Source organism: Streptomyces sp. AK02-01A (assembly GCF_033795305.1).
In the GTDB taxonomy this organism is placed as follows: domain Bacteria; phylum Actinomycetota; class Actinomycetes; order Streptomycetales; family Streptomycetaceae; genus Streptomyces.
The window spans coordinates 1-56,380 of sequence record NZ_JARBAE010000007.1; the positions used below are offsets into that span (position 1 = coordinate 1).

53 protein-coding genes are annotated in these 56,380 nt (G+C 70.2%); 19 read left to right on the forward strand and 34 right to left on the reverse strand.

Annotation, left to right across the window (positions count from 1 at the left end; all coding sequences use genetic code 11):
• The first annotated feature begins 565 nt into the window (after positions 1–565).
• Positions 566–1,564: a tryptophan--tRNA ligase gene (gene trpS, locus PV679_RS09580; RefSeq protein WP_319679678.1), complete on the forward strand. Its 999-nt coding sequence runs from the start codon at positions 566–568 to the stop codon at positions 1,562–1,564.
• On the opposite strand, the gene PV679_RS09585 is transcribed toward trpS, so the two are convergent.
• The 8 genes from PV679_RS09585 to PV679_RS09620 all read right to left on the reverse strand — a co-directional run bounded on the left by PV679_RS09585 (position 1,531) and on the right by PV679_RS09620 (position 6,750).
• Positions 1,531–1,878: a hypothetical protein gene (locus tag PV679_RS09585; protein WP_416069681.1), complete on the reverse strand. Its 348-nt coding sequence runs from the start codon at positions 1,876–1,878 to the stop codon at positions 1,531–1,533. The genes trpS and PV679_RS09585 overlap by 34 nt on opposite strands.
• A 28-nt stretch (positions 1,879–1,906) precedes the next feature.
• Positions 1,907–2,716: a pyrroline-5-carboxylate reductase gene (proC, locus tag PV679_RS09590; protein ID WP_319679679.1), complete on the reverse strand. Its 810-nt coding sequence runs from the start codon at positions 2,714–2,716 to the stop codon at positions 1,907–1,909.
• Positions 2,717–2,852: 136 nt separating this feature from the next.
• Positions 2,853–3,608, reverse strand: coding sequence for an ABC transporter permease (locus PV679_RS09595; protein WP_319679680.1), 756 nt, complete (start codon positions 3,606–3,608; stop codon positions 2,853–2,855).
• A complete protein-coding gene (locus tag PV679_RS09600) occupies positions 3,605–4,372 on the reverse strand; it encodes an ABC transporter ATP-binding protein (RefSeq protein ID WP_319679681.1) in 768 nt (255 codons plus the stop codon). Before PV679_RS09600 ends, PV679_RS09595 begins: the two co-directional genes overlap by 4 nt.
• Before the next feature lie 75 nt (positions 4,373–4,447).
• Entirely contained in the window at positions 4,448–5,212 is a 765-nt protein-coding gene (locus PV679_RS09605) for a class I SAM-dependent methyltransferase (protein ID WP_319679682.1), read from the reverse strand.
• Between the two features lie 144 nt (positions 5,213–5,356).
• On the reverse strand, positions 5,357–5,872 hold the full coding sequence (locus PV679_RS09610; RefSeq protein WP_319679863.1) for a hypothetical protein: 516 nt from the start codon (positions 5,870–5,872) through the stop codon (positions 5,357–5,359).
• Positions 5,873–5,951: 79 nt separating this feature from the next.
• The gene (locus PV679_RS09615) at positions 5,952–6,227 is read right to left on the reverse strand and encodes an SH3 domain-containing protein (RefSeq protein WP_319679864.1); all 276 of its coding nucleotides are present in this window, start codon (positions 6,225–6,227) and stop codon (positions 5,952–5,954) included.
• A gap of 223 nt (positions 6,228–6,450) precedes the next feature.
• Positions 6,451–6,750 (reverse strand): hypothetical protein, encoded by a 300-nt coding sequence (locus PV679_RS09620; RefSeq protein WP_319679865.1) that lies wholly within the window; start codon positions 6,748–6,750, stop codon positions 6,451–6,453.
• Positions 6,751–6,899: 149 nt separating this feature from the next.
• On the opposite strand from PV679_RS09620, the gene PV679_RS09625 reads away from it, so the two are divergent.
• Complete coding sequence (locus PV679_RS09625; RefSeq protein WP_319679683.1) at positions 6,900–9,038, forward strand: serine/threonine-protein kinase; 2,139 nt, start codon at positions 6,900–6,902, stop codon at positions 9,036–9,038.
• A gap of 67 nt (positions 9,039–9,105) precedes the next feature.
• On the opposite strand, the gene ilvD is transcribed toward PV679_RS09625, so the two are convergent.
• The 4 genes from ilvD to PV679_RS09645 all read right to left on the reverse strand — a co-directional run bounded on the left by ilvD (position 9,106) and on the right by PV679_RS09645 (position 13,702).
• A complete protein-coding gene (gene ilvD / locus PV679_RS09630) occupies positions 9,106–10,956 on the reverse strand; it encodes a dihydroxy-acid dehydratase (RefSeq protein WP_319679684.1) in 1,851 nt (616 codons plus the stop codon).
• Positions 10,957–11,047: 91 nt separating this feature from the next.
• The gene (locus tag PV679_RS09635) at positions 11,048–11,659 is read right to left on the reverse strand and encodes a TetR family transcriptional regulator (protein WP_319679685.1); all 612 of its coding nucleotides are present in this window, start codon (positions 11,657–11,659) and stop codon (positions 11,048–11,050) included.
• 16 nt (positions 11,660–11,675) lie between these two features.
• Complete coding sequence (locus PV679_RS09640) at positions 11,676–12,593, reverse strand: sugar phosphate isomerase/epimerase (protein WP_319679686.1); 918 nt, start codon at positions 12,591–12,593, stop codon at positions 11,676–11,678.
• A gap of 176 nt (positions 12,594–12,769) precedes the next feature.
• Positions 12,770–13,702, reverse strand: coding sequence for a Ppx/GppA phosphatase family protein (locus tag PV679_RS09645; protein WP_319679687.1), 933 nt, complete (start codon positions 13,700–13,702; stop codon positions 12,770–12,772).
• Positions 13,703–13,742: 40 nt separating this feature from the next.
• Between PV679_RS09645 and PV679_RS09650 the strand changes: the two genes are divergently transcribed.
• Positions 13,743–14,615 (forward strand): hypothetical protein, encoded by an 873-nt coding sequence (locus PV679_RS09650; RefSeq protein WP_319679688.1) that lies wholly within the window; start codon positions 13,743–13,745, stop codon positions 14,613–14,615.
• Positions 14,616–14,657: 42 nt separating this feature from the next.
• Here PV679_RS09650 and PV679_RS09655 read toward each other — a convergent pair whose 3' ends face one another.
• Positions 14,658–16,559: a BACON domain-containing protein gene (locus tag PV679_RS09655; RefSeq protein WP_416069682.1), complete on the reverse strand. Its 1,902-nt coding sequence runs from the start codon at positions 16,557–16,559 to the stop codon at positions 14,658–14,660.
• A 228-nt stretch (positions 16,560–16,787) separates the two neighbouring features.
• Here PV679_RS09655 and radA point away from each other — a divergent pair, with 228 nt between their 5' ends.
• Both radA and disA read left to right on the forward strand, forming a co-directional pair.
• Positions 16,788–18,197 (forward strand): DNA repair protein RadA, encoded by a 1,410-nt coding sequence (gene radA / locus PV679_RS09660; protein WP_319679690.1) that lies wholly within the window; start codon positions 16,788–16,790, stop codon positions 18,195–18,197.
• A gap of 44 nt (positions 18,198–18,241) precedes the next feature.
• Positions 18,242–19,366 carry a DNA integrity scanning diadenylate cyclase DisA gene (disA, locus tag PV679_RS09665; protein WP_319679691.1) on the forward strand — a complete coding sequence of 375 codons (1,125 nt, stop codon included), beginning with the start codon at positions 18,242–18,244 and terminating at the stop codon, positions 19,364–19,366.
• Between the two features lie 125 nt (positions 19,367–19,491).
• Here the strand turns inward: disA and PV679_RS09670 are convergent, their stop codons facing one another.
• Complete coding sequence (locus PV679_RS09670) at positions 19,492–20,364, reverse strand: hypothetical protein (RefSeq protein WP_319679692.1); 873 nt, start codon at positions 20,362–20,364, stop codon at positions 19,492–19,494.
• Between the two features lie 244 nt (positions 20,365–20,608).
• On the opposite strand from PV679_RS09670, the gene PV679_RS09675 reads away from it, so the two are divergent.
• The 5 genes from PV679_RS09675 (at position 20,609) to cseC (ending at position 24,989) form a co-directional block, all read left to right on the forward strand.
• Entirely contained in the window at positions 20,609–21,532 is a 924-nt protein-coding gene (locus tag PV679_RS09675) for an A/G-specific adenine glycosylase (protein WP_319679693.1), read from the forward strand.
• Positions 21,533–21,687: 155 nt separating this feature from the next.
• On the forward strand, positions 21,688–22,302 hold the full coding sequence (locus PV679_RS09680) for a SigE family RNA polymerase sigma factor (RefSeq protein WP_319679694.1): 615 nt from the start codon (positions 21,688–21,690) through the stop codon (positions 22,300–22,302).
• Between the two features lie 50 nt (positions 22,303–22,352).
• Complete coding sequence (locus PV679_RS09685; RefSeq protein WP_319679695.1) at positions 22,353–22,958, forward strand: hypothetical protein; 606 nt, start codon at positions 22,353–22,355, stop codon at positions 22,956–22,958.
• A gap of 10 nt (positions 22,959–22,968) precedes the next feature.
• Positions 22,969–23,673 carry a two-component system response regulator CseB gene (gene cseB, locus PV679_RS09690; RefSeq protein WP_319679696.1) on the forward strand — a complete coding sequence of 235 codons (705 nt, stop codon included), beginning with the start codon at positions 22,969–22,971 and terminating at the stop codon, positions 23,671–23,673.
• Complete coding sequence (gene cseC, locus PV679_RS09695) at positions 23,670–24,989, forward strand: two-component system sensor histidine kinase CseC (protein ID WP_319679697.1); 1,320 nt, start codon at positions 23,670–23,672, stop codon at positions 24,987–24,989. The genes cseB and cseC overlap by 4 nt, the downstream gene beginning before the upstream one ends.
• A gap of 100 nt (positions 24,990–25,089) precedes the next feature.
• Here cseC and PV679_RS09700 read toward each other — a convergent pair whose 3' ends face one another.
• The gene (locus PV679_RS09700) at positions 25,090–26,676 is read right to left on the reverse strand and encodes an MDR family MFS transporter (protein WP_416069683.1); all 1,587 of its coding nucleotides are present in this window, start codon (positions 26,674–26,676) and stop codon (positions 25,090–25,092) included.
• A gap of 118 nt (positions 26,677–26,794) precedes the next feature.
• Between PV679_RS09700 and PV679_RS09705 the strand changes: the two genes are divergently transcribed.
• Positions 26,795–27,373, forward strand: coding sequence for a helix-turn-helix domain-containing protein (locus PV679_RS09705; protein WP_319679698.1), 579 nt, complete (start codon positions 26,795–26,797; stop codon positions 27,371–27,373).
• On the opposite strand, the gene PV679_RS09710 is transcribed toward PV679_RS09705, so the two are convergent.
• Both PV679_RS09710 and PV679_RS09715 read right to left on the reverse strand, forming a co-directional pair.
• Positions 27,363–28,097 (reverse strand): M23 family metallopeptidase, encoded by a 735-nt coding sequence (locus PV679_RS09710; protein ID WP_319679699.1) that lies wholly within the window; start codon positions 28,095–28,097, stop codon positions 27,363–27,365. The genes PV679_RS09705 and PV679_RS09710 overlap by 11 nt on opposite strands.
• Before the next feature lie 759 nt (positions 28,098–28,856).
• Entirely contained in the window at positions 28,857–31,379 is a 2,523-nt protein-coding gene (locus tag PV679_RS09715; RefSeq protein ID WP_319679700.1) for an ATP-dependent Clp protease ATP-binding subunit, read from the reverse strand.
• A gap of 433 nt (positions 31,380–31,812) precedes the next feature.
• Between PV679_RS09715 and PV679_RS09720 the strand changes: the two genes are divergently transcribed.
• Complete coding sequence (locus PV679_RS09720) at positions 31,813–32,403, forward strand: SCO3374 family protein (RefSeq protein ID WP_319679701.1); 591 nt, start codon at positions 31,813–31,815, stop codon at positions 32,401–32,403.
• Here PV679_RS09720 and PV679_RS09725 read toward each other — a convergent pair.
• The 10 genes from PV679_RS09725 to PV679_RS09770 all read right to left on the reverse strand — a co-directional run bounded on the left by PV679_RS09725 (position 32,382) and on the right by PV679_RS09770 (position 40,879).
• Positions 32,382–32,717 (reverse strand): histone-like nucleoid-structuring protein Lsr2, encoded by a 336-nt coding sequence (locus PV679_RS09725; protein WP_319679702.1) that lies wholly within the window; start codon positions 32,715–32,717, stop codon positions 32,382–32,384. The genes PV679_RS09720 and PV679_RS09725 overlap by 22 nt on opposite strands.
• A gap of 144 nt (positions 32,718–32,861) precedes the next feature.
• A complete protein-coding gene (locus PV679_RS09730; protein WP_319679703.1) occupies positions 32,862–33,401 on the reverse strand; it encodes an amino-acid N-acetyltransferase in 540 nt (179 codons plus the stop codon).
• Positions 33,402–33,410: 9 nt separating this feature from the next.
• Positions 33,411–33,914 carry a BlaI/MecI/CopY family transcriptional regulator gene (locus tag PV679_RS09735; protein WP_319679704.1) on the reverse strand — a complete coding sequence of 168 codons (504 nt, stop codon included), beginning with the start codon at positions 33,912–33,914 and terminating at the stop codon, positions 33,411–33,413.
• A 131-nt stretch (positions 33,915–34,045) separates the two neighbouring features.
• The gene (locus PV679_RS09740; RefSeq protein WP_319679705.1) at positions 34,046–34,231 is read right to left on the reverse strand and encodes a hypothetical protein; all 186 of its coding nucleotides are present in this window, start codon (positions 34,229–34,231) and stop codon (positions 34,046–34,048) included.
• Between the two features lie 14 nt (positions 34,232–34,245).
• Positions 34,246–34,854 (reverse strand): hypothetical protein, encoded by a 609-nt coding sequence (locus PV679_RS09745; RefSeq protein WP_319679867.1) that lies wholly within the window; start codon positions 34,852–34,854, stop codon positions 34,246–34,248.
• A gap of 240 nt (positions 34,855–35,094) precedes the next feature.
• Positions 35,095–35,892 (reverse strand): type III pantothenate kinase, encoded by a 798-nt coding sequence (locus PV679_RS09750; RefSeq protein WP_319679706.1) that lies wholly within the window; start codon positions 35,890–35,892, stop codon positions 35,095–35,097.
• Entirely contained in the window at positions 35,892–36,917 is a 1,026-nt protein-coding gene (gene nadC / locus PV679_RS09755) for a carboxylating nicotinate-nucleotide diphosphorylase (protein WP_319679707.1), read from the reverse strand. The genes PV679_RS09750 and nadC overlap by 1 nt, the downstream gene beginning before the upstream one ends.
• Before the next feature lie 2 nt (positions 36,918–36,919).
• A complete protein-coding gene (locus PV679_RS09760) occupies positions 36,920–38,698 on the reverse strand; it encodes an L-aspartate oxidase (protein WP_319679708.1) in 1,779 nt (592 codons plus the stop codon).
• On the reverse strand, positions 38,695–39,720 hold the full coding sequence (gene panC, locus PV679_RS09765) for a pantoate--beta-alanine ligase (protein ID WP_319679709.1): 1,026 nt from the start codon (positions 39,718–39,720) through the stop codon (positions 38,695–38,697). Before panC ends, PV679_RS09760 begins: the two co-directional genes overlap by 4 nt.
• A 157-nt stretch (positions 39,721–39,877) precedes the next feature.
• Complete coding sequence (locus tag PV679_RS09770; RefSeq protein ID WP_416069684.1) at positions 39,878–40,879, reverse strand: Rossmann-like and DUF2520 domain-containing protein; 1,002 nt, start codon at positions 40,877–40,879, stop codon at positions 39,878–39,880.
• A gap of 78 nt (positions 40,880–40,957) precedes the next feature.
• Between PV679_RS09770 and PV679_RS09775 the strand changes: the two genes are divergently transcribed.
• Positions 40,958–42,169 carry a threonine aldolase family protein gene (locus PV679_RS09775; protein ID WP_319679711.1) on the forward strand — a complete coding sequence of 404 codons (1,212 nt, stop codon included), beginning with the start codon at positions 40,958–40,960 and terminating at the stop codon, positions 42,167–42,169.
• Between the two features lie 40 nt (positions 42,170–42,209).
• Here PV679_RS09775 and PV679_RS09780 read toward each other — a convergent pair whose 3' ends face one another.
• On the reverse strand, positions 42,210–42,881 hold the full coding sequence (locus PV679_RS09780) for a response regulator transcription factor (RefSeq protein WP_319679712.1): 672 nt from the start codon (positions 42,879–42,881) through the stop codon (positions 42,210–42,212).
• A 75-nt stretch (positions 42,882–42,956) separates the two neighbouring features.
• Complete coding sequence (locus PV679_RS09785; RefSeq protein ID WP_319679713.1) at positions 42,957–44,156, reverse strand: sensor histidine kinase; 1,200 nt, start codon at positions 44,154–44,156, stop codon at positions 42,957–42,959.
• Positions 44,157–44,252: 96 nt separating this feature from the next.
• Between PV679_RS09785 and PV679_RS09790 the strand changes: the two genes are divergently transcribed.
• On the forward strand, positions 44,253–45,353 hold the full coding sequence (locus PV679_RS09790) for an SAM-dependent methyltransferase (protein WP_416069685.1): 1,101 nt from the start codon (positions 44,253–44,255) through the stop codon (positions 45,351–45,353).
• On the forward strand, positions 45,350–46,501 hold the full coding sequence (locus PV679_RS09795; RefSeq protein ID WP_319679714.1) for an NADH-quinone oxidoreductase subunit D: 1,152 nt from the start codon (positions 45,350–45,352) through the stop codon (positions 46,499–46,501). Before PV679_RS09790 ends, PV679_RS09795 begins: the two co-directional genes overlap by 4 nt.
• A 105-nt stretch (positions 46,502–46,606) precedes the next feature.
• On the opposite strand, the gene PV679_RS09800 is transcribed toward PV679_RS09795, so the two are convergent.
• The 4 genes from PV679_RS09800 to PV679_RS09815 form a co-directional block, all read right to left on the reverse strand.
• The gene (locus PV679_RS09800; protein ID WP_319679715.1) at positions 46,607–47,677 is read right to left on the reverse strand and encodes a hypothetical protein; all 1,071 of its coding nucleotides are present in this window, start codon (positions 47,675–47,677) and stop codon (positions 46,607–46,609) included.
• A gap of 163 nt (positions 47,678–47,840) precedes the next feature.
• Complete coding sequence (locus PV679_RS09805) at positions 47,841–48,824, reverse strand: ABC transporter substrate-binding protein (protein WP_319679716.1); 984 nt, start codon at positions 48,822–48,824, stop codon at positions 47,841–47,843.
• A 40-nt stretch (positions 48,825–48,864) separates the two neighbouring features.
• Positions 48,865–49,656 carry an ABC transporter permease gene (locus PV679_RS09810; RefSeq protein WP_319679717.1) on the reverse strand — a complete coding sequence of 264 codons (792 nt, stop codon included), beginning with the start codon at positions 49,654–49,656 and terminating at the stop codon, positions 48,865–48,867.
• Positions 49,657–49,658: 2 nt separating this feature from the next.
• Positions 49,659–50,402, reverse strand: a complete 744-nt coding sequence (locus PV679_RS09815; protein ID WP_319679718.1) for an ABC transporter permease — start codon at positions 50,400–50,402, stop codon at positions 49,659–49,661.
• 153 nt (positions 50,403–50,555) lie between these two features.
• Between PV679_RS09815 and PV679_RS09820 the strand changes: the two genes are divergently transcribed.
• Complete coding sequence (locus PV679_RS09820; protein WP_319679719.1) at positions 50,556–51,722, forward strand: betaine/proline/choline family ABC transporter ATP-binding protein; 1,167 nt, start codon at positions 50,556–50,558, stop codon at positions 51,720–51,722.
• On the opposite strand, the gene PV679_RS09825 is transcribed toward PV679_RS09820, so the two are convergent.
• On the reverse strand, positions 51,715–52,827 hold the full coding sequence (locus PV679_RS09825; protein ID WP_319679720.1) for an alpha/beta hydrolase: 1,113 nt from the start codon (positions 52,825–52,827) through the stop codon (positions 51,715–51,717). The genes PV679_RS09820 and PV679_RS09825 overlap by 8 nt on opposite strands.
• A 147-nt stretch (positions 52,828–52,974) precedes the next feature.
• Here PV679_RS09825 and PV679_RS09830 point away from each other — a divergent pair, with 147 nt between their 5' ends.
• The 3 genes from PV679_RS09830 (at position 52,975) to PV679_RS09840 (ending at position 56,313) form a co-directional block, all read left to right on the forward strand.
• Positions 52,975–54,864 (forward strand): phosphatidylglycerol lysyltransferase domain-containing protein, encoded by a 1,890-nt coding sequence (locus PV679_RS09830; protein WP_319679721.1) that lies wholly within the window; start codon positions 52,975–52,977, stop codon positions 54,862–54,864.
• A gap of 130 nt (positions 54,865–54,994) precedes the next feature.
• Positions 54,995–55,858, forward strand: coding sequence for a dihydropteroate synthase (gene folP, locus PV679_RS09835; protein WP_319679722.1), 864 nt, complete (start codon positions 54,995–54,997; stop codon positions 55,856–55,858).
• Entirely contained in the window at positions 55,855–56,313 is a 459-nt protein-coding gene (locus PV679_RS09840; protein WP_319679723.1) for a nuclear transport factor 2 family protein, read from the forward strand. Before folP ends, PV679_RS09840 begins: the two co-directional genes overlap by 4 nt.
• The last annotated feature ends 67 nt before the right edge of the window (positions 56,314–56,380 follow it).

Genomic DNA, 56,380 nt, shown 5'->3' on the forward strand with positions numbered 1-56,380 from the left:
CTATCAGATGCTTTCGTATCCGATTTCCCCGGCCGGCGGGGCCGCCTTCCCGGTTCCCGCTTTCGCGTTTCCCTTTCCAGCGATTCCGACTCTACCAGATCCTTTCGGGCCTGATTCCCAGTCAGCGGGCCTTGTCTTCCCGGCCGCTCGGCCGTTCCGACGAGTGAGACTTTAGCGGAATCTCCGGCTCCGACGCTAATCGGGTCCTGCGTCCCTTCGGACTCTGATTCCTCATTTCGCAAAACCACATGAAAAACAATGCGACCAACGGTCGCCTGCTTGTAGTGGTCCTGCGGAATGACTGTCCGGGGACCGGCCTGAGCCGGTGCTCACGTCGGACAGCTCGGAGTACATTACGGATGCGTGTCTGGCATGTCAACTCGGTGGAACACCGCTAGCCTGGGGCTCATGACAACGCATGCGTGCATCCTTCAGTGGTGGGCCGCCTGACGGCGGCCGCCAGACACGCATGCACTCACGGCCGCCGCTTCGGCGGCCGTTCGCGTTTCTCCCCGAGGAGCTCGGCCGCAGGAGGCGGCGGCTCCGATCAGGAGGGCGAGAAGAGATGACGCGGATCTTCAGCGGGATCAAACCGACGGGGCATCTGACCCTGGGCAACTACCTCGGGGCCGTGCGGAGGTGGGTCGATGTCGATCAGCACCAGGCCGAAGCCCTGTTCAGTGTGGTGGATCTGCATGCCCTCACCGTCGAACACGATCCGGCCCGGGTACGCAGACTCAGTCGACAGGCCGCCACGCTGATGCTGGCGGCCGGCCTCGATCCCGCCCTCTGCACCGTATTCGTGCAGAGCCATGTGGATGAGCACGCGCGGCTCTCGTATCTGCTGGAGTGCACGGCCACGGACGGCGAGCTGCGGCGCATGATCCAGTACAAGGAGAAGAGCGCGCGGGCGCGGGCGTCGGGCGAGAGCGTGCGGTTGTCGCTGCTGTCGTACCCGGTGCTGATGGCCGCGGACATCCTGGCCTATCGCGCCGATGAGGTGCCGGTCGGTGAGGACCAGACTCAGCATGTGGAGCTCACCAGAGATCTCGCGGTGCGGTTCAACCAGCGCTACGGGCACACGTTCGCTGTTCCGAGGGCCACCCGTCCGGCGGTGGCGGCTCGCGTCATGGATCTCCAGGATCCGATGTCGAAGATGGGCAAGTCCCATGAGTCGGGCGCCGGCATCGTGTACTTGCTGGACGACGCCGATGTGGTGCGGAAGAAGATCATGCGGGCCGTCACCGACAGCGGACGGGAGGTCGAGTACGACCGGGAGGCCAAGCCGGGGGTGGCGAATCTGCTGGAGATTCTTTCGGCGTGCGAGAACGGGAACCCGGACGAGCTGGCCGGTGTATATGACTCGTACGGCGCACTGAAGAAGGACACCGCGGAGGCTGTGGTGGAGCTGCTTCGGCCGTTGCGGGAGCGGCACGCGGCCTTGGCCGCGGACCCCGGCCATGTCGACGGAGTGTTGAGGGAAGGAGCGGAACGGGCCAGGGCAATGGCACGGCCGGTGGTTGATGCGGCCTATCGGGCGATTGGGCTGCTTCCGGCCGGCTGAGCCGCCTGGGCGAAGGCGGCCGGGCTCTCCAATCCCGGCGCGACGACGAGATCGGCCCGCGCGAGCCGGCCGAGGGAGCGATTGGGGGCGAGGCTGAGGCCGCCGGACATGGCCACGGAGTCCGGGGTCGCCGCGGCGCGGCGCAGTGTGAGCAGTGTGAAGGGAGGGACGCCTCGGGTGGTGCGGACGGTGCCCCAGACCTCGGTGAGGACGGAGACGTCGAAGGCGCGGATCCGAAGGAAGGAGACGAGTCCGACCCGGTATGGCCGTGACCTGGCGCCACCCGTCGCCGTCCGGCCCCTGGCTGGGTGCATTCGACGGACGGCGCGGACCGCGTACGGGTCAGCCGTTGCCGGAGGCGAGGGCGCGGCTGCGGTCGCGGGCCGCTTCGATGGCTGCGATCAGTGCGGCTCGTACGCCGTGGTTCTCCAGCTCCCGGATGGCGCTGATGGTGGTGCCGGCCGGGGACGTCACGGCCTCGCGCAGCTTCACCGGGTGTTCGCCGCTGTCGCGCAGCATGACGGCCGCGCCGATGGCGGCCTGGACGATCAGATCGGCGGCCTGCGCACGGGGCAGGCCGAGGAGGATGCCGGCGTCGGTCATCGCCTCGACGAGGAAGTAGAAGTATGCCGGGCCCGATCCGGAGAGGGCGGTGGCCGCGTCCTGCTGGGATTCCGGGACGCGGAGGGTCTTGCCGACGCCGCCGAAGATCTCCTCGGCGTGGGCGAGATGTGCGGCGAGGGCATGGCTGCCGGCCGAGATGACGGACATGCCCTCGTCGACAAGAACGGGGGTGTTGGGCATGACGCGTACGACGGGAGTGCCGGCGGCCAGGCGTTCCTCGATGAACCCGGTGGTGATACCGGCGGCGGCGCTGATGATCAGGCGGCTGCTGGTGATGTGGGGAGCGAGTTCGTCAAGCAGCTTGCCCATGTCCTGCGGCTTGACGGCGAGGATGAGGATGTCGGCGCGCTTGGCGGCGTCGGCGTTGGTGACGGTCTCGACGCCATAGCGGTCGCGGAGCTCTGCCGCCCGGTCGTCGCGGCGAGTGGTGGCCAGCAGGTCCCCGGGGCGCCAGCCGGCGCGAATCATGCCGCTGAGCAGGGCCTCGCCGATCTTGCCGGTGCCGAGGACTGCGACTGTCTGGGCCATTTCGTGGTCACCTCGCCGGTGGGGTGGTGCGGCTGTCGTCCGGAACCCATCCTCGCACCGGGAGCGGTCGGCGGACGTGAGGTGTCCGAGGGGCGGTACGGCGGCGCTGTCCGTGAGCGCGCGTCCCGGACCGGCCCTAAGCAGTGCGGCGGCGCAGGGTCGCGGCGCCCAGGACAAGGACGAGGAGGGCACAGCCGGCGACGATCAGGGCGTCGCGGACGAAGTCGGCCGTGATGTCGGAGTGGCTCAGGACTTCGTTCATTCCGTCGACGGCGTACGACATGGGCAGGACGTTGGAGACCGTCTCCAGGACGGGCTGCATGTTCGGGCGCGGCGTGAACAGTCCACAGAGCAGTAGCTGCGGGAAGATCACGGCGGGCATGAACTGCACCGCCTGGAATTCGGAGGCCGCGAAGGCCGAGACGAACAGGCCGAGCGCGGTGCCGAGTAGCGCATCGAGCAGCGCGACCAGCAGAAGGAGCCAGGGAGAGCCGACCACGTCCAGGCCGAGGGCCCAGAGCGCGAGGCCCGTGGCGAGCGCGGACTGGACGATGGCGAGCAGTCCGAAGGCCAGGGCGTAGCCCGCGATCAGGTCGCTCTTGCCCAGTGGCATGGCGAGAAGGCGTTCCAGGGTTCCGGAGGTGCGTTCGCGCAGGGTGGCGATCGAGGTCACCAGGAACATCGTGATCAGCGGGAAGATGCCGAGCAGTGACGCCCCGATGGAGTCGAAGGCGCGCGGGCTGCCGTCGAAAACGTACCGGAGCAGGAAGAGCATGACGCAGGGCACGAGAATCATCAGCGCGATGGAGCGGGGGTCGTGGCGGAGTTGGCGGAGCACGCGGGCGGTGGTGGCCAGGGTCCGGGAGGCAGAGGCCGTGGTCGCGGTGGTCATCGGGCGCTCTCCTGGAGTGCGTCGGCCTGGTCGACCAGGTGCAGGAAGGCCGCTTCGACGGTGTCCGAGCCGGTACGGGCGCGGAGGGCGTCCGGGGTGTCGTCGGCGAGGATCGCGCCGTCGCGCATGAGGAGGAGCCGGTGGCAGCGCTCGGCTTCGTCCATGACATGGGAGGAGACAAGGATCGTCGTCGCGCGGTCGGCGGCGATGCGGTGGAAGAGGTCCCACAGGTCCCGGCGCAGGACGGGGTCGAGGCCGACGGTCGGCTCGTCGAGGACAAGGAGTTCGGGTGTCCCGAGCAGAGCCACGGCGAGGGAGACGCGGCTGCGCTGGCCGCCGGAGAGCCGGCCCGCCAGCGAGTCGGCGTGAGAGGCGAGGTCGACATCGGCGATGGCGCGGCTGACCGTTTCCCGGCGGGCGTCGCGGCGGGACCGGCCCGGGTCGAGCACGGCGGCGAAGTAGTCGAGATTCTGGCGGACAGTCAGGTCGTCATAGACGGAAGGGGCTTGGGTGACATAGCCGATCCTGGCGCGCAGCGCGGCGTCGCCGGCGGGCCGGCCGAGGACTTCGAGCGTGCCGGAGACCTTGGCCTGGGTGCCCACCACGGTGCGCATCAGGGTCGACTTGCCACAGCCGGAAGGTCCGAGCAGGCCGGTGATCCGGCCCGGCGGCACGGCGAAGTCGAGGCCCCGCAGGACGGTGCGGTCACCGCGCACGACGGTGAGGCCGTGGGCGCGGAGGGCGACCCCGGAGTAATTCATCATGCGATGAATAGTGTGGGCCGGAGACGGACCCGTCAAGGGCATCCGGCCATGTGGGGAAAGGGATACGAGAGAGACTCAAGGTGCGGACGGGCTCGGCGCGCGAAGCACGACCGTGAGCTCCACGGCGTATGCCTCTTCGACGGTTCCGTCCGGGAAGAGCTTGAGCAGTTCGGCGCGCTCCCGCTCCAGGAAAGCGGTCGTGGCCTCCTCGCCGAGCACACGGAAGACCGAGTGGCTGGCGAGATTGGCGAGGTGGGTGTCGAGCGGGACACGGCGGTTCCAGGGCACCCGGCGCTCCGTGGGGGCCAGTTCCCGCGGCAGGTTCCGGCCTCGGCCGGGGGCGCTGTGGGCGCCGCCGCCGACCTGACGGCGCAGGCGTTCGCCCTGGGCCGCGATCCAGGGCACTCCGCCGTCCGAGACGTTCCACCAGAGGGCGAGCGCACCGCCGGTCCTGAGCACCCGCATGGCTTCGGGAACGGAGCGGAGCGGGTCGGTCCAGTGCCATGCCTGGGCGTAGGTGATGAGGTCCGCGCTGCCGTCGGCCAGCGGGAGGGCATCGCCGAGGCCCCGGACGAGCGGCATACCGGGAAGCGAGCGGCGCAGCCGGTCCGCCATGCCGGGGCCCGGCTCCACGGCGGTGACACGGGCGCCGCGCTCGCGCAGCAGCCGGGAGGCGATACCGGTCCCGGCGCCGACGTCAACGACACGGGAGCCTTCGAGGGGGCGGCCGGTCAGTTCCTCGACGGTGTCGAAGAGGGCAGGCGGATAGCCGGGGCGAGAGGTGTCGTACTGGTCGGCGACGGCGTCGAAGGAGAGGGCACGATTCGTCATACCTCTCATCCTGACGCCAGTGACCGGAGAAGGGCGGCCGCGACCGGCCGCGTTCGCCGCGTCCCGTGTCCAACGTCCCGTGTCCAACGCACCATGTCCGGCGCCCGTGTCCGACGCACCATGTCCGGCGCCCCGCGCGCGGCGCCTGGCTTTTCAGCCGCGCTTGGACTTCCTGCCCTTGCCGCCGCGACGGGCGGCCGGGTTGCCCGCGCGGGCGGTGCGGCGGCGCTCGTACTGCTTGACGGCCGTCTCGTACTCGCTGCGGCGCAGCCCCTCCCCGGGCGCCTCGGCGAACGAGCGCAGGAAGTACGCGATCAGCGAGCCTATGAACCCGATCATCTTGAGAGTGCGCAGGGACTCCTCGCGGCCGGGATCGGCCGGCCGGCGGATGAAGCCCTCCCAGGTCCTGCGGAACGCGATGGCGCTGCACACCGCGAACATCACGACGACGAGCACATCGACGAAGAAGCCCACCTCCGCGGTCTCCAGACCCTCGTAGGCGAAGCGGAGAACGAGACAGGAGGCGAGAGCGGCGGCCAGCGAGCCGACGGCGACCCCGACACGCCGGAGCCCGTAGCCGCCGTCGTGGCCGACCCAGGTCGTACCGAAGAAACGGATCGCCTCGGGCTCCGGGCCGCCGCGATCACGGCCGCTCTCGGCGGCTGTGATCGCGGCGGCGTCGGACTGCTCGTTCTGCTCGGGGTGCTCGCTCACGGGGTCGATTATCCCCTGGCGGATCGTCGACGGGTCAGGAGCAGCGCACAGCGATATAACCGTCGCTGCCTGTGTAGACGAAAGCGTCCGAGACGTACTGTCCGTTGGCGATGTTGTCCCAGAGGTCGGTCGTCCCGTATGTGCCGGTGATCGTCTCTCCCGGCTTCTGGCAGTTGACCGGCACACTGGCCCCGTACGGAAGCACCCTGACGAGCTGGTAGTTCGTGCCCGGGCCACTGCGGACATTCAGTCGCGAGTTCGGGTCAACGGGATAGCGCCGGGCAGCGTCCGCCCCGGCCGGCGTCGGCATGCCCACCGCGCGGACGTCGGGCGCCTTGGCCGGCTCCGGTGCGGGCGCGGACACGTGAGTCCGGCCCACCGTCGCCTGCGCGGTCGGGGCGGTAGTGGCCGTCGTCACGAGCAAGAACCCCACGGCGGCCGCGCCACCCAGCATTGACATCGTTCTTCTGGTCGGCATGGTGATGACTCCCCTCAGTCATTCTCAGTCGGAGGCAATCGGCAGTCGCCGTCTGTCACCCACAGCGCACAGCGACATATCCATCACTGCCGGTGTGAATGAAAGCGTCCGAGACGTACTCGCCGTTGCCAATGTTGTCCCAGAGGTTCGACGTTCCGTACGGGCCAGTTTCCGTCGTCCCCGGCCTCTGGCAGTTGATCATCACGCTGGCCCCGTACGGAAGCACTCTGGCGATCCGGTAGTTCGTACCCGGCCCGGTACGAACATTCAACCGGCAGTCGGGAGCCACCGGATAGCGCTTCGCCGCCAGCGTCTCGACAGCCGTCTCCGCGGCATCCCCCGCCGAACTCTCCACGTTCTCAACTTCTTCGATCGACACTTGGTCCTCCCCCGTTGAGGCTGCGCACTCTGCGCCGCGCAGGCTAGCAAGCGGTGGCTGGATCGCACGCATCATCGACTAGGCTCCGTGCGTCGCGCTTGCGCACGAATACACGGGGATGGGCAATGCCACCACTGCGCAATACCGGACAGGCTCCGGAAGCGGAGTGTCCGGAATACGCCGGTCGCTATCTACTTGAGTCGGACCTGGGCTCGGGCGGAATGGGTGTGGTCCATCTGGCCACGTCCGCCTCGGGGTTGCGTCTGGCCGTCAAGGTCATCCATGCCAACCACGCCTCGGATCCCGAGTTCAGGGCGCGTTTCAAGCAGGAGATCGCGGCCGCTCGCCGGGTGAGCGGGGCCTTCACCGCGCCGGTCGTGGACGCCGATCCGGAAGCTGAACGGCCTTGGATGGCCACGCTGTTCATCGACGGTCCCACCCTGTCCGAGCGCGTGAAGCGGAACGGCCCGCTGCAGCCCGACGAAGTGATCAGGCTCGGCGCCGGGCTGGCCGAGGGACTGCGGGACATTCACCGCGCCGGCGTGGTACACCGCGATCTCAAACCCAGCAATGTCCTGTTGGCGGCGGACGGTCCCAAGGTCATCGACTTCGGTATCTCACGCCCGACGGACAGCGATCTGCGCACCGAGACGGGCAAACTGATCGGCACGCCGCCGTTCATGGCACCTGAGCAATTCCAGCGGCCCCGCGAAGTCGGCCCCGCCGCAGACGTATTCGCCCTGGGCGCGGTGCTGGTCCACGCGGCGACCGGACGAGGTCCCTTCGACTCGGACAGCCCCTATGTCGTCGCCTATCAAGTCGTGCACGACGAGCCGGACTTGGCCGGTGTGCCCGAGAGTCTCGTCCCTCTGGTCACACAGTGTCTGGCGAAGGATCCCGCCGAGAGGCCAACGCCGGACGACCTGATGGCCACTCTGCGCCCGTCACCGAACCGCGTGAGGTCTCTTGTACCGGCGCAGCGAGGTCCGGTTCCCGCGGAACCATCGGCCACGACCCGTCCCCGGGCCTCCCGAGCCCCGACCGTCAATTCCCCTGCCGCGATTCCTCGGCGGGCCCGGTGGGTGACGGTTGGTGTCGTGCTGGCAGCACTGGCCGGGGCCGGATTCATCGGCGCCCAGGCCGCCGGAACCGGCGACGCCCCCGGCGGCGGCCATCCGGATACCCGAGCGGGCCAGAAGTTCCATCCCTGGCACACTTCGCTGCGCGCCGGCATCGGCGCGAACGCGGCCCCGGCCTGCTCGACGGCCGGCTCGGCCGTCTACTGCACCACTCCCGGTATCACGGCCGCTCGGTTCGACCAGCTCGATGGCAGGACCGACTGGATTCTCAAGGACGGACGCTCCACGAGCGGTGCGGAGAAGAGTATGGCGCCCGTCCTCGCGGGCGGGCTTCTGCACGCGGTCGCACCCGGCGGGACCCGGCTGGAGGCACTCGATCCCGCTTCGGGCAGGAAACGCTGGGACGTCGACATCGCCCCGTACGCCGCCGTCCAGCACCTTGCCGGATCGGTGCTGCTCGTGACTTCGGACGGGCTGGTGCGATCCCTGGACAGTTCGACCGGCGCGGAGCGCTGGACACGGCGGCAAGGCGGGACCGGATCTGTCTGGATGGCGACAACGGGCGCCGCCGGTCCGCTGTTTGTCGCCACGCCGACGGCGGACGCCACGGCCACTGACGTCGGAACGGTCGATCCGAGAACCGGAGAAACTCTGTGGGTGAAGCGGGTGCGGGGAACGCTGACCCCGGTGGACGCCACCGGCGACGCCCTCTTCCTGCTCTCACGTGGTGTCGACGACGCCACGGACGCCGTCGTCCGGGTCGATTCGTCGAGCCGTGCCGTACGGCGCGTTCCGTTGGCCGTTCCACTCGACCAGGCACAGGCGACCGTGGCCGGCGACACGGTCTATGTCCTCGGATACACAGGCTCACTGCTTGCCATCGACACCCGCGCGAGCATCACTCGCTCAGCGCAGCGCTGGCGGCTGGAGACATCGGTCACCCTGGCATCGCGCCCGGTCGCTGCGGGAAACCGCGTGTATCTCAGCGCCGCGGACGGGCGTCTGCTCGCTGTGGACCGTGAGCGCGGAGTGCTCCTGGGGCAGACGAAACCCCGTATGGCCAACGGTCCCAACACGCTCATTGTCACGCTGCCCGCGCCCGTGACCGCACCCGGCAAGGTCTTCGCCAGCGCGCCCGACGGATCCGTGTTCGCCGTCGACAGCCGCGATCCCGCGCGCTGGTGAGCGCGGGCCGGACAGCCGTGCGCCCCGGATCCCTCAGCGGGGTCCGGGGCGCGACGGAAGGCGGGAGTCAGCCCAGGCGCGAGACGTCCCGGACCGCGCCCTTGTCGGCGCTCGTCGCCATCGCCGCGTACGCGCGCAGCGCCGCCGAGACCTTGCGGTCGCGGTTCGCGGGCGCGTAGGTGCCGTTCAGGGCTTCGCGACGGGTCGCCAGTTCCTCGTCGGCGACGAGGAGTTCGATCGTACGGTCCGGGATGTCGATCCGGATCCGGTCGCCGTCGCGGACCAGCGCGATCGTGCCGCCCGAGGCCGCCTCCGGCGAGGCGTGGCCGATCGACAGGCCCGATGTGCCGCCGGAGAAGCGGCCGTCCGTGACCAGCGCGCAGGACTTGCCGAGGCCCCGGCCCTTCAGGAAGGAGGTGGGGTAGAGCATCTCCTGCATGCCGGGGCCGCCGCGCGGGCCCTCGTAGCGGATGACGACGACATCACCCTCCGTGATCTCCTTGCGGAGGATCTTGTCGACGGCCTCCTCCTGCGACTCGCAGACGACGGCCGGGCCCTCGAAGGTCCAGATCGACTCGTCGACACCGGCCGTCTTCACCACGCAGCCGTCGACGGCGAGATTGCCCTTGAGCACCGCCAGGCCGCCGTCCTTGGAGTAGGCGTGCGCCATATCGCGGATGCAGCCGCCGGCGGCGTCGGTGTCGAGCGTGTCCCACCTCTCGGACTGGGAGAAGGCTTCGGCGGAGCGGACGCAGCCCGGCGCCGCGTGCCACAGCTCGACGGCCTCCTCGGACGGTGAGCCGCCGCGCACGTCCCAGGTCTCCAGCCAGTCCTTGATGCTCGGCGAGTGGACGGTGTGCACGTCCTCGTTGAGCAGACCGCCGCGGTACAGCTCGCCGAGGATCGCGGGGATGCCGCCGGCCCGGTGGATGTCCTCCATGTAGTACGTCCCGCCGGGAGCGACGTTCGGCGCGACCTTCGCCAGACAGGGCACCCGGCGCGAGACGGCGTCGATGTCGCCGAGGCCGTAGTCCAGCTCGGCCTCCTGGGCCGCGGCGAGCAGATGCAGGATGGTGTTGGTGGAGCCGCCCATGGCGATGTCGAGCGCCATGGCGTTGTCGAAGGCCGCGCGGGTGGCGATGGAGCGCGGCAGGACCGAGTGGTCGTCCTGCTCGTAGTGGCGCTTGGTGATCTCGACGACCGTGCGGCCGGCGTTCTCGTACAGCGCCTTACGGGCGGTGTGCGTGGCGAGCACCGAGCCGTTGCCCGGCAGCGAGAGGCCCATCGCCTCGGTCAGGCAGTTCATCGAGTTGGCCGTGAACATGCCGGAACAGGAGCCGCAGGTCGGACAGGCGTTCTCCTCGATACGGAGAATGTCCTCGTCCGAGACGTTCTCGTTGACCGCGTCCGAGATCGCGTTGATCAGGTCGAGCTTGCGGACCGTACCGTCCACGAGCGTCGCCCTCCCGGCCTCCATCGGGCCGCCGGAGACGAAGACCGTAGGGATGTTGAGGCGCAGCGCGGCCATCAGCATGCCCGGAGTGATCTTGTCGCAGTTGGAGATGCAGATCAGGGCGTCCGCGCAGTGCGCCTCGACCATGTACTCGACGGAGTCGGCGATCAGATCGCGGGACGGCAGGGAGTACAGCATCCCGCCGTGGCCCATCGCGATGCCGTCGTCGACGGCGATCGTGTTGAACTCGCGCGGCACGGCGCCCGCCGCCTTGATCGCCTCGGAGACGATCCGGCCGACCGGCGCGAGATGCGTATGGCCGGGCACGAATTCGGTGAAGGAGTTGGCCACCGCGACGATCGGCTTGCCGATGTCCTCGCTCGCTACGCCCGATGCCCGCATAAGGGCGCGCGCGCCCGCCATATTGCGGCCGTGGGTGACAGTGCGGGACCTCAGCTCGGGCATCGTCGCTCGCTCCTTCAGCAGAAATGACTTCTTCGAGCGTACGCCCCGGCTCCAAGATCTGGACACTACGTCCGGCATACGGGACAGGCGTTCAGCTTTCGGTCAAGTAGCGCTGGAGTGTCGGCGCGACGATCGTGATGATCTCCTCGGTGTCCGCGGAGGCCAGCGGCTCCGCCTTGATCACATAGCGGAGGAACGCGATCCCGATCATGTGCGAGGCGGCCAGCTCCGCGCGGAACGTCGGATCCGGTACGTCCAGATCCTCCGCGATCCGCTCCAGCAGCCGCCGCAGCACGAACACACGCAGCACCTTCGCCGCCGCATCGTGGGTCAGCGCGGAGCGGATGACCGCCAGGAGCGGAGCCCGGGTCACCGGGTTCTCCCAGACACCGATGAAGTAGCGGGCGAGGCGCTCGCCGACCCCGTCCGGATCGCCGGCCAGCAGCGCGGGCGCCACCAGGGCCGGTTCGAAGGAGACCTCGATGGCGGCCGCGAAGACCTCGTCCTTCGTACCGAAGTAGTGGTGGACCAGCGCCGGATCGACACCGGCGGCCTTGGCGATGCCGCGGATGGACGCCTTGTCGTAGCCGCGCTCGGCGAATTCCGTACGGGCCGACTCCAGGATCTTCTCCCGGGCGCCCGGACCCGTGTCCGTCTCCTTGCGGGCCGGCCGGCCACGGCGGCGCGGAGCCGGACTCGTCATCGGTGCGCCGTGGTGGTCATGACGGGTACGCGCCCGACGGATCGGGGCCGGAAGACGCCGAGGAGCCGGAAGACGCACCGGAGACAGGCGACACCCGGCTCGCGGGCGGGGTGCGCGGCACCGGAGTCTCCGCGGAGGCCAGATGCAGCCGGGTGAAGGCCAGCGCCTCCGCGAGATCCGCCTCGCGCTCGGCCGCGGACATCGCACGCCGGGTGTTGACCTCGATCACGACATGGCCGTCGAACTCGCTGCCCGCCAGCCGCTCCAGCAGCTCGGCGCACGGCTGAGTGCCCCGGCCGGGCACCAGATGCTCGTCCTTCGCCGATCCCCTGCCGTCCGCGAGATGGACATGACCCAGCCGGTCGCCCATCCGGTCGATCATGGCCATGGCGTCGGTGCGGGCGGTCGCGGTGTGCGAGAGATCGACGGTGAAGTGCCGGTAGTCGTCCTTGGTGACGTCCCAGTCGGGTGCGTAGGCGAGCATCTCGCGGTCCCGGTAGCGCCACGGATACATGTTCTCAACGGCGAACCGCACATCCGTCTCGCCCGCCATCCGCCAGATGCCGTTGACGAAGTCGCGCGAGTACTGCCGCTGCCAGCGGAACGGCGGATGCACGACCACGGTCGAGGCGCCGAGCCTCTCGGCCGCCGCCCGCGCCCGCTGGAGCTTCACCCACGGGTCTGTCGACCACACGCGCTGTGTGATCAGCAGACACGGCGCGTGCACGGCGAGTATCGGGACCTCGTGGTAGTCGGAGAGCCGGCGCAGCGCCTCGATGTCCTGACTGACGGGATCGGTCCAGACCATGACCTCGACGCCGTCGTATCCCAGGCGCGCGGCGATCTCGAAGGCCGTCGCCGTGGACTCCGGATAGACCGAAGCCGTCGACAGGGCGATCTTCGCATCCGGGACGCGCACCAATGGTTCTGCCACGGAGACAGCGTACGGGCCGCGGCCAGGACCTGTCCGGCGGATCTTCCTGGGCTGCTGTCGCCCGGCACCGCACTGTCCGTATCACTCGAATATGAGCGGTACGCCAATATTCGTCCCTCTTGTGACGCATGTCTCCGGACGCCGCTCGCTCGCCTCCGAGAAGCGCCGGACATGCCTCAGGTGGCCGGGAGTTGGTCGAGCCGGCGCAGGATGACGCCCTCGCGCAGCGCCCAGGGACAGATCTCCAGCACCTCCACTCCGAACAGGTCCATCGCGGCCTCCGCGACCAGCGCTCCCGCCAGTAGCTGGGAGGAGCGGCCCTCGGAGACACCGGGAAGTGCCGCGCGCTGGGCCGCGTTCATGGTGGCCAGCCTGGGCACCCACTCCTCCAGTGAGGTACGGCTCAGCTCGCGCTGCACGTACAGCCCCTCGGCGGAGCGAGCCGCACCGGCGAGCCGCGCGAGCTGTTTGAAGGTCTTGGACGTCGCCACCACATGGTCCGGCCTGCCGAGCCGCGCGAACTCGCCGACGGTACGCGCGATCCGGGCCCGCACAAAGCGGCGCAGCGCCTTCACATCGACCGGGTCGGGCGGATCGCCGGGCAGTCGGCCCGCCGTCAGCCGGCCCGCTCCCAGCGGCAGCGACGCGGCGGCGTCCGGCTCCTCGTCGAGCCCGTACGAGATCTCCAGTGAGCCGCCGCCGATGTCCAGGACCAGCAGTTTCCCGGCCGACCAGCCGAACCAGCGGCGGGCCGCGAGAAAGGTGAGCCGGGCCTCCTGCTCGCCGGTGAGGACCTCCAGGTCGACCCCGGTCTCGCTCTTGACCCGCGCGAGGACCTGCTCGACGTTGCTGGCCTCCCGTACGGCGGACGTGGCGAACGGCAGGACGTCCTCGCAGCCCTTGTCCTCCGCGGCCTGGAGCGCGTCGGCGACCGTCGACACCAGCCGGTCGACGCCCTCGGGCCCGATCGCGCCGTCCATGTCGAGGAGTTCGGCGAGTCGCAGTTCGGCCTTGTGCGAATGCGCGGGCAGCGGACGCGCGCCGCGGTGGGCGTCGACGGCCAGCAGATGGACCGTGTTCGAACCCACATCGAGGACTCCGAGTCTCATGGACCGAACGCTACTGCGACCGCGCGCATACGCTGGACCTGTGCCAAAGACGAAAAAGGCGAAGCCGGGCAAAGCCGATGGCCCGAACAAGCAGGACCAGCAGCGCGAGGCGCGCAAGGCCCGCGGCAAGGCCCCCGACACCTCCCGGACGCGAGGTGTTCCTGACGAAAAGGGCCTGGACTTCGCCCGTGCCTGGGTCGAATTTCCCGACCCGGCCGACGACGAGCAGGTCTTCCGCTGCGATCTGACCTGGCTCACCTCACGGTGGACCTGCATCTTCGGCAGCGGCTGCCAGGGCATTCAGGCGGGCCGCGCCGATGACGGCTGCTGCACGCTGGGCGCGCACTTCTCCGACGAGGACGACGAGAAACGGGTCGCCGGGCATGTGGCACGGCTCACTCCGGAGCTGTGGGAGTTCCATGAGGAGGGCACCACCACCGGCTGGACGCAGACCGACGAGGACGGAGAGCGCCAGACCCGGCGCTGGCAGGGTTCCTGCATCTTCCAGAACCGTCCGGGCTTCGCGGCGGGCGCGGGCTGCTCGCTCCACATCCTGGCGCTGCGTGAGGGCCGCGAGCCCCTGGAGACAAAGCCGGACGTCTGCTGGCAGCTTCCGGTCCGGCGTACGTACGACTGGATCGAGCGGCCCGACGACACGCGTGTGCTCCGGGTGTCGATCGGTGAGTACGACCGCCGCGGCTGGGGCCCGGGCGGCCACGATCTGCACTGGTGGTGCACCTCGGCGACATCGGCGCACGGCGCGGGCGACCCGGTCTACAAGACATACCGGCCGGAGCTGACCGAGCTGATGGGCGCGAAGGGATACGAACGGCTGGCGGAGCTGTGCGAGCGGCGCGTGGCGAGTGAGCTTCCGCTGGTCGCCCCGCATCCGGCGGACCCCGCCGGGGTCTGATCCGGACGGTGTGGCGCAGGCCGCACACTCACGCTCGACCGGTCAGGCCGCCGCCGGTGGTGTCTCCGGGACGTCCGGGCTGTCCGGCGGCGGATCCGGCGGGACGGGATCCGCCGGACCGGTGTCCGGAGGGACCGGTTCCGAGGGACCCGGTCCCGGGGAGGACGGGCCGCCGGGATCCTGGCCCGGGGCCGAAGGGCCGGGGCCGCCCGGATGCGACGGTGTCGGACGGCCGGGCGCCGACGAGCCTGGATCCGGCGGGCCGGGACGCGTCGGCCGGCCGGGATCCGGATGTCCCGGGCGGCCCGGGTGTCCTGGCCGGCCGGAGAGCGGCGGCCTGGGGCCGAAGCCGTCGATCCTCACCACCGATCCCGACGGACGCAGCGCGATCCGCGCGCTCCAGGCCCCGGCCGGCTGGCGCTCGCGGTCGACGACGACACGGATCGTGATGGATTCGCCGGGACCGAGCGTGCCGCGGCTACGGCTCAGCCACAGCCAGGTGGCATGGGTCCCGGCGGACCAGGAGACCGGCGCCGCGCCGGACGCCGTGAGCGTGATCAGCGTCGTGTCACCGGTCGGCCGGGCCTCGACCGTGAGCCGGCCGGCGGCCGGCTGTCCCGGACGGTCCGGCGGCACGGGCGTGCCGTCGCTGATGACCTCGACCAGCACATCGGGCGTGTCGGTGCCTTCGGTGAAGCGCGAACCGGGCCCGTTCTGCGCGTTGCCCGCGTTGGCATAGCGCTCATAGCGCTCGTACGGCCGCCCGCCCGGAGCGTGCGGCCCCTCGGCCTCGCCCGCGCTGATCGAGGAGCCGTCGTGGCCCTCGCCCGTCTGCGGCGCGTCCCGGTAGGTCACCCAGAGCGCGAGCACCGGAGCGGCGACGACGGTCGCCACGACGGTGGTGGTCACCGCCCGCGCCCGGATCCTGCTCCGGCGGGCCGCCCGGTCCTTGGGGTCTATGGGGAAGCCGTTGCGGCCGAAGCGTGGGGCGCTGCCGCGCGTCCGCCGGACCCGGGTCATCGCGCGGTAGGCGGCCTCTCTCGGCGCCCGGACAAGCGGCAGGACGGCGGGCGGGGTGCGGACGGCGGACGGCGCGGACGCGGCCTGCGGGCCGGCGGAGGCGGCCGAGGCGGAAGAAGCCGGCGCGGCCGAGGCCGAGATGCGTGCCGCCGCGCCGGCACCGCCGCTCGACGCCCGCGTGCCCGGCCACGGCCCGGCCGCCTCGGCGCGCTCGGCGGCGCGGCGGCAGCGCGGGCAGTCGTCGACATGCCGGACGAGTTCGCGCCGGAGGACGGCGGAGAGCAGCACCTGGTTGTCGCCGGTGAGCCGGGCGACGGACGGGCAGTCGCCGGTCTCGACGACGGCCAGCGCGGCGCGGGTGCGCTCCACCTCGCAGGCGGCGGAGGCGAGCAGTTCACGGGCCGAGTGCAGCTCCATCGACAGGACGGCGGCGACCTCGCGCGGGCCGAGCTGGTGGCGTATGGCCAGCTCAAGCACCTCGCGCTGCTCCGGTGTCGTACCGGCGGCCTCGGGCCAGGCCAGCAGGGCGAGTTCACGCCGGTGGCACTCGGCGGCCTCCGGTGCGGCGGTGTCCGCCGCGGGCCCCGGCTCCCGGTGGCCCGCGTGCGCTCCCTGGCGGTCCCGGCGCAGCTCGGTGAGTCTGCGCAGGCAGGCCCAGCGCGCGAGCGCGTACAGCCACGCCTTGCGCTCTCCGGCTCCCGAGGGACAACGGCCGTACTGGCGCTCGGAGATGGCGAGGACGTCACCGAGCACCTCGGTCGCCGCGTCGTGGTCGCACAGCACGGAGAGGCAGTAGGTGAACAGGCCGTCCAGATAGGGCTCGTAACGCGCGGGAGGGCGCTGCGCCGCCGCACGGGGCGCACGACGAGAGGCGCGGAGTGCGCCGGTGGTGTGCACGGAGGTCTCAGGACTGCTGCTTGTCACCCGGCGAAGGTAGACAGGACGACCCACGCCCTTCGCGCCCCTTGAGCACATTTAATCCTTACGGGTGAAGTTATCCCTCATAAGGGGACACGAATAGCGACTTTCGATGAGTTTCAACGCACGCATCCGGGCCAGTGGCCTCGGCGGAAGCGGCGGCGGCCTCCTGATCGGCCGGGGGCGGCCGCCGCCGTGGTCGGCGCTGTCGGTGGACCCCTATACGGTGACGACATGGCTGCCCGTACGAAATCCGCCAAGGACAGGCCGTCCTACCGCTGTACCGAATGCGGCTGGACGACCGCCAAATGGCTTGGCCGCTGCCCCGAATGCCAGGCCTGGGGCACGGTCGAGGAGTACGGCGCCCCTGCCGTGCGGACCACCTCGGCCGGCCGGGTCTCCACCGCCGCGCTGCCGATCGGCCAGGTCGACGTCCGTACGGCCACCGCGCGCTCCACCGGTGTCGACGAGCTGGACCGCGTGCTCGGCGGCGGGCTCGTGCCCGGTGCCGTCGTGCTGCTCGCGGGCGAGCCGGGCGTCGGCAAGTCCACGCTGCTCCTCGATGTCGCCGCGAAGGCGGCCAGCGACGAGCACCGCACGCTCTATGTGACGGGCGAGGAGTCCGCGAGCCAGGTGCGGCTGCGCGCCGACCGGATCAAAGCCATCAACGATCATCTCTATCTCGCGGCGGAGACGGACCTGTCCGCGGTCCTCGGCCATCTCGACGCGGTCAAGCCGTCGCTGCTCGTCCTGGACTCCGTACAGACCGTGGCCTCGCCCGAGATCGACGGAGCGCCGGGCGGTATGGCCCAGGTCCGCGAGGTCGCGGGCGCGCTCATCCGGGCCTCCAAGGAGCGCGGTATGTCCACCTTGCTGGTGGGCCATGTGACCAAGGACGGCGCCATCGCCGGACCCCGGCTGCTGGAACACCTCGTGGACGTCGTGCTGTCGTTCGAGGGAGACCGGCACGCCCGGCTGCGGCTCGTCCGCGGCATCAAGAACCGCTACGGCGCGACCGACGAGGTCGGCTGCTTCGAGCTGCACGACGAGGGAATCACCGGACTCACCGACCCGTCCGGTCTGTTCCTCACCCGCCGTGACGAGCCCGTGCCCGGCACCTGCCTCACCGTCACTCTGGAAGGCCGCCGGCCGCTTGTCGCCGAGGTACAGGCGCTGACCGTCGACTCACAGATCCCCTCGCCCCGGCGCACGACCTCCGGCCTGGAGACCTCCCGGGTCTCGATGATGCTCGCCGTGCTGGAGCAGCGCGGCCGGATCAGCGCGCTCGGCAAGCGCGACATCTACAGCGCGACGGTCGGCGGAGTGAAGCTCTCCGAGCCCGCCGCCGATCTGGCGATCGCTCTCGCGCTGGCCTCGGCGGCCAGCGACACCCCGCTGCCGAAGAACCTGGTCGCGATCGGCGAGGTCGGCCTCGCGGGCGAGGTCAGACGGGTGACGGGGGTCCAGCGCCGGCTCGCCGAGGCCCATCGGCTCGGCTTCACCCAGGCGCTCGTCCCGAGCGATCCGGGCAAGATCCCAGCCGGTATGAAGGTCACGGAAGTCGCCGATATGGGTGAGGCGCTGAGAGTGCTCCCGCGCCGGGGTCGCGCGGACGCCCCACGGGACGACAGCGCTCGCCGGTAGACTTTGCCCTGGTCTCGCCCATCCGTACGAGCCGGAGGAGTGCAGTGGCAGCCAACGACCGGGCATCAGCGCCCGGAAAGTCCGGCGCGGGCTCCGGCAACGAAGCGCTGATGCGCGCCTCCCTGAGCGCTGTCGCGCCGGGTATGGCACTGCGCGACGGGCTGGAGCGGATCCTGCGCGGCAACACCGGCGGTCTGATCGTCCTCGGCATGGACAAGACCGTCGAAGCGATGTGCACGGGCGGTTTCGTGCTGGACGTGGAGTTCACCGCGACCCGGCTGCGCGAGCTGTGCAAGCTGGACGGCGCGCTCATCCTCGACAAGGACATCACGAAGATCCTGCGGGCCGGCGTCCAGCTCGTCCCGGAGTCCTCCATCCCCACCGAGGAGACCGGGACCCGCCACCGCACCGCGGACCGGGTGTCCAAGCAGTGCGGCTTCCCGGTCGTCTCCGTGTCGCAGTCGATGCGGCTGATCGCGCTGTACGTGAACGGCGAGCGCCGGGTCCTGGAGGAGTCGGCGGCCATCCTGTCCCGGGCGAACCAGGCGCTGGCGACCCTGGAGCGCTACAAGCTCCGCCTCGACGAGGTGGCCGGCACGCTCTCCGCGCTGGAGATCGAGGACCTGGTGACGGTCCGGGACGTGACGGCGGTGGCGCAGCGGCTCGAAATGGTGCGGCGGATCGCTACGGAGATCGCCGAGTACGTGGTCGAGCTGGGCACCGACGGACGGCTTCTCTCGCTCCAGCTCGACGAGTTGATCGCGGGCGTGGAGCCGGAGCGGGACCTGGTCGCACGCGACTATGTCCCCGAGCCGACCGCGAAGCGGTCCCGTACGGTCGACGAGGCGCTCGGTGACCTGGATTCCCTGAGCCACAGCGAGCTGCTGGAACTGCCCGTCGTCGCGAGGGCGCTGGGATACAGCGGTTCGCCGGAGACGCTCGACTCCGCGGTCTCGCCGCGCGGTTACCGGCTGCTGGCCAAGGTGCCGCGGCTGCCGGGCGCCATCATCGAGCGGCTGGTCGAGCACTTCGGCGGACTGCAGAAGCTGCTGGCGGCGAGCGTGGACGATCTGCAGACGGTGGACGGTGTCGGCGAGGCGCGGGCCCGCAGTGTGCGGGAGGGCCTGTCGCGGCTGGCGGAGTCGTCGATCCTGGAGCGATACGTCTGAGGCGTGCCGCGACGCGGTCCGCGAGACGCATCAACACAGAGAACGGCACAACACAGACAGAACGGCACAAACGAAACAGCACAGACGAAACGCCCCGGCCGTACGGCCGGGGCGTCGTCGGTGGCTCAGTCCTCCTCCAGGCGGATGGACTTCTGGCCCTGCCGCACCGTGGCGCCCGGCGCCTTGGCCTCCACCAGATAGGTCCCGGGGCCGACCGCCCGCGTCGGCGCCTTGGCGCACTGCGGCGCACTCTGCTTGCGGTCCCACTGGACGGTGCGGGTGATCGTGCCGCCCGCCGGCACCTCCAGCAGCAGCGCGTCGGTCTTCGGGCAGTCCTTGGAGGACCAGACCTGGTCGTCGTCGGTGTCGGTGACCGTCAGCACCACGGCCTTGGGTCCGAAGTCCGCCTTGCAGGCGGTGCTGGAGGTGTTCGTGGCGATCACCCGGAACGCGGGCTTCTCGCCCGGCTCGTAGGCGACCTTCGTCGTGTCCAGACGCAGGGTGAGAAAGCCGGGAACGCAGTTGGGAAGGCCGGAGCCGACCGGCACCTGACGGCCCGAGGTGCTGCTGCCGCCGCCGCTCGCCGCCCCGCCGTCGGCCGCGCCGCCTCCGGCTGACTCGCCGTCCGTACCGCCCGGACCGGCGCCGTCCGTGCCGCCGGAACCCGCGCCGCCCGCGCCGCCGGTGTCGGCCGGGTCGCCGTTCTTGCCGTCGTCGTCGCCGGTACCGGCGTTGTCCTCGCCGGACCCGCCCGACTCGTCACGGCCGCCGGGCTGTTCGCTGATGGCGGGCCCCGACCCGGACGGCCCGGGAGTGATCGAGGTCGCGGGATTGGCGCCGTCGGAGGTGTCGCCGCCCTTTTTACCGCCACCCCCGCCGGAACTGACGACCCATACGACCGCCAGCGCGAGCAGCGCGAGCAGCGTCGCCGCTACTGCTCTCCGTCGCCAGTAGATGGGAGAGGGAAGCGGCCCGACCGGATTGCGCAAAGATCCCACGGCGCAAACTCTACGAGAGATCGGCGCCAACTCCCGACCCACATGCCGCCCATCTTCGCAAGTTTTAGCGATCATCATCTCGGCTCGACTTGCGAAGTACTCGTCGTCGTGGTTCCACCGGCCCGATCGGCGCCGCCGGAGGTGTCCCGCGGGCTCCCGCCTCCTCCCGCCGCGCGACAACCTCCGGCGTACCCCCGCACGCTGCACGGTCCGCACGCCTGAACGTGCCAGGATCGGTGATGCCATGACTGCTATCTCCGCGAATTCAGCTTCCACGACTTCTACGGCCGCCGGTGATCCGGCCGCCCTTCACACCCCTGTCATCGCGTGGTTCGAATCGAACGCCCGCGATCTGCCCTGGCGCCGTCCCGAGGCCGGTGCCTGGGGTGTGATGGTCAGCGAGTTCATGCTCCAGCAGACCCCGGTGAACCGAGTGCTCCCGGTGTACGAGCAGTGGCTCGCCCGCTGGCCCCGCCCCGCCGACCTGGCCGCCGAGACCCCGGGCGAGGCGGTCCGCGCCTGGGGCCGGCTCGGCTACCCGCGCCGTGCCCTGCGGCTGCACGGGGCCGCGCAGGCGATAACGGAGCGGTACGGCGGAGACGTACCGCGCGAGCACTCTCAGTTGCTCGCGCTGCCCGGCATCGGTGAGTACACGGCCGCGGCGGTGGCGTCGTTCGCCTACGGACAGCGCCATGCCGTGCTCGACACGAATGTGCGCCGTGTGTTCGCGCGCGCCGTCACCGGCATCCAGTACCCGCCGAACGCGACCACGGCCGCCGAGCGCAAGCTGGCCCGGGCGCTGCTGCCCGCGGACGAGCGGACCGCGGCGCGCTGGGCCGCCTCCTCCATGGAACTGGGCGCGCTGGTCTGCACCGCGAAGAACGAGAGCTGCGCGCGCTGTCCGATCGCCACCCGGTGTGCCTGGCGGCTGGCCGGAAAGCCGGCGCACGACGGTCCGCAGCGGCGCGGCCAGACCTATGCCGGTACCGACCGCCAGGTGCGGGGCAGGCTGCTCGCCGTCCTGCGCGAGGCGGTCGCGCCGGTGCCGCAGCGCGCGCTGGACGCGGTGTGGGACGAGCCGGTGCAGCGGGCCAGGGCCCTCGACGGACTGGTCGCCGACGGACTGGTCGAACCGCTGGACAACGGCGTCTACCGGCTGCCGAGCTGACCCGGCGGTCTCCGGGCCCTCGCCCGGCCGTTACACAACCGATGGACAGCCGTGCGTCCGCCGACGGCTGTCCCGCACAACTCCGTGACAAGCGCTCCGTAATTTCACTGCGGTAAGCGAATGGCTGGTTGGTCACGGGGTCGGAGGCGGTTGGCATGGCGCAGGGCGAGGTGCTCGGATTCGAGGAGTACGTACGTACCCGGCAGGAGGCTCTGCTGCGGAGCGCCCGGCGCCTCGTGCCCGACCCGGTGGACGCGCAGGACCTGTTGCAGACCGCTCTGGCCCGGACGTACGGCCGCTGGGACGGCATCGCCGACAAGTCCCTCGCCGACGCCTATCTGCGCCGCGTCATGATCAACACGCGTACGGAGTGGTGGCGCGCGCGCAAGCTCGACGAGATCCCCACCGAGCAGTTGCCCGACGCGCGCGTCGAGGACGGCACCGAGCAGCGCGCCGACCGCGCCCTGTTGATGGATGTCCTGGGTGTACTGGCTCCCAAGCAGCGCAGTGTGGTGGTGCTGCGACACTGGGAGCAGATGAGTACGGACGAGACGGCCGCGGCGCTCGGAATGTCAGCGGGTACGGTCAAGAGCACGCTGCACCGCGCGCTGGCCCGGCTCCGTCAGGAGCTGGAGAGCCGGGAGCAGGACGCCCACGCGTCGGAGCAGCCGGGTTTGCGTCAGGACGGGAGTGACGGTCGGGGCGGTCGTGACAATCACGGCGGCAGCGGCGGTCGTGAGGAGCGGGGGCGGGAGAGGTGCGCGGCCTGACAGGCCCCGACCGGTCGGGGGGCGGATCTCGTGCGGCGCGTGGTTCGGCGGTGGCCGGGCTCGCCGCTCTCGGCCTGCTCGCGGCCGCGTGCTCGACAGGAGGCACCGGAGCCAGGGACGAGGGCGCCGCGCTGACCGCGCCGGTGGAGCGGACCCTGCCCACCTCGGCGGCGTCGGCGGCGCCGTCCGCCAGGACCGTCGACCCGGTACGGCTGCTCAGGCAGGACCCGGCGGTCAGCACCAGGATCAAGGAAGGTCTCCGGCCGTGCGACGAGGACACCTATCCGGTGGACACCTCGTACGGGAATCTCACCGGCGGCTCCGTGCCCGATGTGGTGGTCAATGTGATGACCTGCGGTGACGCCATCGGCATCGGGACGTATGTGTACCGGGAGAAGAACAAGGAGTACACGAGCGTCTTCGCGACCGAGGAGCCCGCGGTGTACGCCACGATCGACCGCGGCGAGCTGGTCGTCACTCAGCAGGTGTACGCGAAGGGCGACCCGGTCTCGTATCCCTCCGGCGAGGACGTGGTCACATACAGCTGGGGCGGCGGCAAGTTCACCGAGCGCTACCGGGTGCGCAACACGTACAGCAGAGCGGTGGGCAACGGGGACGGGATCAGCCCCGAACCGACCGCGCCGAGCGAGAAGTGAGAGGCGCGGGATGGCCGAGACCCATGTCCTGTTCGTCGAGGACGACGATGTCATCCGCGAAGCCACTCAGCTCGCGCTGGAGCGCGACGGCTTCCTGGTCACCGCCATGCCGGACGGACTCTCCGGCCTCGCGGCGTTCCGCTCGGACCAGCCGGACATCGCGCTGCTCGATGTGATGGTGCCGGGCCTCGACGGCGTCAGCCTCTGCCGGCGGATCCGCGACGAGTCGACCGTGCCCGTGATCATGCTGTCGGCGCGCGCCGACTCGATCGATGTGGTGCTCGGCCTGGAGGCCGGCGCGGACGACTATGTGACCAAGCCCTTCGACGGGGCCGTGCTGGTCGCCCGGATCCGGGCCGTACTGCGCCGCTTCGGACACGCGGGCCGGCCGGCCGGAGAGCCGGGCGGACAGGAGCGGCCCGACAACCGCGGTGTGCTGTCCTTCGGCGATGTGGAGATCGACACGGAGGGCATGGAGGTGCGCAGGAGCGGCGCACCGGTGGCGCTGACCCCGACGGAGATGCGGCTGCTGCTGGAGTTCTCCTCCGCGCCCGGCACCGTGCTCTCCCGCGACACGCTGCTGGAGCGGGTCTGGGACTACGGCTGGGGCGGTGACACCCGGGTGGTCGACGTCCATGTGCAGCGGCTGCGCACCAAGATCGGACAGGACCGGATCGATACGGTCCGCGGCTTCGGTTACAAACTCAAGGCATGAGGCGGCTCGCTCTGCGCACCGGCGTCAGATGGAAGATCAGCATCGCGATCGCGGCGGTCGGTGCGCTGGTCGCGGTGGCGCTGAGTCTGGTGGTGCACAACGCGGCCCGGGTCTCCATGCTCGACAACGCGCGCGAGGTGCAGCTTGAACGGCTGCTGTTCGCCCAGCGCGTCTTCGACTCCACCAAGGAGCCCAAGTTCGGCACGAAGATCAATGACGCCGCGCTGCCGCACGATCTCCAGGAGAAGATGAGGCTCGGCCGGCGCGCGACCTATGTGCAGGAGAACGCCGACGGTGTGCCGGACGTCTGGGCGGCGGTCCCGCTGGGCAACGGCACGGTGCTCTCGCTGCACGACCGGAGCACCGACCACAGCACCACGATCATGAAGGATCTGGACCGGGCTCTGATCATCGGCTCGGTCGTGGTGGTCTTCGGCGGCTGCGCCCTGGGCGTGCTGATCGGCGGCCAGCTCTCCCGACGGCTGCGCCGGGCCGCCGCGGCGGCGGGCCGGGTCGCGCACGGCAATACGGACGTACGGGTCGGCGACGCCATCGGCGGAGTCGTACGCGACGAGACGGACGAGCTGGCCCGCGCCGTGGACGCGCTCACCGACGCGCTGAACGAGCGGATCGAGGCGGAGCGCCGGGTCACCGCGGACATCGCCCATGAGCTGCGGACTCCGGTCACCGGCCTGCTCACGGCGGCCGAGCTGCTGCCGCCGGGACGCCCCACCGAGCTGGTACGGGACCGGGCGCAGGCCATGCGGACCCTCGTCGAGGACGTGCTGGAGGTGGCGCGGCTGGACAGCGCGTCCGAGCGGGCCGAGCTCCAGGAGATCGCGCTCGGTGATTTCGTCGAGCGGCGGGTCGCCGCGCTGGACCCGGAGATCAGGATCCAGGTGGTGCACGAGTCCTGGGTCAGCACCGATCCGCGCCGGCTGGAACGCATCCTGGGCAATCTGCTGGCCAACGCCGCCAAGCACGGCGGGACACCGGTCGAGATCACGGTCGAGGGCCGGGTGGTACGGGTGCGCGACCACGGTCCCGGCTTTCCCGAGGCGCTGCTGCGCGAGGGTCCGAGCCGGTTCCGTACGGGCGCGAGCGACCGGGCGGGACACGGCCACGGCCTGGGCCTGACCATCGCGGCCGGCCAGGCACGTGTCCTCGGGGCGCGGCTGACCTTCCGGAACGCGGGGCCGGAGGGCGCGGCGGGACCGGAGGGCACGGGTGGTGCGATCGCGGTCCTCTGGCTCCCGGAACAGGCCCCGACCACGACCGGCAGCTTCCCGATCCTCAAGCTCCCGCGCCAGGCCTGAGGGCTGTCCCGTCATCGCCGACGACAACGGCCCCCGGCGCGCATGGCTGCGCCGGGGGCCGCGGTGCCGGGTCCTGGTGGGCCGGGAGGTGGAGCGGTGGTCAGGCGGACTGCGGAATCTTGCTGTCGGCCGCCGGGGCCGCCTCGGCGGCGGGCCGCGGCCCGGCGCCCCGCAGCGGGACCTCCTTGACGAAGAAGGCCGCGACGAAGCCGATCACCGCGACCGCCGCGCCCAGCGTGAAGGCCGCGTGCGTACCGGACGACACCGCGTGCTGGTACGCCTCACGCACCACGTCCGGCAGCTTGGCCAGGCTCGCGGCGTCGAGCTGCGCGGACTGCTGGGTCGCGGCCCCGCCGCCCAGCGCGCTCATCTCGTCCTGCACCCGGCTGGTGAACAGCGCGCCCATGATGGCGACACCGAACGAGCTGCCGAGCGTACGGAAGAGGGTGGTCGAGGAGGAAGCGACACCCATGTCCTTCATCTCGACGCTGTTCTGCGCGACGAGCATGGTGATCTGCATCAGGAAGCCCATACCGGCGCCCAGGACCGCCATATAGATCCCGGAGGTCAGCCGCGAGGTGCCGGTGTCCATCTGAGCGAGCAGGAAGAGGCCGACGACCATCAGCCCGCCGCCCATGATCGGGAAGATCTTGTACTTTCCGCTGTTGGTGGTGACGCGGCCCGCGATCAGCGAGACGACCATCATCGACAGCAGCATCGGCAGAAGCAGCAGACCGGAGTTGGTGGCCGAGGCGCCCTGTACGGACTGCTGGTACAAGGGAAGGAACAGCACCGCGCCGAACATCACGAAGCCGGTCAGAAAGCCGATCACCGACATCAGCGTGAAGTTGCGGTTCCGGAAGATGTGCAGCGGAATGATCGGCTCGGGTGCCTTGGTCTGCACGTAGATGAAGCCCACCAGCGCGACGACGCCGATCGCGATCAGCTCCATGATCCGCGCGGAGCTCCAGGCGTACTCCGTACCACCCCAGGTGGTGACCAGCACGATCGAGGTGATACCGACGGTCAGCAGCGCGGCACCGAGATAGTCGACCTTGACCTGTGACCGGTCCTTGGCGGGCAGGTGCAGGACGACGGTGATCATGGCGAGGGCCACCGCGCCCAGCGGCAGATTGATGTAGAAGCTCCAGCGCCAGCCCAGGTGGTCGGTGATGGTGCCGCCGACCAGCGGCCCGCCGATCATGGCGAGCGCCATCACGCCGGCCATCATGCCCTGGTACTTACCGCGCTCGCGGGGCGGAATGAGATCACCGATGATCGCCATGACGCCGACCATCAGACCGCCCGCGCCCAGGCCCTGGACGGCCCGGAAGCCGATGAGCTGGCCCATGTCCTGGGCCATGCCGCTGAGTGCCGATCCGATCAGGAAGATCACGATCGACGCGAGGAAGACGCCCTTGCGCCCGTAGATGTCGCCGAGCTTGCCCCAGATCGGGGTCGAGGCGGCGGTCGCCAGGGTGTACGCGGTGACCACCCAGGACAGATGTGCCAGGCCTCCCAGCTCACCGACGATCGTCGGCATCGCCGTACCGACGATCATATTGTCCAGCATGGCCAGCAGCATCGCGATCATCAGCGCGAGCAGCACCACTCGTACGCTGCGTGCTTGCGGCTCGGCCTTCTCGGCCTTGCCCGTTTTTCCCATCGCCTGCGCGGTCGAACTCATCTTCCCCACTCCCCTGCACTCCCCTGGCACTTACTTGCCGCCCGGCAAGTTGACTACACTGGGGAAAGTAGACCCTTTACTTGCCGGGCGTCAAGTAAGTTATCTCGGGAGAGCACCCATGGGCAGCACACAGCACCCGCGGCGGGGCAACACTCGTCAGCGCATCCAGGACATCGCCCTGGAGCTCTTCGCCGAGCAGGGATACGAGAAGACATCGCTGCGGGAGATCGCCGAGCGGCTGGAGGTCACCAAGGCGGCGCTGTACTACCACTTCAAGACCAAGGAAGACATCCTGATCAGCCTCTTCCAGGATCTGACCCGCCCACTCGACGAGCTGATCGTCTGGGGCAGAAGCCAGCCGCACACCCTGGAGACCAAGCAGGAGATCCTGCGCCGCTACAGCGACGCGCTGGCGGGTGCGACCCCGCTGTTCCGCTTCATGCAGGAGAACCAGGCGACGGTCCGTGATCTGAGCATCGGCGAGACCTTCAAGGGACGCATGCTCGACATGCTCGAACTGATCCAGGAGCCGGACGCGTCCATGAAGAACCGCGTCCGCTGCGCCAGCGCGCTCTTCACCATGCACGCCGGAGTGTTCGCCCTGAAGGACGTCGAAGGAGACCCCGAGGAGAAGCGTCAAGCCATCCTTGAGGTCTCCATCGATCTGATGAGCCAGGCTCACCGGGTCACACCTTGACGCCCATGTCGTGCAGGAACGGCACGGGGTTGATCGCCGAGCCGTAGTTCGGAGTGTTGCGGATCTCGAAGTGCAGGTGCGGGCCGGTCGAGTTGCCGGTGTTGCCGGAAAGCGCGATCCGCTGGTCCGTCTTGACGTACTCCCCTACGTACACCTTGACCTTCGACAGGTGCGCGTACTGCGAGTACGTCCCGTTCTTGTGCTTGATCACGATCGCGTTGCCGTACGCGGGGCCGTCACCGGCGCCGTTCGGACCGGCCTTGACCACGGTGCCGCTGTGCGCGGCGTGGACGGCGGTGCCGATCGGCACCGCGAAGTCCTGGCCGGAGTGCTTGTGCGCCCACCGGTTGCCGCCTATGCCGAAGCCCGCACTGAGCCTGTAGTGGTTGACCGGGTCGGTCCAGGAGGCGGCCTTCTTGGCATTCGCCTTGGCCTTGGCCTTCGCGGCCTTGACCTTGGCCTGTTTCGCCTTCACCTTCTTGAGGTGGGCGTCATGGGCCTTCGCCGCGGCCCCCGCCTGCGCGGCGGCCTGCTTCTGGACGGCCGCCGCGGCCGAGGCGCCCGCCGAGGTGCTGACCGGAGCGGCGGGCACGCCGCCGCTGGTCGCGGCCAACGCGGCCCCGCCGCCGCACGCCATGGACACTCCGAGTCCGGCGGCGACGACGCCGGCCCGGCTACGCAGGACGGCCGGGCGGGGCAGACGGGACAGGTTGCGCAGCGACATACGGGAAACCTCCGGATGTGAATGGACCCGGCGCATGGACGCCGGGCTGGCCACACCTTGGTAACCCGAACCCCATCCCATGCCAAAACACCTATCTACGACAATCCGTCGTAGGGATCTTCGCGTTAATCCACCCCCAGACCATCCACCACACCCTGGCGCGGAGCGTGAAAAATAGACCGATTTGTACTGGTTTAACCCCATGTGGAGTACCGCAGAGCCAGAGATCTGACCTGCGACTGAGGCATCCGAGGCATCGAGCGGAACAAGAGCGCCGCGACAGTTCGGCCGAGACACCGGCGAACACGCAGGTTTCCCACTATTCCGACTAGTAGGGTGATATGGGCATGTGCGCCTTGTCACGGCCGCCGGGCCGGAATGCCTTCCGATTCAGGACCAAAGTCCCGGCCCGACCAGGGCCCGCCGACAGCTCCTGCCGTATCCGGCGCGGCGACCGGCCCCGCGCTCCGGCGCGCACCACATCACGTACCGAGCCCGGCGCCTGTCCTGCGACCGCCGCTCATACGTTCGCCGCTCCTGCGTTCGCCGCTCATACGTTCGCCGCTCATACGGAACGCCTGAGCCCGGATCCGCGGGCCTTTCGCGGACCGGAACGGCCAAGAGGCCGGAGACGGCCCAGCGGGCCGGAAACGGCGGCACACAGCCGCAGACGGAAAAGGAGCTGCCCCGGACCGTACGAAACGGTCCGGGGCAGCCCCTCGGTCATTCAGCCCGCGTGGCGCGGGCCTTCGGAGCCCGTCACACGTCCTTCGTCAGGTTCGGGCCGCCGCCGGCCGCCTGCTCGATCGGAGGCGCGTCCGGCAGAGCCGACTTCTCCTCGCCGCGGAAGGTGAACTTCTTCGCCTCACCCTCGCCCTCGGTGTCCACGACCACGATGTGACCGGGACGCAGCTCACCGAAGAGGATCTTCTCGGAGAGCATGTCCTCGATCTCGCGCTGAATCGTCCGGCGCAGCGGCCGGGCGCCCAGCACGGGGTCGTAGCCCTTCTTGGCGAGGAGCGACTTGGCGGCCGGGCTGAGCTCAAGGCCCATGTCCCGGTCCTTCAGACGCTCGTCCACCTTGGCGACCATGAGGTCGACGATCTGGATGATGTCTTCCTCGGTGAGCTGGTGGAAGACCACCGTGTCGTCGACACGGTTGAGGAACTCCGGCCGGAAGTGCTGCTTGAGCTCTTCGTTGACCTTGTTCTTCATCCGCTCGTAGCTGCTCTTGGCGTCGCCCTGAGCGGCGAAGCCCAGGTTGAACCCCTTCGAGATGTCCCGGGTCCCGAGGTTGGTCGTCATGATGATGACCGTGTTCTTGAAGTCCACGACCCGGCCCTGGGAGTCGGTCAGCCGACCGTCTTCCAGGATCTGGAGAAGGGAATTGAAGATATCGGGGTGGGCCTTCTCGACCTCGTCGAAGAGGACGACGGAGAACGGCTTCCGGCGCACCTTCTCGGTGAGCTGGCCGCCCTCTTCGTAACCCACGTATCCGGGCGGAGAACCGAAGAGACGGGAAACCGTGTGCTTCTCGCTGAACTCCGACATGTCGAGGGCGATCAGCGCGTCCTCGTCGCCGAAGAGGAACTCGGCGAGCGTCTTGGAGAGCTCCGTCTTACCGACACCGGACGGACCGGCGAAGATGAACGAGCCACCGGGACGCTTGGGGTCCTTCAGACCCGCTCGCGTACGACGGATCGCCTGCGAGAGCGCCTTGATGGCGTCCTTCTGGCCGATGACGCGCTTGTGGAGCTCGTCCTCCATGCGGAGCAGCCGCGAGGACTCCTCCTCGGTGAGCTTGAAGACCGGGATGCCCGTGGCGGTCGCCAGGACCTCGGCGATCAGCTCCTCGTCCACCTCGGCGACGACGTCCATGTCGCCGGCCTTCCACTCCTTCTCCCGCTTGGTCTTCGCGGCCAGGAGCTGCTTCTCCTTGTCACGGAGAGACGCTGCCTTCTCGAAGTCCTGGGAGTCGATCGCCGACTCCTTGTCGCGGCGGACGCCCGCGATCTTCTCGTCGAACTCACGGAGGTCCGGCGGCGCGGTCATCCGGCGGATCCGCATCCGGGAGCCGGCCTCGTCGATCAGGTCGATCGCCTTGTCCGGCAGGAAGCGGTCCGAGATGTAGCGGTCGGCGAGCGTCGCGGCGGCGACCAGCGCGGAGTCCGTGATGGACACGCGGTGGTGCGCCTCGTAACGGTCGCGCAGACCCTTCAGGATCTCGATCGTGTGCGGCAGCGACGGCTCCGCGACCTGGATGGGCTGGAAACGGCGCTCAAGGGCCGCGTCCTTCTCCAGGTGCTTGCGGTACTCGTCCAGGGTCGTCGCACCGATGGTCTGCAGCTCGCCACGGGCCAGCATCGGCTTGAGGATGCTGGCGGCGTCGATCGCGCCCTCGGCGGCGCCCGCACCCACCAGGGTGTGGAGCTCGTCGATGAACAGGATGATGTCGCCGCGAGTGCGGATCTCCTTCAGGACCTTCTTCAGCCGCTCCTCGAAGTCACCGCGGTAGCGGGAACCGGCGACGAGCGCGCCGAGGTCGAGGGTGTAGAGGTGCTTGTCCTTGAGGGTTTCGGGCACCTCGCCCTTGACGATGGCCTGAGCCAGTCCCTCGACGACCGCCGTCTTGCCGACGCCGGGCTCGCCGATGAGGACCGGGTTGTTCTTCGTACGGCGGGACAGCACCTGCATGACCCGCTCGATCTCCTTCTCGCGCCCGATGACCGGGTCGAGTTTGGACTCACGAGCGGCCTGGGTGAGATTCCGGCCGAACTGGTCGAGGACCAGGGACGTGGAGGGCGTGCCCTCGGCAGGACCGCCGGCTGTGGCGGCCTCCTTGCCCTGGTAGCCGGAGAGCAACTGGATGACCTGCTGCCGCACCCGGTTGAGATCGGCGCCCAGCTTCACGAGGACCTGGGCGGCGACACCCTCGCCCTCGCGGATGAGGCCGAGCAGGATGTGCTCCGTGCCGATGTAGTTGTGGCCAAGCTGAAGAGCCTCGCGGAGCGACAGCTCCAGGACCTTCTTGGCGCGAGGGGTGAAGGGGATGTGACCGGACGGAGCCTGCTGCCCCTGCCCGATGATCTCCTCCACCTGCTGGCGGACCGCCTCGAGCGAAATCCCGAGGCTCTCCAGGGCCTTAGCGGCGACACCCTCACCCTCGTGGATAAGGCCCAGGAGGATGTGCTCGGTGCCGATGTAGTTGTGGTTGAGCATCCGGGCTTCTTCCTGAGCCAGGACGACAACCCGCCGCGCGCGGTCGGTGAACCTCTCGAACATCGTTAATCGCTCCTCAGAGCGGTCAGGCAGTAAAGGGGTCGGTCCCCTCCCTGTCCTTCCGCAGCTTAGTCCCGCAAGCGGGGACCGCTCATTCCAACTGCCGACACCTGTCCCAGGCCTCCATGCCCCGAACGCCGGACAACAGCTCCAACCCGATGGTGCGAGACGATGTTCCCGCAGGCCAGGCAGATACCCTCACCATCAGTACGCCGATGGCGAACGTGAGACGCCCGAAACCGCGTGTCGCCCCTTCCCACTAGGAATGTCTTACCCGTAAGCAGTGACACTCCATGCGGCGCACCCCGGTTCACTCAGCTACGGGCGAACATCCTTGCGTTCCCGAAAGTGCCCCGGCGCCCCCTGAACCGGCACTCCGCGCAACGGAGGACCGACACAGCGTAACTCCGCGCCCTCCCGGGGAGTTTCTCCGGGCATGGTCTTCACTGTCCCGCCTCCCCGCGCCCCGCTCGACGACGGCTGCGCGCAGTGGTACGAGAACGAACTCGGCTGGGCGACGGTGCCCGGACCGCCGGTCCAGCTCGTGACCGGGCTCCGCTTCGATGTGCTGGAGCTGCCCGCCGACGCGGGCGCGGCCGTGCTGCGACGGATCGGCCCGACGGGGCCTGTGGCGCGCTGCGGGCGGCGGATGCGGCTGCTGGTGGCCGCCGGGAGCGCGGACGAGCTGCCGGGGCTGCTCGACTGGCTCGAATGGGGCGGGATCACGCTCGGTCTGACCGCCGCCGGTGTGGACGGGAGGATGACAGCCCCCGCGCCACCGGGCCTGCCCCGCACCAGCGCGCAGGGGGCCGCCGTATGGCTGCGACCCCCCAAGCCTGGACGCGAGGTGGAGCCGACACTGCCCGCGCTCACCCCGTTCGGGCGCGGAATCGGTACCGGGGGCAGTGGTGGGGATACCCCCGATCTCGTACGGCTCGTGGACGCGGCGGCGACTGAGTGCCACCGGGTCCGGTTGCTGCGCGGAAATACGCTCCGTACGAATGCTCAGCCGTTGGCCTTCTCGTAGGCTTCGCGGATCTCGGCGGGAACACGGCCGCGGTCGTTGACGCTGTAGCCGTTCTCCTTGGCCCACTTGCGGATTTCCGCGGTGTCCTTGTTCCCGCCCGCGGCGACACGGCCCTTGCCGCGTCCGCCGGCCGCGCGGCCACCGGTACGCCGGCCACTCTTCGCGTACGGATCGAGCAGACCCCGGAGCTTGTCCGCATTGGCGGTAGTGAGGTCGATCTCGTAGGTCTTGCCGTCAAGAGCGAACGTCACGGTCTCGTCCGCCTCGCCGCCGTCGAGGTCATCGACAAGAAGGACCTGAACCTTCTGTGCCACCGGATTTCCTTTCATCGAAAATGCAGTACGCGGAAAGGAAACCGCTTTTCTCAGGAAAACACAAACCCCCGGCAGAGGTTCAGTCTCTCAAGAACACGGGAAACGTGCGCGATTCGGACATAGAGCTCTGGTGGCTTCCGGCGATCACAGGTGCAGAAGCATCCGGCTGTTGCCCAAGGTGTTCGGCTTCACCCGTTCGAGACCAAGGAACTCGGCAACACCCTCGTCATAGGAACGGAGCAGCTCCCTGTAGACATCTCCGTCAACCGGCGTCTCACCGATCTCCACGAAGCCGCGCTTCGCGAAGAACTCGACTTCGAAGGTGAGGCAGAATACGCGCCGCACTCCGAGCCATCGGGCCGTCTCCAGCAGCTTGTCCAGCAGTTGATGGCCCGCGCCCACGCCTCTGACCGCGGGATCCACGGCGAGTGTGCGCACTTCGGCGAGGTCTTCCCACATCACATGCAAGGCGCCGCAGCCGATGACGGCCGCGTCCTCGTCGCGTTCCGCGACCCAGAACTCCTGGATGTCCTCGTAAAGCGTCACCGGCGCTTTGTCGAGCAGGATGCCTTCGCTCACGTAAGGGTCCACGAGACGGCGGAGAGCCGGTACGTCCCTGGTCCTGGCCCGGCGGACTGTGATGGTATTTGCTGAGGCATTGGGAAGCGGAAGCACTGAGGGCATGACAGGACGCTATCGCCCCGCCTCCTCCCGGCCGCCGTCGCCCTCGGCCGGCTCTTCCGCACGGTTGTCCGGCGGGCGGTTGTCTTCCGGCCGGCCGCCTTCCGGCCGGTCACCTTCCGGGCGCTCGTCTTCCTTGTGGTCACCTTCCGGACTGTCCGCGTGAACCAGCCGGACAGCGCCCTCAAGAGACTGGCGCTGCTCGGCCGACATCATGCCGAAGAAGGCGACAAGTGCGGCGGCCGGGTTGTCACTCTTCGACCAGGCTTCGTTCATCAGTGCCGCCGCGTAGGCGGCGCGGGTGGAGACCGCTGTATATCGATAGGCGCGGCCCTCGACTTCCCTGCGCACCCAGCCCTTCTGATGGAGATTGTCCATTACCGTCATGACGGTCGTGTAGGCGATGGACCGTTCCCGTTGAAGGTCTTCGAGGACTTCCCGGACGGTGACCGGACGGTTCCATTGCCAGACGCGCGTCATCACGGCGTCTTCCAGGTCTCCCAATTGGCGGGGCACATCGCCACCATAGTGCGAGATGTCCGTAATGGCCGCTTAATTGCGTAACAAAAGGACGTACGACTGAAATCAGTCGTACGTCCAGGTCATACACGGAAGACGGACGGCCGCCGGTCTTCCGTCGTGAGAGATCAGACGGTGTGGGCGTCCGGAGTACGGTCCGCCTGCTGGGACTCCGCGCGGGCGATCGCCGCGTCGACGGCGGCGTCCTCCTTGGACTTGTTCGGGCCGCCCTGGCTCTTGATGATCGTCCTGACCAGACCGATGAAGAACGCGGCCATCACCACGGGGGGCAGGAGCGCGGATACGTAGTCCATGGCGTCCAGAGTAGCTATCCGGCGGCGAGCCGCTCCGGCGGGGGCGTGGGCCGGCGGCGCGGCGGGAAGACCTCGGACGGCTTGGGCATCGGACGCTCCGGTCCCGGACGCGGCGGCCGGCCCGGGCCGCGGGGCCTCTGCGGCTCCTGGGGCTCCTGCGGTTCCTCCGGCTTCCGGGGCTCCCGCCGCCGCGGCGGCGGGTCGTCGGCGGCGCGCCCGCCGACCAGTGCGAGCAGCCTGGCCGGGGACGCGCGCACGGTGAGACGCGCGCGCACGGACCGCTCCGCGAGCCCTCGGCAGCGGTCGAGCAGGGCCGCCGCGGCCGGATTGCCGCGCAGGGCGCGCAGCGCCGCGAGATCGTCGGGCCCTGGCAGGTAATCGGCGTCCAGGGCGCTGTGGAGCAGCTCCAGATAGCCGGTGACGGAGCCGGGAAGGGCTTCGCGGTACCGGCCGAGATCGGCCAGCAGGAACGCCCGCAGCCGCCCGGCCTCCCGTACCGCTTCATCCACGGACTCGGCGAGCCGCAGGCAGGCCCGGACGTCCTCGTCGGAGAGCGGAGCGGGATGAAGGGCGACGGCGAGGGCGCGTCGGAGCACACACAGCTCGTCAGCACCGAACGCCATGCCGCCGCGGGATCCGTATGGCGTGGGCATGCGGCGACACTACGCGCCAAAGGGACAAAATCCGCTTAACGTCTCCCTTCGGGCGCGGCCCAGGCGCCGAACGGGGGACCGCCCGATACCGGCGGCCTCGGACACCTCCGGACCCGGTGCCGGCGGGCGCCGCCAGGACAGCGGCCGGCCTTTCCGGCCGGCCGCTCCCATGGCCTCACAGCGCGCGAGCCGCCGCCCGCGCGAGCCGTGTCACATGCGCGAGACGTTCCGCTCGTACACCAGGCGCAGGCCGATCAGCGTCAGCCAGGGCTCGTGTTCGTCGATCACGGACGCCTCGCCGAGGACCATGGGCGCGAGTCCGCCGGTCGCGATCACCGTCACCTCTTCCGGGTCCTCGGCCAGCTCGCGGGCCATCCGCGTCACCACACCGTCGACCTGGCCCGCGAAGCCGTACAGAATGCCGGACTGCATCGCCTCGACCGTGTTCTTGCCGATCACGCTGCGCGGCCGGGCCAGTTCGATCTTGCGGAGCTGGGCGCCCTTGACACCGAGCGCCTCGACCGAGATCTCGATACCGGGAGCGATGACACCGCCCGCGTACTCGCCCCGCGCGCTGACCGCGTCGAAGGTCGTCGCCGTACCGAAGTCGACGACGATCGCCGGGCCGCCGTACAGCTCGACCGCCGCGACCGCGTTGATGATGCGGTCGGCGCCGACCTCCTTCGGGTTGTCCACCAGGATCGGCACACCCGTCTTGATGCCCGGCTCCACGAGGACGGCGGGGACGTCGCCGTAGTAGCGGCGGGTCACCTCGCGCAGCTCGTGCAGGACGGAAGGGACCGTCGAGCAGATCGCGATGCCCTCGATGCCGTCACCCAGCTCCTCGCCGAGCAGCGGATGCATCCCCATCAGGCCCTGGAGGAGCACGGCGAGTTCGTCGGCGGTGCGGCGGGCGTCCGTGGAGATACGCCAGTGCTCGACGATGTCCTCGCCGTCGAACAGTCCAAGGACCGTGTGGGTGTTGCCCACATCGATGGTGAGCAGCATCAGGCGGCGACCTCTCGCAGGTCCAGGCCGATGTCAAGGATCCGGGAGGAGTGGGTGAGCGCCCCGACCGCGAGGAAGTCGACACCCGTCTCGGCATACTCCCGGGCGTTGCCGAGGACGAGCCGTCCTGAGGACTCCAGCAGCGCGCGGCCACCGACGAGGGCCACCGCCTCCGCCGTCTCGCCCGGAGTGAAGTTGTCCAGCAGGATCAGATCGGCGCCGGCCTCCAGGACCTCGCGCACCTGGTGGAGCGTGTCCGCCTCCACCTCGATCGCCAGCTCCGGGAAGTGGTTCCGCACGGCCTTGAACGCCTCGGCGACGCCGCCCGCGGCGACCACGTGGTTGTCCTTGACCAGCGCCGCGTCGGAGAGCGACATCCGGTGGTTGACGCCGCCGCCGCAGCGCACCGCGTACTTCTCCAGCGCGCGCAGCCCGGGCGTGGTCTTACGGGTGTCGCGGACCTTGGCCCCGGTGCCTTCGAGCACATCGGCCCAGGCGCGCGTGGCGGTCGCGATACCGGACAGCCGGCACAGCAGATTGAGCGCGCTGCGCTCGGCGGTGAGCAGATCGCGGGTGCGCGCGGTGACGCTCAGCAGCTTCTGGCCGGCCTCGACCCGGTCGCCGTCCGCGACATGCCGCTCGACCTCGAACTCGTCGGTGCAGACGACGGACAGGACGGCCTCGGCGATGTGCAGGCCCGCGACCGTGCCCGCCTCGCGGGCCGTGAAGTCACCGGTGGCGACGGCGTCCTCCGGGACGGTCGCGATCGTCGTCACGTCCACACCGCCGTCGAGGTCCTCCTCGACGGCCACATGCGCGATGTCCTCGACCTGGACCGGGTCCAGGCCCGCGTCGGCCAGGAGCAGCGCGAGGGACGGGTCGAGCCCGCACTCCAGGTCGTCGGGGCCGTACGCCTCCTCGCCGCCACAGCCGCAGCCGTCACCGCAGCCGGCCGCGGCCGGAGCGCCGATCTGGATCAGCGGTACGTCCACGGGCTCGGGGCGCGTTTCTTCTGGCGTGCTCACGGTTAAGGCTCCCTGGGTGCGTCGGCGGCTATGGGTACGTTCACGAGTACGGGGTCCACGGGCGGGAAGGCGGCCGTCGCGGTACGGCGGAGCGCCAGTCCGCGGTCAGGCATCAGACGGACGACGAGATGGCGGCGCCAGTCGGCGTCGTCGCGCTCCGGCCGGTCCTCGCGCCAGTGGCAGCCCCGGGTCTCCTCGCGCTCCAGCGCGGCCGCGACCAGGACACGCGCGACACAGAGGAGGTTCGACGTCTCCCAGGAGTCGACGCCGGGCACGGCCGGTTTACCGGGGCCCTCGCCGTCCCGTCCCGTGGCCCTGGCCGCGTCGGCCTCGGCCTGAAGGGCGTTCAGATGGACGGCCTCCAGCGCCCGGGCGGCCTCTCCCAGGCTCCGGGCCGATCTGAGCACCCCGGCGCCCTCGGACATGATGCGCTGGATGCCGGCGCGCGCGTCGGGCGATATGAGCGGCAGCCGGACGGCGCCGGCGGGCTCCGCCGGACCGCCGCGCGGCACCGCCGCCGGACCCGCCGCGCGATCCGCGGCGATGTCCGCCGCGATGCGCTCCGCGAAGACAAGGCCCTCCAGCAGGGAGTTGGAGGCCAGCCGGTTCGCGCCGTGCACGCCGGTGCAGGCGACCTCTCCGCACGCGTACAGCCCCGGCACGGTCGTCCGGCCGCGCAGATCCGTACGGACTCCGCCCGACGCGTAGTGAGCGGCCGGTGCCACCGGGATCGGCTCGGTGACCGGGTCGATGCCGTGCGCGCGGCAGGCGGACAGGATCGTGGGAAAGCGCTCCTCCCACATCCGCGCGCCGAAGTGCCTGGCGTCCAGATACATGTGGTCGGCGCCCTGCTCCTGCATTCTGCGCGTGATCGCCTTGGCGACGATGTCGCGCGGCGCCAGCTCCGCCAGTTCGTGCTGGTCGCGCATGAAACGGACGCCGTCCGCGTCGACGAGATGGGCGCCCTCGCCGCGTACCGCCTCGGAGACCAGCGGCTGCTGGCCCTCGGACCCGGCGCCGAGGAAGAGCACCGTCGGATGGAACTGCACGAACTCCAGGTCCGAGACCTCCGCGCCCGCCCGCATCGCCAGCGCCACACCGTCACCGGTGGAGACCGCCGGATTGGTCGTCGCGGAAAAGACCTGGCCCATGCCGCCGGTGGCGAGGACCACCGCGGGAGCGTGGACGGCGCCGACGCCGTCGTGCTGTCCCTCGCCCATCACATGGAGCGTGACACCGGACGTACGGCCGTGCTCATCCGTCAGCAGGTCCAGGACCAGCGCGTTCTCGACCGTGCTGAGCGCGGCGTGCCGCACCGCTTCGACCAGGGCGCGGGAGACCTCGGCGCCGGTCGCGTCGCCTCCGGCGTGCGCGATACGGCGGCGGTGGTGGCCGCCCTCCCGGGTGAGCTGGAGCTCACCGGTCGCGGCGGTGTCGAAGTGCGCGCCGGTGCCGATCAGCCGGCGGACGGCCGCCGGGCCCTCGGTGACCAGAGTGCGGACCGCCTCCTCGTCGCACAGGCTGGCGCCCGCGACGAGTGTGTCGTCGAGATGCTGCTCCGGGGTGTCGCCCTCGCCGAGCGCCGCGGCGATCCCGCCCTGCGCCCAGCGGGTGGAGCCGTCGTCGAGCCGGGCCTTGGTGACGACGACCGTACGGAGCCCGGCGGCGGTGCAGCGCAGGGCCGTGGTGAGACCGGCGACGCCGGAACCGACCACGACGACATCGGCGTCGACGGCCCAGCCGGGTGCGGGAGCGGTCAGCCGTATTCCGGTTCCGGTCACTTGGGGGCTCCGAACGTCAGGGTGATGTTGTCGATCAGCCGGGTGGCGCCGACTTTCGCGGCGACAGCGAGGACCGCCTCGCCGGTGTGGTCGTCGGTGACCTCGGTGAAGTCGGCGGGATCGACGAGAGCCAGATAGTCGAGGGCCAGTGGCGGCACCGACCGGGCGGCCTCGTCGAGGACGATCCTGGCCGCGTCCCGTACGGCGTCGGCTCCGCAGGGCCTGGCCGGTGCGGCCGGCTCGCCCGCCGCGGCCACCGCGTGGGTGTCGGCCGCCGCACGGGTCTCGCCGAGAGCGGACAGCGCGGCGGCGCGGGCGCTGGTCACGGGCTCGGACTCGGCGCGGGCCCGCAGCGCGTGCTGGGCACCGAGGCGGTCGCGGGCCGCGAACAGCGCGCCGGAGAGGGCGAGCGCGGTACGGCGCTCGGGCTGGGACAGATACCGGTTGCGGCTGGAGAGCGCGAGACCGTCCTCCTCGCGGACCGTCGGTACGCCGACGATCGCGCAGGAGAAGTTCAGATCGCGGACCATCCGGCGGATCAGAGCGAGCTGCTGGGCGTCCTTGCGGCCGAAGAAGGCCGCGTCGGGCCGGGTGAGATGCAGCAGCTTGGCGACGACGGTGAGCATGCCGTCGAAGTGCCCGGGCCGCGAGGCGCCTTCGAGCCGCTCGCCCATGGGGCCGGCGGCGATCCTGACCTGAGGGACGCCGGAGGGATAGACCTCGTCCACGGACGGCGCGAAGACGGCGTCGGCGCCCGCCTTCTCCGCCACCCGCAGATCGGCTTCGAGCGTGCGCGGATAGCGGTCGAGGTCCTCTCCCGCGCCGAACTGCAGCGGATTGACGAAGACGGTGACCACGACGAAGCCCGTCGGCCCGACATGAGCGCGGGCCGCCCGTACCAGGCTCGCGTGCCCGTCGTGGAGCGCGCCCATGGTCATCACGACGGCAGTACGGCCGGGGCTGGCGCGGCGGTCCAGGAGGCGGTCGAGGTCCGCGCGTTTGGAGGCGAGTTCGAAGCTCATCGGATGGTCTCTGTCTCTGTGTGCGCGGGACGCGCGGTCTCGGTGTGCGCGGTCTCTGTGTGCGCGGGACGGTGCGCGCGATGCGGTGCTCTGTCTCCAAGGATCGCGCCGTCCACGGGAAGCGCGCCGTCTCCCGGGAGCCCGCGCGCGGCCGTGGTCATCGGCCGCCTCCGGCGCCGATGTCCCCGGGGCCGTCCGCGTCCGCGAGGACATCGAGCAGGTCCGCCGCCAGCTCCGGCTTGAGCAGGCCGTACGCGAGCGCCCGGTCCGCGGTCGTACGGGCCATCGCGAGGTAGCCGGCGACGGCTCCGGGCGCGTGCTCGCGCAACTCCGCGACATGCGCGGCGACCGTCCCGGCGTCACCGCGTGCGACGGGCCCGGTGAGTGCGGCGTCGCCGGAGCGCAGCGCATTGTCCAGCGCGGCGCCCAGCAGCGGGCCGAGCATTTTGTCCGGAGCCGCGACCCCGGCCGTACGCAGCAGCTCCATCGCCTGCGCCACCAGCGTGACCAGGTGGTTCGCGCCCAGGGCCAGAGCCGCGTGATACAGCGGACGGGATTCCTCCGCGATCCACTCCGGCTCGCCGCCCATCTCGATGACCAGCGCCTCCGCGGCGAGGCGCAGCTCCTCCGGCGCGGTGACCCCGAAGGAGCAGCCGGCCAGCCGCTGGACGTCCACCGAGTTCCCGGTGAAGGTCATGGCGGGGTGCAGAGCGAGCGGCAGAGCGCCGGCGCGCAGGGCCGGATCCAGGACCTTGACGCCATAACGTCCCGAGGTGTGCACCAGGAGCTGTCCGGGCCGTACGGCGCCGGTCTCGGCGAGCCCCTCGACCAGGCCGGGCAGAGCGTCGTCCGGGACCGTCAGCAGGACCAGATCGGCGCGCGCCAGCACCTCGGCGGGAGTGACCAGCGGGATGTCGGGAAGCAGAGCGGCCGCCCTGCGCACCGAGGCGTCCGAGACTCCGGAGACGGCGACCGGACGGTGCCCGGCGAGCTGGAGGGACGCGGCCAGCGCGGGCCCCACACGACCGGCTCCGACGACACCGACGGTGAGCCGGGCCGGGCGGTCCCGGGGATCGAAGGATTCCTGTGCTGATGCTGGGTTCACTCGGCGGGGCCTTCCGTTCCAGTCCGCGGCGGGTACCGGACGATTTCCCGCCATGCTACGCCAGCGTCCGGCCCCCTATGAGGTTGTCCACAGGCCGTGGGCAGCGGACTGCGGGTGGGCGATGATCTGCCCATGGAAGAGACGAGCGAGCAGGTCGCCGAGGTGTCCGGCGAGACGACGGCGAAGGCACGGGCGCGGGACGAGCGGCGGCGCCGGCTGGCCGCGTGGCGGGCGTCCGAGCGGCAGTTGTGGCGGGCCTCGGCCGATCACCGGCTGGGCGAGCGGCTGGCCGCTCTCGCGGCGGACGCGGAATCCGTCTACGACCTGACCGACTGGACCGACGTCTACGGGGACGGGGTCGTCGCCGCGCTGGAGCGGCGGGTCGCCGCGCTGCTCGGCTTCCCGGCCGCGGCCTTCTTCCCGACCGGCACGATGGCGCAGCAGGTGGCGCTGAGGTGCTGGGCGGGGCGTACGGGCAACAGCACCGTGGCGCTGCATCCGCTCGCCCATCCCGAGGTGCACGAGGGCGGCGCGCTCTCGTCCGTCAGCGGGCTGCGTACGGTTCATCCGACCGGTGAGCCGCGCCTTCCGTCCGCCGAGGAGATCCACGACCTGGCCGATCCCTTCGGCACACTGATGCTGGAGCTGCCGCTCCGGGACGCGGGCTTTGTGCTGCCGTCCTGGGACGAGCTGGTGGCGACCGTGGACGCGGCGCGCGAACGGGACGCGGTGGTGCACTTCGACGGCGCGCGCCTCTGGGAGTGCGTCCCGCACTTCGGACGGCCGCTGGCGGAGATCGCGGGCCTCGCGGACAGCGTGTACGTGTCGTTCTACAAGTCTCTCGACGGTCTGTCCGGAGCCGTGCTCGCCGGCCCGGCCGGGCTGGTCGAGGAGGCCCGGGTCTGGCGCCACCGCTACGGCGGCCAGCTCTTCCAGCAGTATCCGGCGGCCCTGTCCGCCCTGCTGGGCCTGGAACGCGAGCTGCCGCGGCTGCCCGCGTACGTGGCGCACGCGCGGGTGGTGGCGAGGGCGCTCGCCGAGGGCTTCGCGGCGTCCGCGGTGCCATGGTTCCGCGTACATCCGGAACCGCCGCACACCCATCAGTTCCAGGTCTGGCTGCCGTACGCGCCGGAGGTGCTGAACGAAGCGGCGGTCCGGCAGTCGGAGGAGACGAAGGTGACGCTGTTCCGCCGCTGGTTCGCCTCGGGCTCCGGCCCGCCCGGTGTCTCGGTCACCGAGGTCACCGTGGCGGAACCGGGCCTGGAGTGGACGGCGAAGGATGTCCGGGCGGCGGTCGAGGAGTTCGTGAGCCGGGTCGCGGAGGAGCAGGAGTCCGGCGCCTGAGCGGGCCCCTCGGCCGGCGGTCGCGGTGCCGTCCGGCCGGTCAGCCGCCACCGCCGCCGGCCCGTACCAGGCCGGTCTCATAGGCGAGGACGACGACCTGCACACGGTCGCGCAGACCGAGCTTGGTGAGGATCCGGCCGACATGGGTCTTCACGGTCGCCTCGGAGAGCACCAGCCGCCCGGCGATCTCTCCGTTCGACAGACCCTGGGCGACCAGCAGCATCACCTCGCGCTCGCGCTCGGTCAGCCGGTCGACCTCCTTGTGCCGCGGCTTGCCGCCGGTCGGGAGCATGGCGGAGAAGCGGTCCAGCAGCCGTCGTGTGGTCGACGGCGCGACCACGGCGTCACCGCTGTGCACCGACCGGATCGCGTTCAGCAGCTCGCCCGGCGGCACATCCTTGAGCATGAATCCGCTGGCGCCGGCCTTGAGTCCGGAGAAGGCGTACTCGTCCAGATCGAAGGTGGTGAGTATGAGCACCTTCGGCGGATCGGGCTGGGCACAGATCCGGCGGGTCGCCTCGACGCCGTCGAGCCTGGGCATGCGTACATCCATCAGTACGACATCCACGGCGGTGGAGCGGAGGGCGTCGATCGCCTCCGCGCCGTCTCCGGCCTCCGCGACGACCTCCATGTCCGGCTGCGCGGCCAGCACCATACGGAAACCGGTGCGCAGCAGCACCTGGTCGTCGACGAGCATCACGCGGATCGGCATCTGCGGGTCCTCTTCCAGTAGGCCAAGGCTATGGGCCCTGTCTGACAAATGGCGCCGTCCTGTGTCAGACAGGGCCTAGTGTGCGGGCTTCAGCGGCAGCAGCGCGCTGATCCGGAAGCCGCCGCCGGGCCGCGGCCCGGCGTCCAGCGTTCCGCCGACCATGCCGATGCGCTCCCGCATACCGATGAGCCCATGGCCGCGGCCGTCGGCGCCGCCGTCCTCGTACAGCTCGTGGGACGCTCCCCGGCCGTCGTCCTCGACAAGCAGTCCGAGCCCGTCGTCGAAGTAGACCAGCCGCACACTGGCTCCGACGTCCGGACCGCCGTGCTTACGGCTGTTGGTGAGGGCCTCCTGCACGATGCGGTACGCGGTGAGTTCGACCCCGCTGGGCAGCGGCCGCGGAGTGCCCTCGATCTTGAAGTCCACGGCGAGACCGGCCCGGCGCACCTGCTCGACCAGGTCCTCTATCTGACCGACATCGGGCTGCGGCACATACTCGCCGGTCTCCCTGGCGTCGCCGGTGCGCAGTACGCCGAGCAGCCGGCGCATCTCCGCGAGGGCCTGGCGGCCGGTGCTCGAAATGGTCTCCAGGGCCTGTTTGGCCTGGTCCGGCGCGGCGTCCAGCACATAGGCCGCGCCGTCCGCCTGCACCACCATCACCGAGACATTGTGCGCGACGACATCGTGCAGCTCCCGGGCGATCCGGGCGCGTTCGGCGGCGACGGCCACCTTGGCCTGCGCCTCGCGCTCCTTCTCCAGCCGGGTGGCGCGCTCCTCAAGCTGGCTGAAGTAGGCACGGCGGGTGCGCATGGAGTCGCCCAGCACCCACGCGAGCACGAACGGCACGCTCATGACGACGGTGAAGAAGATCCGGCCCGCGGCGCTGGCCTCGTCCACGGGCCAGCGCACCTGCGATATCGGCGCGGCGAACATCCCGCCGATCAGCGCGAGCAGGGACGCCCAGCGCGGTCCGCCCTGCGCGGCCACGGTGTAGATGACGACCAGCATCGCGAAGTCGGCCGGGTTGACCTTGACGTCCAGCGCGACCTGCGCCGCGCCCAGGGCCACCACGAGCAGCAGCGTCTTCTCGGGCGCCAGCCGGCGCAGCGCCACGGACAGGCTGAGCAGCATGACGACGGCCAGGGCCACCAGTCGCGGTCCCACGCCGGTGTTCTCCTCGACGGCCCACAGCAGCGAGAACCCGAAGAGCAGGACAGCCCAGAAGCTGTCGACGCCCGTCGGGTGTCGGCGGAGGAAGTCGTAGAAGAGCTGCACGTAACCCAGCGTAGGGAGGCGGAAAAGGGCGGAGGGTCAACCGGAGGGTCGATCCGGTCGGCGGAAGCGTACTCCCCAAGGTGGAGACTTGACGCCGTGGCGGATGAGACGTGTAGGCCGACGGAGGCACGGGGTAGAAGGCAGGGCTCCGCCGCGCGCCGGTGGCGCCCGGCGGCGGAGGCGGCGCTGTACGGCCCCGGCGGTTTCTATCTGCGCCCGGAGGGACCGGCCGGGCATTTCCGTACCTCGGTGCACGCCTCTCCGCTCTTCGCCACCGCCGTCGCCCGGCTGCTGGCCGGCACCGCCCGGTCGCTCGGGACGGACGAGGTGGCGTTCGTGGACATCGGCGCGGGCCGTGGCGAGCTGCTGACCGGAGTCCTGGCCGCGCGGCCGGACGGGCTGGTGGTGCGGCCGTACGCCGTCGAGCGCGCCTCGCGTCCTCCCGGTCTCGACCCGCGTATCGAATGGCGCGCGGAGCCGCCGGCCGGCGTCAGCGGGCTGCTCTTCGCCAATGAATGGCTGGACAACGTCCCCGTGGACATCGCCGAGACGGATCCCGACGGGGTCGTGCGGTATGTCCTCGTACGGCCGGACGGCTCCGAGGAGCTGGGCGGTCCGGTGGACGGGCCGGACGCGGAGTGGCTGGCCCGCTGGTGGCCGTCCGCCGGGCCGGGCACCAGAGCGGAGATCGGCCGGCCCCGCGACGAGGCGTGGGCCGCCGCCGTCGCGACCCTGGAGCGCGGGCTCGCGGTCGCCGTCGACTACGCGCATGTACGGGGCGCCCGGCCGCCCTTCGGCACGCTGACCGGTTTCCGGGCGGGCCGGGAGGTGCGTCCCGTGCCGGACGGAAGCTGTGATCTCACCTCCCATGTGGCGCTGGACTCCTGCGCGCTGCCCGGTGCGGAACTGACCGTCCAGCGCGAGGCGTTGCACCGGCTGGGAGTGAGCGGCGGCCGGCCGCCGCTGTCCCTCGCCGCCACCCACCCGGCCGCGTATGTCCGGGCGCTCGCGGCGGCCGGGGAGGCCGGTGAGCTGACGGCTCGCGGCGGGCTCGGCGACTTCGGCTGGCTGACGCAGCCCGTCGGTGTCGCGCCGCCGGACTTCACCGCGGTGCCCGGAGCGCCCGGTGGCGCGCACCGGGACCCCGGCACCGCTCGCGCTGACCTCGGTACCGCTCTGAGAGACTGTCGCCCATGACGGAGACCACCCGGACGACGGTCGGCATCGGCGGCGCGGCGGAGAGCACCGACATGGTGCTCAACATCGGGCCCCAGCATCCCTCCACGCACGGTGTGCTCCGGCTCCGTCTGGTGCTCGACGGAGAGGTGATCCGGCAGGTGGAGCCGGTCATCGGCTATATGCACCGGGGCGCGGAGAAGCTCTTCGAAGCACGGGACTACCGGCAGATCGTGATGCTCGCCAACCGCCACGACTGGCTGTCGGCGTTCTCCAACGAGCTGGGTGTGGTGCTGGCCGTGGAACGGATGCTCGGCATGGAGGTGCCCGAGCGCGCCGTCTGGACCAGGACGCTGCTCGCCGAGTTGAACCGCGTGCTCAACCATCTGATGTTCCTCGGCTCCTACCCGCTCGAACTGGGCGGTATCACACCGGTGTTCCACGCCTTCCGGGAGCGCGAGGAGCTGCAGAGCGTGATGGAGGAGATCTCCGGCGGCCGGATGCACTACATGTTCAACCGGGTCGGCGGTCTCAAGGAGGACCTTCCGGCGGGCTGGCAGGGCCGGGCCAGGCACGCGGTCGCCGAGGTCCGTTCCCGGATGGATGTGTACGACCGGCTGGTCCTCGGCAATGAGATCTTCCGGGGCCGTACCCGCGGCGTGGGCGTGCTGTCACGGGAGGCGGTCCATGCCTACGGCGTGTCCGGGCCCATCGCCCGCGCCTCCGGAGTCGACTTCGATCTCCGCCGCGACGAGCCGTATCTGGCGTACGGCGAACTGCGGGACACGCTGACGGTCGTCACCCGCGAGGACGGTGACTGTCTGGCGCGTTTCGAATGCCTGCTGGAGCAGACGCACAACGCGCTGGCGCTGGCGGACGCCTGTCTGGACCGGATCGCGGAGCTGCCGCCGGGACCGATCAACCAGCGGCTGCCGAAGGTGCTGAAGGCGCCGGAGGGCCACACCTACGCGTGGACCGAGAACCCGCTCGGTATCAACGGCTACTACCTGGTCTCGAAGGGCGAGAAGACGCCGTACCGGCTGAAGCTCCGGTCGGCCTCGTACAACAACATCCAGGCGCTGGCGGAGCTGCTGCCCGGGACACAGGTCGCCGACATGGTGGCGATCCTGGGATCACTGTTCTTCGTTGTCGGCGACATCGATAAATAGGCGATATCGATACATAGGCGACAACGGCACGTGGGCGATATCGGTACGTGGGCGATATCGGCACACGGCGGGCGGAGGCCCGGCCTCCGCCCGCGAACGCTCGCGTCAGGAACTGATCGCGTCGCGCAGCCCGCCGAGTTCGAGCGGCTCGGTCTCGTCGTGTACGGTCAGATCGATCACCTGTCCCACGGCGCGGCCGTCGGCCTTGCGGCGCTCGGCGAGGACTTCCTCCCCGACCACGTCCGCGAGGTCCTCGCGTTCCACGCCGGCCAACCGGCCGCCGGACGCGGGCTCTTCGGCGTCGGTGCTCGCCTTGTCCCGCTCCGGGGCCCGGTCCTGGTCCCGCGTGTCCTCGGCACTCTTCTGAGCGGTCTGCGCCCCCTGCGTACCGAAGAAGTCGAAACCGCCTTCCGGACGGCGCACCGGACGGCGCTCCGGAGCGTAAGGGACGATCGCGGACGCGACGGGCACCCGTGTCGCGGGGAGAGTGGACGACGGACGGCTGTGCTGCTCTCCTCCGGCGGCCGCCGCGTGCTTCCCCTGCGGCTCCTCCGCCTCCGCGGCCCGCTCGGCGAGATCACGCTCGCGTGCGGCCTCCACGGTCCGCTTCACCTGCTGCGCCGCGGCGTTGCGCGGCAGGCTGTCCAGGGCCCGCGCGGCACTGGCATACGCCGACGCCATGGCCGTACCGCCCGCGGCGGTCAGGGCCCTGGGCTCGGCGGCCGCCTCCAGAGCGAGCTGGCGGCGGCCCTCCAGCGCGGTCGCCCGCTCCGTCTCCGCCGTGGCGTACCGCCGCAGCAGCGCGGCGTGTTCGCCCCGCAGGCCGGCCAGCTCGGCCCGCTTCGCGCGCAGCTTGCCGTCAAGCTTGAGGCGCAGCTCGCGCGACTCCTCGACATCGGCCTCAAGCTCGGCGACGCGCTCCTCGGTCCGCCACTGGTCGCTCTCGCGCCCGCGCGTCAGCTCGGCCACGCGGCGGCCCGCGCTCCGGTCCCAACTACGCATGAAGATCGCGCCGGTGACGGCCACGGCGCCCGTCACGGCGACCAGACCGCGGAGCACCACGGGATCCGTGAAGACCCAGGCGCCCGCGGCACAGAGAACCGCGGCTCCGGCGACCGAGGTCGGCGGCAGAAGCTTGTGGAGGGGTGGGGAATGGCGGTGGCGTCCACGTGGCATGGCCTGAAATTTACCGTGCGTGGAGGCCAAATGGGGGGCCGGTCGGACAATCTTTCCCGGCCCGTTGCCGACTCCCCTCCCCTTCTTCTCCCGTTCCGCTGCGGAACTCCGCTTTGTCTGAGTGTCCTTAGGGTCTTGTCAGGCTCCCGACGCCGTCGGACGGCTACTTCTTGACCAGACCTTTGGACTCCAGATACTCCTTCGCGACGTCCTCGGGCTTCGCCCGCTCGGCGTCGACCTTGAGGTTCAGCCTCGCGAGATCGTCCGTTGTCAGGGCGTCGGTCAGCTTGCCCAGGACATCGGCTATCTCCTGCGAACCGGCGTCCTTGGCATTGACCACCGGCAGTACGTTGTCGGCGTTCTGGAGCTTCTTGTCGTCTTCGAGCACGACGAGTCCGAAGCTGTCCAGCGTGCCGTCGGTCGTGGTGCTGAGGACCACCTGGTCCACACCGTCCTTGACGGCCTGCTTGGCCTGCGGGGTGCCGACGCCCTTGGGGTCGATGCCCGTCACATTGATGCCGTAGGTCTTCTTCAGGCCCGGCACGCAGAACGGCCGCACCTCGCACTCGTCACCGGCCGCGATCTTGACCTTGATCTTCGAAGCACCAAGATCCGAAAGCGTCTTGAGGTTGTTCTTCTCCGCGAATTCCTTGGTGACCGCGAAGGCATTCTGGTCGACGGCCTGGCCGACCGGCAGCACCTTCAGCCCGCGCGGCTCGGCGAGCTTCTTCAACTCGTCGACCGTCGCGGCCGCGTCACTGGACGCGACGGGCTTCGCGGCGGCGCCGTTCACCTTGGCATTGAGGAATTCCGTGATCGTCGCCGCGTATTCCGGTACGACGTCGATCTCACCCTTCTCCAGGGAGGGTTCGTACAGCTCACGGTTCTTCACCGTGGTGACGGACGTCGAGTATCCGGCGTCGCCCAGGATCTGGGAGTACAGCTCCGCCAGCACCTTGGACTCCGTGAAGGCCGCCGCGCCGATGACCAGCGTGCCCTTGTCGCCGGAGCCGGAGCCGGAGCCGGACGCGGCGGCGGCGGAGCCGCCCTTGTCCTTCTCCAGGCTGTCGCCGCCGCACGCGGCGAGCGAAGCGGTCAGAGCCACCGCTCCGAGTACCGCACCCGCGATGCGCGAGGTCTTGCTCATGAGGTTCACCATCTCCAAGAGGACGGAAAGAGGTCGGTCGTCACACGGTCGTACGGGAGGAGGGCCTGCCGCCGGAGGAGTTCCCGGCGCCGGAGGCGTCGATGGCACCGGAAGCATCGGACACATCGGTGACATCAGTGGCACCGGACGGTCCCGAGGGTCCTGAGGCGACGGACGGAGCCGGATCGATCAGCCGGTCCAGCGCCACCAGGACACCTTCGACAAGCAGCGCGAGCAGCGCGACAAGCAGCGCGCCCGCGACCACCTGCGGAGTGTTGTACGTGTTGAAGCCGGCGGTGATGATCCGGCCCAGTCCGCCCTGCCCCACCATCGCCGCGATCGTGGCGGTGGCCACCACCTGTACGGAGGCCGACCTGAGCCCGGTCATGATCAGCGGATAGGCGAGAGGCAGTTCCACCCGTACGAAAAGCTGCCGTCCGGACATGCCCATTCCCCGGGCGGCCTCCACCACCGCGCTGTCGACTCCGCGCATCCCGACATAGGCATTGGTCAGCAGCGGCGGGACGGCGAACAGCACCAGGGCGATGATCGTGGGCACATAGCCCGCGTTCCGCAGCGGCGAGACCATGAACAGGGCCAGCACGGCGAAGACCGGAATCGCCCGGCCCACATTGGAGATATTGATCGCGAGCGCCCCGCCCTTGCCGACATGTCCCAGCCAGAGGGCCACCGGCAGCGCGATCGCACAGGCCAGCGCGAGGGCGACGCCGCTGACGTAGGCATGCTCTCCGAGCCGGTGCCACACACCGCTGTCGCCGGACCAGTTGGCACCGGTCGTCAGCCAGCTCCAGGCTTCTCCCAGGACACCCATGGTCAGCCCACCGCCTTCGCCGGGTGAACCGAGCCGGCCGGACCGGCCTCGGGTGCTTTACCGCGCGGGGTGCGCGTCGTACGTATTCGGGTCCAGGGCGTCAGCAGCCGCTGCACTCCGAGAAGCAGCAGATCCGCGACGACCGCCAGCAGGACACACAGCACGGAAGCCGTCAGCACCTGTGCCTTGAAGAAGCTCGGCAGCGCGTCCTCGATGAGATTGCCGAGCCCGCCACGGCCGACGATCGAACCGACCGTCGTCAGAGCGATCGTCGACACCGTCGCTATCCGCAGGCCGGCCATCAGCGCGGGCAGCGCCAGCGGCAGCTCGACCTCCCAGAGCAGCCGCCCGGGTCCGTATCCCATCCCGCGAGCCGCCTCCCGTGCCTCCTCCGGCACGGATTCCAGTCCCGCGATGATGTTCCGCACAAGAATGGTGAGCGAATACAGCACCAGGCCGGTGATCACCAGACCGGCCGACAGCCCGAAGAGCGGCAGCAGCAGAGAGAACATCGCCAGCGAGGGAATCGTGTAGAGCAGCGTCGTCAGACCGAGCACCGGCCCGGCGAAAGAGGGCCTGCTCCGCGCCAGCAGTGCCAGCGGAAAAGCGACCAGCAGCCCGATGGCGACCGAGAGCGCGGTGATCCACACATGCTGGATCGTGGCGTCGGTCAGCTCCTGGCCCCGGGAGCGGAGGTATTCCCCGCAGATCCAGTCGTTCGCCGCCAGGCAACCTCGCGTGTTCATCCGTCCCCGCCTCCCCCGTCTTCCCGAACGTATGTCTGGAACTCGTGTCTGAAACCTTGCCTCGCGACCCTAACCCCGACCACTGACATTCGCGGAAGCCCGCCACATTCCAGCAACATGGCCTTCACACAACACGGCCCACAATGGGGAATCATGATCCGATTCGAGCATGTCACCAAGCGCTACCCGGACGGCACGACCGCTGTCGACGACCTCTCCTTCGAGGTGTCCCAGGGCGAACTGGTCACGCTCGTCGGACCGTCCGGCTGCGGCAAGACCACCACCATGAAAATGGTCAACCGCCTGATCGAGCCAACCGGCGGACGAATATTCCTCGACGGCGAAGACATTTCCGCCGTCGATCCGGTCCAGCTCCGGCGCCGTATCGGCTACGTCATCCAGCAAGTAGGACTTTTCCCACACAAAACGGTCCTGGAGAACACCGCGACCGTCCCGCACCTCCTCGGCTGGCAGCGACGCAAGGGCCGGGAGCGCGCCGCCGAACTGCTCGACCTGGTCGGCCTCGACCCGTCCGTCTACGGCGACCGCTATCCCGAGCAGCTCTCCGGCGGCCAGCGCCAGCGCGTCGGTGTGGCCCGCGCCCTGGCCGCCGACCCGCCCGTGCTGCTCATGGACGAGCCCTTCGGCGCGGTCGACCCCGTCGTACGCGACCATCTCCAGAGCGAGTTCCTCAAGCTCCAGGCGGCGGTCCGCAAGACTGTGCTGTTCGTCACGCACGACATCGAGGAAGCCGTCCGCCTCGGCGACCGGATCGCCGTCTACGGGCAGGGCACGATCGAACAGTTCGACGCCCCGGCCGCCGTGCTCGGCGCCCCGGCCACTCCGTATGTCGCCGACTTCGTCGGCGCCGACCGCGGCCTCAAGCGGCTCTCCGTCACTCCCATCGAGGAAGGCGACCTCGAACAGCCGCCCGTCCTGCATCTCGACGACCCGCTGCGGAACGCCGCGGCGAAGCTCGCCGAGAGGGGCGCGCGCTGGGCCGTCGTCCTGGACTCCAAGGACAATCTGCACGGATGGATCTCCACCGAGCAGACCGCTTCGTCGGGGACCGTACGCGAACACGCCCGCCGGATGGAGGCGTGGCTGCCCGTCGGTGCCTCCCTCAAGCAGGCGTTCGCCACGATGCTCCAGCACGACGCCGGCTGGATCGCGGTCATCGACAAGGAAGAGACCGGGCGGTTCCTCGGCGTCCTCACGCCGGCCCGGCTGCACGAGGCGCTGCGCCGGTCGATCGACGCGGACGCCCAGGCCATTCCCCGTACCGAGGTCGAACTGAAGACCATCAGCCAGGTCAGTTAGGCCGGAGTCGCCCACCCATCCACTCCAGGACCGGAGAGACCTCCCGTCGCCAGGTGTTGAAGTTGTGCCCGCCGCTGTCCAGGATGATCGAGGACACCTTCGCGGGCGCCTTCACCTTGTCGATGAACTTCTGCGTGGCCTTGAGATTCCCCTCGCCCTTCCTGGAACTGGTCACGAGGAGGGACGACGTGCCCTGTGGCAGATGGTCCAGACTCCACATCAGATCGGCCCGGTTCCGCAGCTCGCGGTTGCCGTGGAAGAGATCGCCGGTCGTCGGATCGACGGCGGCCTTGTAGTACGCGGAGAGCCCGGCGGCCGCCGAGAACCGGTCCGGATGGTGCAGGGCGATCTTCAGCGCGCAGTAACCGCCGGTGGAGTTGCCGATGAAGCCCCAGTTCCGCGGCGCCACTCCGACCCGGTACGCCCCTGACACCGCACTGGGCAGGTCCTTGGCGAAGAAGGTCTCGGTCTGCGGGCCACCAGGGACGTCCACGCACTCGGTGTCCCGCGGCGGCACCACGGTGGGCCTGAGCATCACCAGGATCATCGGCTGCATCCTGCCCTGCTTGGAGAGTTCCCAGGCCGTCTTCGGATAGCGGAGACCCGTGATCAGGTTCTCCGCCGTGCCCGGATAACCGGTGAGCACCACGGAGGCCGGGAAGGTCTTGCGCGCGTACTCCGGCCGGAAGTACTCGGGCGGCAGATAGACGAACGCGGTGCTGTCGATCCCCGACTTCCGGCCGCCGACGACGACCTTCTGGATCTGGCCTCCGGCCATCGGCCGCGAACCGCCCGGCACCGGCGACCGCTGCTTCTCCACGATCTTGAGCTGTCTGCCGACCGTCGAGTGATCCATGACCGCGCCGAGATCCTGCTGCCGGCCGAAGAGATCGGCCCAGGAACCGTAGAAGAGAAACGAGTGGTTGGCGGCGAGGCCGACCGCGGCGAAGACGGCCAGTTGGGTGGCGAACAACAGGCCGACCCGGCCGAACACCGCGCGTGACGTACGCCGGGACAGCCGCGGCCACAACCAGATGGTGGCGAAGAACAGCAGCGCGGCCAGCAGTACAACCAAGGCCAGGACTTTACGACTGGTAAGACCCATGTCGACCGAGTTTTCTCCCGTGAGATTTTCCTGCAGGCTGAGGAACCCACTTCTCGAAAGCCCCGTCCTAGAGATCGCAAAATGTCCGGAGCCGAGAAGAAGAAGCGGACTCGGGCACCACGATCTCTCACCGAGCCACGGGAAGCGATGTCTGTGACGCTAGATGGGGATAAATCGGCATCGGTTCCAGTTCCGCCGCTGCTCCCGGGAATACCCCAGGTCCGGCTGACACGCCGTCTGCTCCTCCGGACACAGCGTCTGTTCCACGGCCCCCGCGCCGAATCCGTCCCTTCACTGGTCGGCACCGCCTGCACCCTCATCGGTCTGATCGACATCGCCGCCGGCGTCTTTCCCCGCTTCCGGCACAGCCGGATGCACAGCTTCGCCGAGGTGCTGCCGGGAGCGCTCGGTCCCTTCGCCGCCGCGCTCTCGCTGAGCGCGGGTGTCCTGCTGCTCTTGCTCGCCCATGGCCTCAAACGCCGTAAACGCCGCGCCTGGCGCGCGGCCGTCGTCCTGCTGCCGGCGGGCGCCGTGGCGCAGTTCGGCTACCGGCACTCGCTCCTCGGCGCCGTACTCTCGGCCGTCCTGCTCGCTCTTCTGCTGCGCCATCGCGGAGAGTTCGCGGCCCTGCCCGATCCGCGCAGCCGCTGGAAGGCCCTGGCGAACTTCGTCCTGATGGGCGCGGGATCCATCGGTCTCGGCCTGGTCATCGTCAGCGCGCATCCGCACCGCACCGTCGGCAGCCCCGGTCTGACGGACCGGCTCGAACATGTGCTGTACGGCCTCTTCGGCATCGCCGGACCCGTCGGCTACAGCGGCAGCGCCGACGGCATCGTCGGCTACTCCCTCGGCGCGCTCGGCCTGCTCACCGCCCTCACCACCATCTATCTCGCCCTGCGGCCCGAACACCCGGCGGCTCGCCTCACCGAGGAGGACGAGCGGCGGCTGCGCGCTCTGCTGGCCCGGCACGGCGGCCGTGACTCCCTCGGCCATTTCGCACTCCGCCGCGACAAGGGCGTCGTCTTCTCTCCCAGTGGCAAGGCGGCCGTCTGCTACCGCGTCGTCGCCGGGGTGATGCTCGCCAGCGGCGACCCCATCGGCGATGTCGAGGCCTGGCCGGGCGCCATCGAACGGTTCATGGACGAGGCCACGGCTCATTCCTGGACCCCGGCCGTGATGGGCTGCAGCGAGACCGGCGGCGAGGTCTGGACGCGTGAGACGGGACTCGACGCGCTGGAGCTGGGTGACGAGGCGGTGGTGGATGTGCCGGATTTCTCCCTGCACGGACGCGCCATGCGAAACGTACGCCAGATGGTGAAGCGCATCGAGCGCGGTGGCTACGAAACACGGGTAAGGCGCGTCCGTGACCTCTCCGGGGCCGAGCTGGAACTGATCCGGCGGGCCGCCGCCGACTGGCGCGGCACCGATACGGAACGGGGCTTCTCCATGGCCCTCGGCCGGATCGGCGACCCGGCCGACGGCGACTCCGTGATCGCCACCGCGCACAGGCCCGGCGAGGACGCGCCCGGCCCGTACGGCGACCTGAAGGCCGTCCTCCACTTCGTCCCATGGGGCCCGGACGGCATGTCGCTCGATCTGATGCGCCGCGACCGCTCCGCCGACCCCGGCATGAACGAGCTGCTGATCGTCGCCGCGCTGAGCGCCGCTCCCGGACTGGGCGTGGAGCGGGTCTCGCTCAACTTCGCGATATTCCGCTCGGCCCTCGCCCGCGGTGAACGGCTGGGCGCGGGGCCGGTGCTGCGCTGCTGGCGGGGCCTGCTGGTGTTCCTCTCCCGCTGGTTCCAGATCGAATCGCTGTACCGCTTCAACGCCAAGTTCCGGCCACGCTGGGAGCCGCGTTACGTGGTCTTCCGGAGCCCCCGCGAACTGCCCCGGATCGGCTACGCGGCGATGCGGGCGGAAGGCTTCGTGACGATGTCCCTGCCTCGCGTCGGGCCGGCCCGCCGGCCGCGTCCGTGCGCGCACGGAGGCAGGTCCACCGGAGAGCGCGAGGTCCGTACCGCCCAGGTGTACTGATCGCCCGCATCGCACGGCGCAGAGGCGCTCGCGCACAGGATGTATCCGGGCGTTCCGACGACGCGGCGAGGCGCCGTGGCCGTCGTCGCGCGCCCGCCGGGGATCGCGGGACAGCCCTTAGGGTGGGCGTATGAGTACGTTGCGTGGACGCGGCACGGTCGAGGGCCTGCCGGAGTGGGACCGGTGCGCGGTCATGGGCGTCGTCAATGTGACGCCCGACTCCTTCTCCGACGGCGGCCGCTGGTTCGACACCACCGCCGCCGTCAAACACGGCCTCGATCTGGTCACCGAAGGCGCCGACCTGGTCGACGTCGGCGGCGAGTCCACTCGTCCGGGTGCCTCCCGGGTCGACGAGGACGAGGAGCTGAGGCGGGTCGTACCGGTCGTGCGAGGGCTGGTGGCCGAAGGCGTCACGGTCTCCGTCGACACCATGCGCGCCTCCGTCGCCGAGCGCGCGGTCGCGGCCGGCGCCGTCCTGGTCAACGACGTCAGCGGCGGCCTCGCCGATCCGGCCATGGTGCCCACGGTCGCCGCCGCCGAGGTGCCGTTCGTGGTGATGCACTGGCGCGGCTTCAGCCAGGAGATGAACAGCCGCGCGGTCTACACGGACGTCGTCGCGGAGGTCGTCGCCGAGCTGCGCGAGCGGATGGACGCCGTGGTCGCCGGCGGCATCGCGCCCGAGCGCCTGGTCATCGACCCGGGCCTCGGCTTCGCCAAGCAGGCCGAACACGACCTCGCGCTCCTCGCCCACCTGGCCGAGCTGCGTGACCTGGGCCGCCCGCTGCTGGTCGCCGCCTCCCGCAAACGCTTCCTCGGCCGTGTCCTCGCCGGCGGCGAGGGCTCTCCGCCGCCCGCCCGCGAACGCGACGCGGCCACCGCCGCGGTCTCCGCGATCACCGCCCATCAGGGCGCCTGGGCGGTCCGGGTCCATGAGGTACGGGCGACTGCGGACGCGGTACGGGTGGCGCGCGCGGTCGAGGGCGCCGGCCGGTGACCGCTCTTACGGACAATGAGCAGGTCGAGCTGGCCAACACCACCTTCTACGAGGCCGTGGAGCAAGGCGACTTGGACGCGCTGTCCGGGCTCTGGCTGGACGGCGAGGACACCGGCATCTCCTGTGTCCATCCCGGCTGGCCCGTGCTCACCGGCCGGGGCGAGGTGCTGCGCTCGTACGCCCTGATCATGGCGAACACCGAGTACATCCAGTTCTTTCTCACCGATGTGGTGGTGTCCGTCTCCGCCGACACCGCCCTGGTGACCTGCACGGAGAACATCCTCAGCGGCGGGCCGGCCGAGGACGGCGGTGAGCTGGGGCCGCTGGTCGGCCAGCTCGTGGTCGCCAGCAATGTGTTCCGGCGCACGCCGGAGGGCTGGAAACTCTGGTCGCACCACGGTTCACCCGTACTGGCCGAAACCGCCGAGGAACCGGACGACGAGACACCCGAGTGAGCGGCCGAGGTGGATTGTTTCGCGGAGCGCCGGGGTAGGGGCGGCTACCAGCGGCGTCACCCCCCAT

Excerpts from the sequence above, each read along its gene's own strand:
- trpS (WP_319679678.1), top strand. The coding sequence starts at position 566 with ATGACGCGGATCTTCAGCGGGATCAAACCGACGGGGCATCTGACCCTG.
- PV679_RS09585 (WP_416069681.1), bottom strand. The coding sequence starts at position 1,878 with ATGCACCCAGCCAGGGGCCGGACGGCGACGGGTGGCGCCAGGTCACGG.
- proC (WP_319679679.1), bottom strand. The coding sequence starts at position 2,716 with ATGGCCCAGACAGTCGCAGTCCTCGGCACCGGCAAGATCGGCGAGGCC.
- PV679_RS09595 (WP_319679680.1), bottom strand. The coding sequence starts at position 3,608 with ATGACCACCGCGACCACGGCCTCTGCCTCCCGGACCCTGGCCACCACC.
- PV679_RS09600 (WP_319679681.1), bottom strand. The coding sequence starts at position 4,372 with ATGATGAATTACTCCGGGGTCGCCCTCCGCGCCCACGGCCTCACCGTC.
- PV679_RS09605 (WP_319679682.1), bottom strand. The coding sequence starts at position 5,212 with ATGAGAGGTATGACGAATCGTGCCCTCTCCTTCGACGCCGTCGCCGAC.
- PV679_RS09615 (WP_319679864.1), bottom strand. The coding sequence starts at position 6,227 with ATGCCGACGCCGGCCGGGGCGGACGCTGCCCGGCGCTATCCCGTTGAC.
- PV679_RS09625 (WP_319679683.1), top strand. The coding sequence starts at position 6,900 with ATGCCACCACTGCGCAATACCGGACAGGCTCCGGAAGCGGAGTGTCCG.
- ilvD (WP_319679684.1), bottom strand. The coding sequence starts at position 10,956 with ATGCCCGAGCTGAGGTCCCGCACTGTCACCCACGGCCGCAATATGGCG.
- PV679_RS09635 (WP_319679685.1), bottom strand. The coding sequence starts at position 11,659 with ATGACGAGTCCGGCTCCGCGCCGCCGTGGCCGGCCGGCCCGCAAGGAG.
- PV679_RS09645 (WP_319679687.1), bottom strand. The coding sequence starts at position 13,702 with ATGAGACTCGGAGTCCTCGATGTGGGTTCGAACACGGTCCATCTGCTG.
- radA (WP_319679690.1), top strand. The coding sequence starts at position 16,788 with ATGGCTGCCCGTACGAAATCCGCCAAGGACAGGCCGTCCTACCGCTGT.
- PV679_RS09675 (WP_319679693.1), top strand. The coding sequence starts at position 20,609 with ATGACTGCTATCTCCGCGAATTCAGCTTCCACGACTTCTACGGCCGCC.
- PV679_RS09680 (WP_319679694.1), top strand. The coding sequence starts at position 21,688 with ATGGCGCAGGGCGAGGTGCTCGGATTCGAGGAGTACGTACGTACCCGG.
- cseB (WP_319679696.1), top strand. The coding sequence starts at position 22,969 with ATGGCCGAGACCCATGTCCTGTTCGTCGAGGACGACGATGTCATCCGC.
- cseC (WP_319679697.1), top strand. The coding sequence starts at position 23,670 with ATGAGGCGGCTCGCTCTGCGCACCGGCGTCAGATGGAAGATCAGCATC.
- PV679_RS09700 (WP_416069683.1), bottom strand. The coding sequence starts at position 26,676 with ATGAGTTCGACCGCGCAGGCGATGGGAAAAACGGGCAAGGCCGAGAAG.
- PV679_RS09705 (WP_319679698.1), top strand. The coding sequence starts at position 26,795 with ATGGGCAGCACACAGCACCCGCGGCGGGGCAACACTCGTCAGCGCATC.
- PV679_RS09710 (WP_319679699.1), bottom strand. The coding sequence starts at position 28,097 with ATGTCGCTGCGCAACCTGTCCCGTCTGCCCCGCCCGGCCGTCCTGCGT.
- PV679_RS09715 (WP_319679700.1), bottom strand. The coding sequence starts at position 31,379 with ATGTTCGAGAGGTTCACCGACCGCGCGCGGCGGGTTGTCGTCCTGGCT.
- PV679_RS09720 (WP_319679701.1), top strand. The coding sequence starts at position 31,813 with ATGGTCTTCACTGTCCCGCCTCCCCGCGCCCCGCTCGACGACGGCTGC.
- PV679_RS09730 (WP_319679703.1), bottom strand. The coding sequence starts at position 33,401 with ATGCCCTCAGTGCTTCCGCTTCCCAATGCCTCAGCAAATACCATCACA.
- PV679_RS09740 (WP_319679705.1), bottom strand. The coding sequence starts at position 34,231 with ATGGACTACGTATCCGCGCTCCTGCCCCCCGTGGTGATGGCCGCGTTC.
- PV679_RS09745 (WP_319679867.1), bottom strand. The coding sequence starts at position 34,854 with ATGGCGTTCGGTGCTGACGAGCTGTGTGTGCTCCGACGCGCCCTCGCC.
- PV679_RS09750 (WP_319679706.1), bottom strand. The coding sequence starts at position 35,892 with ATGCTGCTCACCATCGATGTGGGCAACACCCACACGGTCCTTGGACTG.
- panC (WP_319679709.1), bottom strand. The coding sequence starts at position 39,720 with ATGAGCTTCGAACTCGCCTCCAAACGCGCGGACCTCGACCGCCTCCTG.
- PV679_RS09770 (WP_416069684.1), bottom strand. The coding sequence starts at position 40,879 with ATGGCGGGAAATCGTCCGGTACCCGCCGCGGACTGGAACGGAAGGCCC.
- PV679_RS09775 (WP_319679711.1), top strand. The coding sequence starts at position 40,958 with ATGGAAGAGACGAGCGAGCAGGTCGCCGAGGTGTCCGGCGAGACGACG.
- PV679_RS09780 (WP_319679712.1), bottom strand. The coding sequence starts at position 42,881 with ATGCCGATCCGCGTGATGCTCGTCGACGACCAGGTGCTGCTGCGCACC.
- PV679_RS09795 (WP_319679714.1), top strand. The coding sequence starts at position 45,350 with ATGACGGAGACCACCCGGACGACGGTCGGCATCGGCGGCGCGGCGGAG.
- PV679_RS09800 (WP_319679715.1), bottom strand. The coding sequence starts at position 47,677 with ATGCCACGTGGACGCCACCGCCATTCCCCACCCCTCCACAAGCTTCTG.
- PV679_RS09805 (WP_319679716.1), bottom strand. The coding sequence starts at position 48,824 with ATGAGCAAGACCTCGCGCATCGCGGGTGCGGTACTCGGAGCGGTGGCT.
- PV679_RS09810 (WP_319679717.1), bottom strand. The coding sequence starts at position 49,656 with ATGGGTGTCCTGGGAGAAGCCTGGAGCTGGCTGACGACCGGTGCCAAC.
- PV679_RS09815 (WP_319679718.1), bottom strand. The coding sequence starts at position 50,402 with ATGAACACGCGAGGTTGCCTGGCGGCGAACGACTGGATCTGCGGGGAA.
- PV679_RS09820 (WP_319679719.1), top strand. The coding sequence starts at position 50,556 with ATGATCCGATTCGAGCATGTCACCAAGCGCTACCCGGACGGCACGACC.
- PV679_RS09825 (WP_319679720.1), bottom strand. The coding sequence starts at position 52,827 with ATGGGTCTTACCAGTCGTAAAGTCCTGGCCTTGGTTGTACTGCTGGCC.
- PV679_RS09830 (WP_319679721.1), top strand. The coding sequence starts at position 52,975 with ATGTCTGTGACGCTAGATGGGGATAAATCGGCATCGGTTCCAGTTCCG.
- folP (WP_319679722.1), top strand. The coding sequence starts at position 54,995 with ATGAGTACGTTGCGTGGACGCGGCACGGTCGAGGGCCTGCCGGAGTGG.